55 protein-coding genes are annotated in these 53,950 nt (G+C 60.0%); 13 read left to right on the forward strand and 42 right to left on the reverse strand.

Annotated elements, in window-relative coordinates:
- The 4 genes from E3O56_RS23165 to E3O56_RS23180 form a co-directional block, all read right to left on the reverse strand.
- Nucleotides 1-346, reverse strand: a 346-nt coding sequence (locus E3O56_RS23165; RefSeq protein WP_248129065.1) for an ATP-binding cassette domain-containing protein, incomplete at its 3' end; no start/stop codon positions are given.
- On the reverse strand, nt 343-1,323 hold the full coding sequence (locus E3O56_RS23170; protein WP_032879876.1) for a substrate-binding domain-containing protein: 981 nt from the start codon (nt 1,321-1,323) through the stop codon (nt 343-345). The genes E3O56_RS23165 and E3O56_RS23170, both read right to left, overlap by 4 nt.
- Nucleotides 1,324-1,355: 32 nt before the next feature.
- The gene (locus tag E3O56_RS23175; RefSeq protein WP_032879874.1) at nt 1,356-2,177 is read right to left on the reverse strand and encodes an SDR family oxidoreductase; all 822 of its coding nucleotides are present in this window, start codon (nt 2,175-2,177) and stop codon (nt 1,356-1,358) included.
- Nucleotides 2,178-2,325: 148 nt separating this feature from the next.
- On the reverse strand, nt 2,326-2,805 hold the full coding sequence (locus tag E3O56_RS23180) for a GNAT family N-acetyltransferase (RefSeq protein WP_005790497.1): 480 nt from the start codon (nt 2,803-2,805) through the stop codon (nt 2,326-2,328).
- A 189-nt stretch (nt 2,806-2,994) separates the two neighbouring features.
- Between E3O56_RS23180 and E3O56_RS23185 the strand changes: the two genes are divergently transcribed.
- The 4 genes from E3O56_RS23185 to E3O56_RS23200 all read left to right on the forward strand — a co-directional run bounded on the left by E3O56_RS23185 (nt 2,995) and on the right by E3O56_RS23200 (nt 5,362).
- A complete protein-coding gene (locus tag E3O56_RS23185; RefSeq protein ID WP_248091900.1) occupies nt 2,995-4,191 on the forward strand; it encodes an MFS transporter in 1,197 nt (398 codons plus the stop codon).
- A gap of 85 nt (nt 4,192-4,276) precedes the next feature.
- Nucleotides 4,277-4,615 (forward strand): hypothetical protein, encoded by a 339-nt coding sequence (locus E3O56_RS23190; protein WP_005790501.1) that lies wholly within the window; start codon nt 4,277-4,279, stop codon nt 4,613-4,615.
- Between the two features lie 51 nt (nt 4,616-4,666).
- The gene (locus E3O56_RS23195; protein ID WP_005790502.1) at nt 4,667-4,933 is read left to right on the forward strand and encodes a hypothetical protein; all 267 of its coding nucleotides are present in this window, start codon (nt 4,667-4,669) and stop codon (nt 4,931-4,933) included.
- A 48-nt stretch (nt 4,934-4,981) separates the two neighbouring features.
- Complete coding sequence (locus tag E3O56_RS23200) at nt 4,982-5,362, forward strand: hypothetical protein (RefSeq protein WP_032879873.1); 381 nt, start codon at nt 4,982-4,984, stop codon at nt 5,360-5,362.
- Between the two features lie 116 nt (nt 5,363-5,478).
- Here E3O56_RS23200 and E3O56_RS23205 read toward each other — a convergent pair whose 3' ends face one another.
- The 20 genes from E3O56_RS23205 to E3O56_RS23300 all read right to left on the reverse strand — a co-directional run bounded on the left by E3O56_RS23205 (nt 5,479) and on the right by E3O56_RS23300 (nt 23,122).
- Nucleotides 5,479-6,396, reverse strand: coding sequence for a PfkB family carbohydrate kinase (locus E3O56_RS23205; protein WP_103735499.1), 918 nt, complete (start codon nt 6,394-6,396; stop codon nt 5,479-5,481).
- Complete coding sequence (locus E3O56_RS23210; RefSeq protein ID WP_248129066.1) at nt 6,389-7,855, reverse strand: cytosine permease; 1,467 nt, start codon at nt 7,853-7,855, stop codon at nt 6,389-6,391. The genes E3O56_RS23205 and E3O56_RS23210 overlap by 8 nt, the downstream gene beginning before the upstream one ends.
- A 188-nt stretch (nt 7,856-8,043) precedes the next feature.
- A complete protein-coding gene (locus tag E3O56_RS23215; protein ID WP_248129067.1) occupies nt 8,044-9,045 on the reverse strand; it encodes an ADP-ribosylglycohydrolase family protein in 1,002 nt (333 codons plus the stop codon).
- Nucleotides 9,042-9,755, reverse strand: a complete 714-nt coding sequence (locus E3O56_RS23220; protein ID WP_078822091.1) for a GntR family transcriptional regulator — start codon at nt 9,753-9,755, stop codon at nt 9,042-9,044. Before E3O56_RS23220 ends, E3O56_RS23215 begins: the two co-directional genes overlap by 4 nt.
- Nucleotides 9,756-9,825: 70 nt before the next feature.
- Nucleotides 9,826-10,386: a DUF1285 domain-containing protein gene (locus E3O56_RS23225; RefSeq protein ID WP_032879868.1), complete on the reverse strand. Its 561-nt coding sequence runs from the start codon at nt 10,384-10,386 to the stop codon at nt 9,826-9,828.
- A 17-nt stretch (nt 10,387-10,403) separates the two neighbouring features.
- Nucleotides 10,404-11,009: a DUF4823 domain-containing protein gene (locus E3O56_RS23230; RefSeq protein WP_005790515.1), complete on the reverse strand. Its 606-nt coding sequence runs from the start codon at nt 11,007-11,009 to the stop codon at nt 10,404-10,406.
- 99 nt (nt 11,010-11,108) lie between these two features.
- Nucleotides 11,109-12,077, reverse strand: a complete 969-nt coding sequence (locus E3O56_RS23235; protein WP_005790516.1) for a radical SAM protein — start codon at nt 12,075-12,077, stop codon at nt 11,109-11,111.
- A gap of 138 nt (nt 12,078-12,215) precedes the next feature.
- A complete protein-coding gene (locus E3O56_RS23240; protein WP_032879867.1) occupies nt 12,216-12,881 on the reverse strand; it encodes a TetR/AcrR family transcriptional regulator in 666 nt (221 codons plus the stop codon).
- A 444-nt stretch (nt 12,882-13,325) separates the two neighbouring features.
- Entirely contained in the window at nt 13,326-14,111 is a 786-nt protein-coding gene (locus E3O56_RS23245; RefSeq protein WP_248129068.1) for a TatD family hydrolase, read from the reverse strand.
- 63 nt (nt 14,112-14,174) lie between these two features.
- Entirely contained in the window at nt 14,175-15,164 is a 990-nt protein-coding gene (locus E3O56_RS23250; protein WP_032879865.1) for a DNA polymerase III subunit delta', read from the reverse strand.
- Entirely contained in the window at nt 15,157-15,789 is a 633-nt protein-coding gene (gene tmk / locus E3O56_RS23255) for a dTMP kinase (RefSeq protein ID WP_032879864.1), read from the reverse strand. Before tmk ends, E3O56_RS23250 begins: the two co-directional genes overlap by 8 nt.
- A 19-nt stretch (nt 15,790-15,808) precedes the next feature.
- On the reverse strand, nt 15,809-16,930 hold the full coding sequence (gene mltG / locus E3O56_RS23260; RefSeq protein WP_032879863.1) for an endolytic transglycosylase MltG: 1,122 nt from the start codon (nt 16,928-16,930) through the stop codon (nt 15,809-15,811).
- A 1-nt stretch (nt 16,931) separates the two neighbouring features.
- Nucleotides 16,932-17,747, reverse strand: a complete 816-nt coding sequence (gene pabC / locus E3O56_RS23265) for an aminodeoxychorismate lyase (protein ID WP_248129069.1) — start codon at nt 17,745-17,747, stop codon at nt 16,932-16,934.
- Complete coding sequence (gene fabF / locus E3O56_RS23270) at nt 17,747-18,991, reverse strand: beta-ketoacyl-ACP synthase II (protein WP_248129070.1); 1,245 nt, start codon at nt 18,989-18,991, stop codon at nt 17,747-17,749. The genes pabC and fabF overlap by 1 nt, the downstream gene beginning before the upstream one ends.
- Nucleotides 18,992-19,119: 128 nt before the next feature.
- Complete coding sequence (gene acpP, locus E3O56_RS23275; protein ID WP_003175607.1) at nt 19,120-19,356, reverse strand: acyl carrier protein; 237 nt, start codon at nt 19,354-19,356, stop codon at nt 19,120-19,122.
- A 191-nt stretch (nt 19,357-19,547) separates the two neighbouring features.
- Nucleotides 19,548-20,291: a 3-oxoacyl-ACP reductase FabG gene (fabG, locus tag E3O56_RS23280; RefSeq protein ID WP_005790544.1), complete on the reverse strand. Its 744-nt coding sequence runs from the start codon at nt 20,289-20,291 to the stop codon at nt 19,548-19,550.
- Nucleotides 20,292-20,315: 24 nt separating this feature from the next.
- Nucleotides 20,316-21,254 (reverse strand): ACP S-malonyltransferase, encoded by a 939-nt coding sequence (gene fabD, locus E3O56_RS23285; protein WP_032879861.1) that lies wholly within the window; start codon nt 21,252-21,254, stop codon nt 20,316-20,318.
- A gap of 126 nt (nt 21,255-21,380) precedes the next feature.
- The gene (plsX, locus tag E3O56_RS23290; RefSeq protein WP_032879860.1) at nt 21,381-22,391 is read right to left on the reverse strand and encodes a phosphate acyltransferase PlsX; all 1,011 of its coding nucleotides are present in this window, start codon (nt 22,389-22,391) and stop codon (nt 21,381-21,383) included.
- Between the two features lie 4 nt (nt 22,392-22,395).
- Nucleotides 22,396-22,578, reverse strand: coding sequence for a 50S ribosomal protein L32 (gene rpmF, locus E3O56_RS23295; RefSeq protein WP_003179396.1), 183 nt, complete (start codon nt 22,576-22,578; stop codon nt 22,396-22,398).
- Between the two features lie 13 nt (nt 22,579-22,591).
- Nucleotides 22,592-23,122, reverse strand: coding sequence for a YceD family protein (locus tag E3O56_RS23300; RefSeq protein WP_005790551.1), 531 nt, complete (start codon nt 23,120-23,122; stop codon nt 22,592-22,594).
- Nucleotides 23,123-23,227: 105 nt separating this feature from the next.
- Between E3O56_RS23300 and E3O56_RS23305 the strand changes: the two genes are divergently transcribed.
- Nucleotides 23,228-23,806, forward strand: coding sequence for a nucleoside triphosphate pyrophosphatase (locus E3O56_RS23305; RefSeq protein ID WP_032879859.1), 579 nt, complete (start codon nt 23,228-23,230; stop codon nt 23,804-23,806).
- 73 nt (nt 23,807-23,879) lie between these two features.
- On the opposite strand, the gene E3O56_RS23310 is transcribed toward E3O56_RS23305, so the two are convergent.
- From E3O56_RS23310 to rluC, 3 genes are read right to left on the reverse strand one after another with little or no spacing between them, the layout of a single operon-like run.
- On the reverse strand, nt 23,880-24,863 hold the full coding sequence (locus E3O56_RS23310; protein WP_078822095.1) for a S49 family peptidase: 984 nt from the start codon (nt 24,861-24,863) through the stop codon (nt 23,880-23,882).
- Nucleotides 24,864-24,884: 21 nt separating this feature from the next.
- Nucleotides 24,885-25,547: an HAD-IA family hydrolase gene (locus E3O56_RS23315; RefSeq protein WP_078822096.1), complete on the reverse strand. Its 663-nt coding sequence runs from the start codon at nt 25,545-25,547 to the stop codon at nt 24,885-24,887.
- Nucleotides 25,534-26,493, reverse strand: a complete 960-nt coding sequence (gene rluC / locus E3O56_RS23320) for a 23S rRNA pseudouridine(955/2504/2580) synthase RluC (RefSeq protein ID WP_005790558.1) — start codon at nt 26,491-26,493, stop codon at nt 25,534-25,536. The genes E3O56_RS23315 and rluC overlap by 14 nt, the downstream gene beginning before the upstream one ends.
- Before the next feature lie 766 nt (nt 26,494-27,259).
- Between rluC and rne the strand changes: the two genes are divergently transcribed.
- Nucleotides 27,260-30,406, forward strand: a complete 3,147-nt coding sequence (gene rne / locus E3O56_RS23325; RefSeq protein ID WP_218276558.1) for a ribonuclease E — start codon at nt 27,260-27,262, stop codon at nt 30,404-30,406.
- A gap of 80 nt (nt 30,407-30,486) precedes the next feature.
- Here the strand turns inward: rne and E3O56_RS23330 are convergent, their stop codons facing one another.
- From E3O56_RS23330 to E3O56_RS23340, 3 genes are all read right to left on the reverse strand, one after another.
- Nucleotides 30,487-31,071 (reverse strand): nucleotidyltransferase family protein, encoded by a 585-nt coding sequence (locus E3O56_RS23330; protein WP_032879853.1) that lies wholly within the window; start codon nt 31,069-31,071, stop codon nt 30,487-30,489.
- Nucleotides 31,068-32,054, reverse strand: coding sequence for an XdhC family protein (locus E3O56_RS23335; RefSeq protein WP_078822099.1), 987 nt, complete (start codon nt 32,052-32,054; stop codon nt 31,068-31,070). Before E3O56_RS23335 ends, E3O56_RS23330 begins: the two co-directional genes overlap by 4 nt.
- Nucleotides 32,055-32,195: 141 nt before the next feature.
- Nucleotides 32,196-33,527: a dicarboxylate/amino acid:cation symporter gene (locus tag E3O56_RS23340; protein WP_003189258.1), complete on the reverse strand. Its 1,332-nt coding sequence runs from the start codon at nt 33,525-33,527 to the stop codon at nt 32,196-32,198.
- A 338-nt stretch (nt 33,528-33,865) separates the two neighbouring features.
- Here E3O56_RS23340 and E3O56_RS23345 point away from each other — a divergent pair, with 338 nt between their 5' ends.
- A complete protein-coding gene (locus E3O56_RS23345) occupies nt 33,866-34,864 on the forward strand; it encodes an AraC family transcriptional regulator (RefSeq protein WP_005790566.1) in 999 nt (332 codons plus the stop codon).
- Between the two features lie 102 nt (nt 34,865-34,966).
- Here the strand turns inward: E3O56_RS23345 and E3O56_RS23350 are convergent, their stop codons facing one another.
- The 3 genes from E3O56_RS23350 to E3O56_RS23360 are packed head-to-tail and all read right to left on the reverse strand — an operon-like array spanning nt 34,967 to nt 37,314.
- A complete protein-coding gene (locus E3O56_RS23350) occupies nt 34,967-36,313 on the reverse strand; it encodes an ATP-binding protein (RefSeq protein WP_005790567.1) in 1,347 nt (448 codons plus the stop codon).
- Complete coding sequence (locus E3O56_RS23355; RefSeq protein WP_005790569.1) at nt 36,310-36,987, reverse strand: response regulator; 678 nt, start codon at nt 36,985-36,987, stop codon at nt 36,310-36,312. Before E3O56_RS23355 ends, E3O56_RS23350 begins: the two co-directional genes overlap by 4 nt.
- Nucleotides 36,988-37,005: 18 nt before the next feature.
- Entirely contained in the window at nt 37,006-37,314 is a 309-nt protein-coding gene (locus tag E3O56_RS23360) for a hypothetical protein (RefSeq protein WP_248129071.1), read from the reverse strand.
- 138 nt (nt 37,315-37,452) lie between these two features.
- On the opposite strand from E3O56_RS23360, the gene E3O56_RS23365 reads away from it, so the two are divergent.
- Entirely contained in the window at nt 37,453-38,172 is a 720-nt protein-coding gene (locus E3O56_RS23365) for a 4'-phosphopantetheinyl transferase superfamily protein (protein ID WP_248129072.1), read from the forward strand.
- 20 nt (nt 38,173-38,192) lie between these two features.
- Here the strand turns inward: E3O56_RS23365 and E3O56_RS23370 are convergent, their stop codons facing one another.
- Both E3O56_RS23370 and E3O56_RS23375 read right to left on the reverse strand, forming a co-directional pair.
- On the reverse strand, nt 38,193-39,803 hold the full coding sequence (locus E3O56_RS23370) for an ATP-binding protein (RefSeq protein ID WP_032879845.1): 1,611 nt from the start codon (nt 39,801-39,803) through the stop codon (nt 38,193-38,195).
- The gene (locus E3O56_RS23375) at nt 39,800-40,525 is read right to left on the reverse strand and encodes a response regulator (RefSeq protein WP_032879844.1); all 726 of its coding nucleotides are present in this window, start codon (nt 40,523-40,525) and stop codon (nt 39,800-39,802) included. The genes E3O56_RS23370 and E3O56_RS23375 overlap by 4 nt, the downstream gene beginning before the upstream one ends.
- A 742-nt stretch (nt 40,526-41,267) precedes the next feature.
- On the opposite strand from E3O56_RS23375, the gene E3O56_RS23380 reads away from it, so the two are divergent.
- Complete coding sequence (locus E3O56_RS23380) at nt 41,268-44,162, forward strand: ribonucleoside-diphosphate reductase subunit alpha (RefSeq protein WP_032879843.1); 2,895 nt, start codon at nt 41,268-41,270, stop codon at nt 44,160-44,162.
- Nucleotides 44,163-44,422: 260 nt separating this feature from the next.
- On the opposite strand, the gene flgE is transcribed toward E3O56_RS23380, so the two are convergent.
- From flgE to E3O56_RS23410, 6 genes are all read right to left on the reverse strand, one after another.
- A complete protein-coding gene (gene flgE / locus E3O56_RS23385) occupies nt 44,423-45,739 on the reverse strand; it encodes a flagellar hook protein FlgE (protein ID WP_005790582.1) in 1,317 nt (438 codons plus the stop codon).
- A 31-nt stretch (nt 45,740-45,770) separates the two neighbouring features.
- Entirely contained in the window at nt 45,771-46,490 is a 720-nt protein-coding gene (gene flgD, locus E3O56_RS23390) for a flagellar hook assembly protein FlgD (RefSeq protein ID WP_248129073.1), read from the reverse strand.
- A 16-nt stretch (nt 46,491-46,506) separates the two neighbouring features.
- Nucleotides 46,507-46,950 (reverse strand): flagellar basal body rod protein FlgC, encoded by a 444-nt coding sequence (flgC, locus tag E3O56_RS23395; RefSeq protein WP_005790586.1) that lies wholly within the window; start codon nt 46,948-46,950, stop codon nt 46,507-46,509.
- A gap of 3 nt (nt 46,951-46,953) precedes the next feature.
- Complete coding sequence (gene flgB / locus E3O56_RS23400) at nt 46,954-47,361, reverse strand: flagellar basal body rod protein FlgB (protein WP_003193573.1); 408 nt, start codon at nt 47,359-47,361, stop codon at nt 46,954-46,956.
- Between the two features lie 308 nt (nt 47,362-47,669).
- Entirely contained in the window at nt 47,670-48,497 is an 828-nt protein-coding gene (gene cheR / locus E3O56_RS23405; protein WP_005790588.1) for a protein-glutamate O-methyltransferase CheR, read from the reverse strand.
- Nucleotides 48,498-48,539: 42 nt separating this feature from the next.
- On the reverse strand, nt 48,540-49,472 hold the full coding sequence (locus tag E3O56_RS23410; RefSeq protein ID WP_005790590.1) for a chemotaxis protein CheV: 933 nt from the start codon (nt 49,470-49,472) through the stop codon (nt 48,540-48,542).
- Nucleotides 49,473-49,546: 74 nt separating this feature from the next.
- Here E3O56_RS23410 and flgA point away from each other — a divergent pair, with 74 nt between their 5' ends.
- From flgA to E3O56_RS23430, 4 genes are all read left to right on the forward strand, one after another.
- Nucleotides 49,547-50,302 carry a flagellar basal body P-ring formation chaperone FlgA gene (flgA, locus tag E3O56_RS23415; RefSeq protein ID WP_032879840.1) on the forward strand — a complete coding sequence of 252 codons (756 nt, stop codon included), beginning with the start codon at nt 49,547-49,549 and terminating at the stop codon, nt 50,300-50,302.
- Nucleotides 50,303-50,445: 143 nt separating this feature from the next.
- Nucleotides 50,446-50,769, forward strand: coding sequence for a flagellar biosynthesis anti-sigma factor FlgM (gene flgM / locus E3O56_RS23420; RefSeq protein WP_032879838.1), 324 nt, complete (start codon nt 50,446-50,448; stop codon nt 50,767-50,769).
- A 48-nt stretch (nt 50,770-50,817) separates the two neighbouring features.
- Nucleotides 50,818-51,288, forward strand: a complete 471-nt coding sequence (locus E3O56_RS23425; protein ID WP_005790595.1) for a flagellar protein FlgN — start codon at nt 50,818-50,820, stop codon at nt 51,286-51,288.
- A gap of 96 nt (nt 51,289-51,384) precedes the next feature.
- Nucleotides 51,385-52,134, forward strand: coding sequence for a flagellar brake protein (locus E3O56_RS23430; protein WP_005790597.1), 750 nt, complete (start codon nt 51,385-51,387; stop codon nt 52,132-52,134).
- Nucleotides 52,135-52,191: 57 nt separating this feature from the next.
- Here E3O56_RS23430 and E3O56_RS23435 read toward each other — a convergent pair whose 3' ends face one another.
- On the reverse strand, nt 52,192-53,571 hold the full coding sequence (locus E3O56_RS23435) for an MFS transporter (protein WP_148854156.1): 1,380 nt from the start codon (nt 53,569-53,571) through the stop codon (nt 52,192-52,194).
- Nucleotides 53,572-53,950: the final 379 nt, after the last annotated feature.

Below are 53,950 nucleotides of genomic sequence, written 5' to 3' on the forward strand. Positions count from 1 at the left end.
CGCGGTTGACCACACCGAAACGCGTCGGCAAGTGCCCGAGGAACAGGTTCTCGGCCACGCTCATTTCCGGCACCAAATGCAGTTCCTGGTGGATCACCGCGACACCGTTGGCGATGCTGTCGGCAGCGCTCTTGAACGCCATGACCTGCGCGCCGATCTGCACGCTGCCGCTGCTGGGAATGTAGGCGCCGCCGAGGATTTTCAGCAGCGTCGACTTGCCCGCACCGTTCTCGCCCATCAGGGCGTGCACCTGCCCGGGGTGGGCGGTGAAGCTGATGCCGTGCAGCGCCTTGACCCCGGGAAAGGTTTTGCCGATAGCGTCAAAACGCAGGGCCGCAGCGGTCATTTCCACAACCCGATTTTGGTCAACTCTTCCTTGAAGTTCTCGCGGGTGATCAGGGTGACTTCGTCCATGGCGGTGTACTTCGGTGGTTCAGTGCCTTTGGTGACCCACTCGTACATCATCAGTGCGGTGTTATAGCCCTCGATGTGCGGGCTCGGCAGCATGGAGCCGAAGAAACCGCTGTCGGCTTTCTTCAATTCGCCAATGGCGTCGGTGCCATTGATGCCGATGCCGATGACGTTGGCCGCCTTGAAGCCGGCACTTTCGGTGGCGCGCACGCCGCCCAGTACCGTGTTGTCGTTCATGCCGCCGATGATCAGGTTCTTCGCCCCGCTCGGCAGCTTGACCAAGGCCGAGTTGGTGGCGTCCATGCTGCCGGGTACGTCGAGGGTTTTAAGCGCGGCGGTGAGGATGTGATCCTTGGGAATACCGGCGTCTTCCAGGGATTTGATCGAGCCGTCGGTGCGCTTCTTGCCGGTGTCGAGTTCGTTGAAGGTGTTGATCACCGCATAAGTGTCCTTCCAGTCCCAGCCGCGTTTTTTCGCTTCGGCGGCCATGGCGGCCCCTTGTTTCTGGCCCACTTCAAACGCGGCCATGCCCAGGTACGGCACGTCTTCCATGAAGTTGCCCTTGGCATCGACAAAGCGGTCATCCACGGCCATGACTTTCAGGCCATTGACCTTGGCCTTGGCGACAATGGCCGGGCCCAGGGACACGTCCGGTGGGCAGATCACAAAGCCCTTGGCACCGTTGGCGGCGAGGCTGTCGATGGCCGAGAGGGTTTTCTCGCCATCGGGCACGGCGATCTTGATCACGGTGAAGCCATGCTCCTTGCCGGCTTTTTCGGCGAAGGCCCATTCAGTCTGGAACCACGGCTCTTCGGCCTGCTTGACCAGGAAGCCGATCTTCACTTCTTCAGCCGATACAAAGCCGCTGAACACCATCGCCAGCGCCACAGCGCCAAGAGTCTTCTTGAACATGAACCACCTCTTTCTTGTTATTGGAAAACGATTTAGTCGTGGTACATCACCGAACGCCCGCCATCGATCATCAGGCACGTGGCGTTGATAAAGGGTGCCTCGTCGGTCGCCAGGAACAGCGCGGTCATCGCCACCTCAATGGGTTGGCCGATGCGCTTGGGCGGGTGCAGGTCAAACGCGCGCTGGCGTTCGGCGTGGGGGTCGGGGAAGCCGTTCCAGTAGTCGACGTTAAGCTGGGTTTCGATATAGCCCGGGGCGATAGCGTTTACGCGGATACCCTTGGGCGCGTATTCGATGCCCAGGGCGCGAGTGAGGCCGAGCAGGCCATGCTTGGCGACAGGATAAGGAAAGCAGCCGGGGATGATGTGGCTGGAATGGGTGGAGGCAATATTGATGATGTTGCCGATGCCCTGCTCGATCATGTGCGGCAGCACCGCACGGCAACCGTACCAGGCGCCATCAAGGTCGATGGCGAAACAGCGGCGCCAGTCCTCGTCGGTCATTTCCAGCGGGTCGCGAAACACATTGACCCCGGCGCAGTTGACCAGTACGTCCACCCGGCCAAAGCGCTCGATGGCGAGATTGACCAGCGCCTGCCATTGCTCTTTGGAGGTGATATCTACAGGTTGTGCGCAAATCTCGGCGCCACGTTCGCGCCAACAAGCGGCTACTTTCTCGACTTTTTCAGCCTGGATGTCCGCAATAACCAGTCGCGCCTGCTGGGCCTGGAAGCAAGCCACGATCGCCTCGCCAATACCTTGCGCAGCGCCGGTGATGATCACCACCTTGTTCTTCAGCCGCTCGCCGTAAGTCGGCTCGGGCACGGCAGGTAGGGACAACGGTTGTGCCTGCATCGCTTCACCTGTTTTATTTTTGGTAGTGAGTGCTGATGCAGGCGACTATAAACCCAGACCTTGAAATATCTCAATATATAAATTTGCATCCCATATTGTGAGCGAAAGCAAAAAAAACCGGCCATTGATAGCCGGTTTGGAATGTCGGTCAGCCTTGGGCAAAATCCCTCAGCGCCTCGCCTTCCATGCGATAGCGCACCCACTCCTCCTGAGGCTGGGCACCGATGGATTTGTAGAAGGCAATCGCTGGTTCATTCCAGTCCAGCACGCTCCACTCGAAACGCCCACAGCCGTTATCGCAGGCGATCTTCGCCAGGTGGCGCAACAGCTTCTTGCCCGCTCCGCCGCCGCGTTGCTCCGGGTTGATATACAAGTCTTCCAGGTACAGGCAGTTGCTGCCCAGCCAGGTGGAGTAGCTGAAAAAGAACACGGCAAAACCAATCGGCAAACCGTCGCGCAGGCAGATCAGGCCATGGGCGGTAGCGCCCTCGCTGAACAGGCTGCGCTCGATATCCACCACGCTGGCGATCACTTCGTGCCGGGCTTTCTCATATTCGGCAAGCTCGGTGATGAAACTCAGGATCTGCGCAGCATCGCTGGGTACGGCGGGGCGAATCTCGATGGTCATGGGCGCGCCTTGGGCAATTTCAAAGCCCACATACTAAGGCGGTTTGATGACCGATTGCAGCGCAATTTCATGCCGACCGAAGTGTTTTTACTCCGCCCCAGAGTAATGCCAGCACCAGTAATCACAGAACAATCCCCATGAGCGCCCATGGTAAACAAGCGGCATAATTCCAACATTCAGGTCCTGCTCATGCCCACCACGTCTGCAGTTGGCGCGAAGACATTCGCGCTGTTCTGCCTCGCCAGTTTCTTATTGTCGCTGTCCTATGGCTCGACCTTTTTGCTGTCACTGCTGATTCATTCACGCGGCGGCAACGAGCACGACGCCGGCAGTATCATTGCCACGGCAATGCTCAGCACCTTTGTGGCGGTGGTCGTTTCCGGGCACCTGGCGGATGCGCTGGGCGCAGCGCGAGCGATTGCGGGCACGGGTGTGATGCTGGTGGTGGCCTGCCTCGGGTTTGCCCTGTCCCCCGGGTTTGGCCAGGGCCTGATGCTGTTCGGGTTATCCCTGGGCTTGGGCTGGGGCGTGTTCTATACCCTGGGGCCGATCATCGTGACGCTGCTGGTGCAACCCCAGCAGCGCGCCAAGTATTTTGCCCTGCTGTCCGGCAGCATGTTGAGCGGGATCGGTTCCGGCCCGTTGCTCGGGCGCGCCGCCACCGCGCTGGGCTTGCCCCTGACGACAGCGTTCTACATTGCCGGGTTGGCCAGCCTTGCCGGGGTTGTGATGTTCTGGCGCATGGGCGCGCAGTTCAAACAGCACGCAAACGTGCCGGCGTCGAAGATTACCTGGACAGCAAGCCGCCGCGTGCTGACGTCCAAGGCAGCGTTCGCCATCTTGATGGTCGGCCTGGGTGGCTGCGTGTTTGGTGGGTTGTCGTCATTCCAGACCAGCTATGCGCTGGCCCATCAGCTGGATTATTCACTGTTCTTCGCAGGTTTCCTGACTGCTGCGATTACCAGCCGGCTGTTGATCGCCGGCTTTGTGGTCAAGCGTGATGCCTATCAGGCTGCGTGCGTATTGTCCGGCGTCATGTTTGGCGCGGTTGCGCTATTCGCGTTCGGGGTGAGCGGTAACTTCAGCTATCTGGTGGCTGCCGCCACGCTGGGGGTCGGGTATGGCCTGACGTACTCGGTGATCAATGGGCTGGTGGCCAGTGAAGCACCCAGCGGCACCATGTCCCAGGCGTTATTGCTGTTCAGCCTGGCGTACTTTATCGGCGTCTTCGGGTTCCCGTGGCTCGCGGGCAAAATGATTGTCGAATTCGGCCTGTCGACGATGCTGTTGAGCGTACTGGTCATCGCGGCACTGAACTGGTCGATCACCGTGGCGCGCCTGATCGTGCGGCGAGTATCGATACATAAAGTGATACAGGTGAACTGATACCGTTCGTCGCCATCAAGGCACGAACAGCAAAGGGTGGCTGACCAATAAAGGGTAAGGACATTAATCATATGGAGACACCCTCATGAAAAACTCCAAATTTGCTGCCCTCGCCCTCACCGGCCTCCTGTCCGCTGCGTCCCTGAGCGCCTTTGCGGCGACTTCGTCGACCGGCCCCACCGACCCAACGCCCGACGCGACGACTGAATCGCAGAAATCCATGGGCACTGGCCTGGATACAAACGGCGGCGCGATCATCGACAACACCAACGGCGCCGACCCTCACACCCAGGGCCATGATACCCAGCGCCAGGCCCCGGCTGCGGTCGGTAACGGCAAAATGGGCCCCTCGGTCAATGAGCCGAAGATCAATAAAGGCGACGACTCGAATCTGCCAGGTGCACCGAAACAACCAGCGCCTTGATACATCCCTGGCAACACCGACACCCGATCATTTCCCAGTGAAGAGGTACGCATGAACGTCGATAGAAACCTTGAAAAAGAAGTCCTCACCCGCCTGCTGCACGCTCATCCCCAGGGCTTGGGCAAGGAGGTACTGGACAACTACCGCGGTGAGAAAGAAGTCGCCAGTGTCTTGGCGTTTCTGCAAGACCGCGGGCTGATCAAGGATGGGCATGTGACCACCGACGACGCCGGTGAATACTCGTTGAACCTGCCGATCAAGCTCACCGCCTCGGGTGTGGATGAGGCCCGCAAGCTCGACGGTGCAGGCCCTCGGTAAGTCATTTCTGGTCTGGCCCTGCGACCGGGGCCAGAAGGAGTTTTAGCGATGCCTCGTGGAAGCAAAGCCAAATACACCGCCGAACAGAAACGCAAGGCCGCTCATATCGAAGACAGTTATGAGCACAAGGGATTGTCCAAGGAAGAAGCCGAAGCCCGGGCCTGGGCCACCGTCAACAAGCAGTCCGGCGGCGGTGAAAAGGCCGGCGGCTCGGGCCAGCATAAAGCGCCGGCGAAGAAATCCCAGGACCGGCAGGAGTCGGCCAAGCGTGCGGCAGCTAGCCGTGAGGGGCACCCGCGCAGCAGTGGGGCTTCGTTGGGTACGCAAACCAAGGAGGGCCTGATGAAGGAGGCGCGAGCCAAGAACATTCCGGGCCGCTCGACCATGCGTAAACATGAATTGATCCAGGCGTTGAAAAAAGCAGGCTAAACATAGATTCAAAATGTGGGAGGGGGCTTGCCCCCGATTGCGGTGGGCCAGCTATAGATAAGCTGGCTGATACACCGCTATCGGGAGCAAGCCCCCTCCCACATTTTGACGTGTGTTTATTCCCTGAGTAGTGCATCGACCTCGGCAGTGGCAGGTGATGTGGCCGGCCCCCAACGCGTCACCGCCAACGCCGCCGCAGCATTCGCTCGACGCGCCGCCTCGACAGGTTTCAAGCCCTGCGCCAAGCCGGCAATAAACACCCCTGCGTGCGCATCCCCCGCACCGTTGCTGTCGACCGCTTGCACCTTGAAACCGGGTACATGTTCAATTTCAGCCGTGCGCCCTACCCAGCAACCATTGGGCCCATCACGTACGACCAGCAAGGTTTGCGCAGGCAGATGTCGACTCAACGCAGGCAACGCCGCGGCGATCTCAGGGGCACCGGTAAACGCCAGAGCTTCCGGGCCATTGCTGGTCCAGATATCGATACGTGGCAACAACGCACGCATCAAGACTGAATCCGGCGCCTTGACCAGCGGTCCAGGATCGAACACCACTACGATCTCTCGCGGCAGCGCCAGCAGCCAGTCGATCAACGGCTGCGCCTTGCCCTCAAGGAGCAGGCTGTAGCCACTGACGTACACGTAGTCATCGGCGAGCGGGACGATCCTGGCCAAATCTTCGGCACTCAATTCGCCTTCGGCGCCGATATGGGAAATGAACGTACGCTCAGTGGTGGCCTCGGTCAGGGACACACACAAACCAGTGTCCTTCTCGTTGCTCGCAGTCAATGCCATTTCAATCTTTTCAGCCTGCATCGCGGCGCGAGCCAAGTCACCAAACCGGCCATTGCCGTGGCGCCCAAGGTAGACCACCGACATCCCATTGCGCCGCGCCGCCGCCATGACGTTGAAGCCACCGCCCGCTTCGAAACTGGCAGATTTGGCCAGTACGTCACCGCCAGTTGCCGGCAGGGTGTCGAGGGCCATGACCAGGTCGACAATGACCTGGCCGGTATGCAGCAATCTAGGCATGGGTACCCTCTACCAAAGCCGGGCGACGATCAGACGCGCCGCCCAGTACCGCATAAAGGCCGCCTGCGACCAGGAAGGTGACGACCCAGCCCAGGCCGTTGTGGCCCAACCAGGAGTCGGACAGCGGCCCGGCGAACCAGATATTTTGCGCGGTGGTGCCGATGGTGGTGAAGCAGAACCCCAGCACGATAGCCACGGCCCAGGCGCCGAAGGCACGCCACTCCACACCGCCGCGATACCAGTAAGCGCTGCTCGGACTGACATCCAGCAAGTCCTTGGGGCTGTAGTAATGCCGGTGTATCAGGTCGACCACGAAGATCCCGACCCACGCCGTAATCGGCACCGCCAGCAACGAAATGAAGGTGATGAACGGGCCATAGAAGCTGTCGGCGATCAGCATGAAATAGATGGAACCGGCGAAGATCGCCACGATATCGACAATCACCGCGTGCACGCGCTTGACCTTCAGACCCAGGGTCAGGGTGGTAAGGCCGGCCGAATATACCGACAGATTGTTCGACAGCAACAGCCCGCCGAATGCGGTGATCAGGTAAGGCACCGCCATCCAGGTGGGCAGCATGTCGCGGATCGCGATGATGGGGTCGGTGGCCGACGCCAGGTCGTCGTTACCCACCGACAGCAGGCCACCAAGGGTAATCAGCAACACCAGCGGGATGCCCGCGCCAAAGGCGGCGCTGGCCACCAGGCGCACAGCCTTGACGCTGCGGTGCTGGTAGCGCGACATATCGGCACCGGCGTTGGCCCACCCAATGCCGGTGCCGGCGGCCATGGTGCCGACGCCGATGATCATCGCGCTCAACGGCGCAGGTGTGGCATTGAACACCGCGCTCCACTCGATAGTGGCACACAGAAAGCCGCCCACCAGGATATTCAAACCGCCAAATACATAGGTGGCCCACTTCTGGATCACCAGCAGCGTGGCGTGGCCGAGGCCGGATACCGCCAGGGTCAGCAGTACAAAGATGGCGATGAAGATCAACGTGAGTACGGGGGCGCTTTTCGCCTCTACCGCCGAACCGAACAGGATCGAACACAAGGACAGCAACACAAAGGCGGCCGTGGTGGTGTTGACGGTTTCCCAACCCAGGCGCGACATCAGCGAGACCACCGTCGGGCCGATATTGCCGCGTACGCCAAAGATAGCGCGGGATAACGTCAGGCTGGGCGCGCGACCACGACGGCCGGCGATGGAGATGATGCCCACTACCGCGAAGGAACCCGCTGCGCCAAGGATTGCGACGATGATCGCCTGCCAGATGGCCAGGCCCCGAAACGCGACCAACGTCGCACCGAGCGGCAAGCCGAGGATGCTGATATTGGCGGCAAACCATACCCAGAACAGTTGCAGCGGATGGCCGTTGCACTCGCCTTCCGGGACCGGCTCGATGCCGCGTGTTTCCAACTGCCCGGCGCTTTGGCCACTAGAGGTGCTGCTCATGAAGGGGTGCTCCTGGTGCCTGTATTGTTGTGGTTGTGGCAGCGAGTCGAATCTTTATCCAGTCTTCCTGACTCAACGCTTTTTAATGTGGGAGCTGGCTTGCCTGCGATTGGGGTGTGTCAACCAGCCCAGCAGCCACTGGAAAACCGCTGTCGCAGGCAAGCCAGCTCCCACATTTAGTTCCGTGTTTATCGCAAGGCCAATAACGCTTGGACCAGCGGCTGCAAGTCCAGGCCATTGACCTGCTTGACCTGCTCGATCAGCGCCTCTGGCCAGCACTGCATCCCCAGGCACGCGCCGAGCATGGCCCCCAGGATCGCGGCGATCGTGTCGGTGTCGCCCCCCAGGCTGGCGGCCAGGCACAGTGCTTCGAAGGCATTCATATCGCCGGACGCGACTTGCTGCGCCAGGGCGAACGACACCACCACCGACTCCTGCGAGGCAACAGACGTCCCGATCAATTCGTAGAGCAAATCGGCAAACAGGGCCTTGTCATCGCTGCCGACACTCAGGGTGCGGGCCCAGCTGATGCGGGTGGAAATGCGTCCACCGGCCACCCAGTGGCCATGGCTTTCAGCCTGCTGGGCAATCTGAATGCCGATGTTCAAAGCTTCGCCCAGGTCCACGCCATTGATACCGGCGGAGACCACCGCCGCCACGGCCGCGGCACTGGAGATACCCAGGCTGGTGTTATGGGTGACCTGGCAAGCCTGGATCACCGCCTGGATAAACGAGGCTGTCTCGCTGACATCGGCGGCGATGCCCACCGGGGTGATGCGCATGGCCGCACCATTGGTGGTGCCGTAGCGTCCGGACTCTTGCGGCGTATGGCCAGCCAGGATCATATCGATCGCCCGTTTGGTCGACGGCCCGAGCAGGTCCTGGGAACCCTTGGCGCGCATTCCCGCTTCCCAGTCGATCAGGCGCCGGGCAAGCACGGCAGGTTCGATCTGGCCTTGGCCTTGCACCAGCAACTCAGCGACCAGGATGGCCTGCTCGGTGTCATCGGTAATGGAACCGGCGGGCATGTTCGGTGCAATGGGCTGGTCGGCGTCGGCGTCTTCCAGGGCGGTGATGGCTCCGAAGCGCGCTTTCACCTGTTCGCGGCTCAAGGATTGTGTGGGCATACCCAGGGCGTCGCCCAGGGCCAAGCCGTAGAAGGCACCGAGTGCGCGGTCTTCCCAGGTCATTTGGCAGCTCCAAACTGCAGATGCAGGCGAAAGTGCAGCGGGTCGAGCAAACTTTCGACATGCTCCATGAAGCGTTCGCGACGGTCGTAGGTGGTGCGCGAAGCCTTGAGAAATACCGTGCCGGCAGCGCGCCCGAGCAATTGAGCATCTTCATCGCTCAGGGGCTCGGCGCCGATCCACTGGTCACCTTCGGCGCCCACATAACCGTAGGCCGCCAGGGTGATAGTCAGGGAATCATCGATCAGGCCAATGCGGGGCAGGCTTTCCAGGCCGCCCACTGCTGGCATCAACGAACGCTCCAGAGACACCGCAACGCCATCGGCCGTGTTCCGGCGGCGATCCAGGGCAATAAATTGATCGGTGCCGAAACGGCTGAACAAGTCCGGGCGCGTCACCGCTTCGAAACGCAGCACGTCGGTGCTCACCTGAGCCCCCGTGTCTGCCAGGGCCTGGGCCCAACCGCTGCGTTGGTCGAGGACCATGCCATCAAAGGTGACGATGGAGCCGACGCCACTCTGGGTGGCGATATAGTTACGGCGCTTGAGCTCGGCCAGCGCCTCGCGCAACGTGCCACGGCTGACCGCAAACTCCTCGGCCAACTGGTGCTCACCCGGCAATAGCAAACCGTCGGCCATGACCCCACCTTCGATACGGCGGATGAGCTCGTCGACGACGCGTTTTTTCTTATCAAATCGAACATGTCTAATCATGTACAAATTGATAACCGAAAGCAGGCATTTACAGCAAGGAGATTATTTCAGGGTGAAGGCAAAATCAGCCTCAGGGTTCCAGGCCGATGGGGAAAAACTCCCCTGCACTCCATACGCCAAGCCAGTTCTGACCGTTGATCGGACGAGTCACCGCCAGCTCCACCAATTGGTAGAACACGTTGCGATGCACGAGGGCTTCAAGGTTGGTGCGAACTCGCACGTAGGGTGCAGGTTCCTGGGTGACAGGGTCCGTCACCACCCGCAAGGGGTGTTCGAGGCCGGCCTCGACCTGCTCGTCGACGTTGGTGGTAAAGCGCAATACCTGGCTTTCGCCCTGCCCTTGCACGTCCAGGGTTACCGCCACAAATGGCGCATCATCGACGCTGATGCCGACTTTCTCTACCGGCGTCACCAGGAAATAATCATCGCCGTCTCGGCGCAGGATATTGGAAAACAGTTTGACCATCGGCTTTCGCCCGATAGGCGTGCCCTGGTAAAACCAGGTGCCGTCGCGGGCAATGCGCATGTCGATGTTGCCGCAAAAATCCGGATTCCACAGATGCACCGGTGCCGGCCCCTTGCCCTTGGGCAGTTGGGCCAATAGGTCATTGGCCTTGGCGGAATCGGTCATGGGGGTTCTCCTCAGGTCTACTGATTGCTCATGCCCAGCAAGCCTCGGGCGTATTGCGCCAGGGGGCGGGCAATCAGATCTTGTGGCGATGTGTCGTGGAACGTCAGTAAACCGCCACGACTGCGAATACGTGCAGTATCAATCAAATACTGGGTGCTGGTCTCGATCAACATGACCTGGATCACACCGCTGTCCAGCCCCAGGCGGTCCAGAGCTTGCTGGTCGGTCCACTCATCGGCATTGCCGATACGGTCATCGGCTGCCGCAAAACGGCAATACAGCAGGTAGTGAGCCCCCGCCTCGCGGGCTTCGGCCATGGCCTGCTCGAGACCTTCGGGTTGGCGGGCACGACGGACCATGGGGAAATATTCGACGAAACCGTTGAACGCTTCCTCGGCGACCACGTTGGGTCGCGGGTACGCGCTGCCCGGCGGCACGAAGGCGCCCTGGGCGATAAATACAAAGGAATCCGGCTGTATGCGCACCGAGGCCGTACGCCGGGTGTCGCTATGGTCCAGCAGCCCGGCATCGCTCATCTGATAGCGAGTGCCTTCGGCCATATCGCTGACGGTCATACAACCACTCAGGGCCAACGCCGCCAACAGTAAAACCAGACTACGCATCCTAATCCTCCAGAAGCCGGTGACGGAAAACCGGCGAATGGGCGTGAGATGCAGGTTCTGCGCCAGCTTGAAGGACAACACATTGAGGCATGCGCGACCTTAGCCGCCAATGATCTTCATGATTGTCGCTCCGCCCGAAAAGGCCACTTCCTGCTTGTCGCCCAGCGCCTTCATCAACAAGCCCTGCAAGGCCGGCAATGCCTGATGGCGCGGTTGATCAAGCAAGTCACCGACGTAGTGGCGATTGCTTGAGGACAAGCAACCATGCAGCCAGCCCGTGGAGGACAACCGCAACCGCGAACACGTACGACAGAACGGTACACTTTCGTTGGCGATCACGCCGAAGAAGCCTTTGCCCGGTACTTCGTAGCGTACGGCGGTAGCGTCAACGGGCGCGTTGGCTTGCAGGTATTCGTGGCGCTCACCGATCAGGCTGAGCAATTGCTGCAAGCTGACAAATTGCTGGAGGAACGCGTTGGAGTCTTTCGCCAGGTGCCCCATGCGCATCAATTCGATAAAGCGCAACTCGTAGCCACGCTCCAGGCAGTAATCAAGCAGAGGCATCACCTGATCCAGGTTCTGGCCACGCAATGGCACCATGTTGACCTTGATCTTGATGCCGGCCGCGCTGGCCTGGTCCATGCCATCGAGCACGGTGGCCAGGTCGCCGCCACGAGCGATGCTGCGAAAGGCGTCGGCATCCAGGGTATCGAGGGAGACATTGATACGCCGAATGCCGGCATCCACCAGCAACGGCAGTTTGCGCGCCAGCAATTGGCCGTTGGTCGTGAGGCTGATGTCGCTGAGGCCCATCTGCCCTACCGCGTCCATGAACGCTTCCAGCTTGGGGCTCACCAGCGGTTCGCCGCCAGTGATGCGCAGGCGTTCGATGCCCGCCGCTTCAATCAGGTAAGCCACGCCCCGGGCCATGGCCGCGGCCGAGAGTTCGTCCTGGGCAGCCACCAGCCGCTTGCCGTCAGGCACGCAGTAGGTACACGCGTAATTGCAGGCTGAGGTCAGGCTGATCCGCAAATTGCGAAAACGCCTGCCTTGACGATCAACGATCATGGATCACTCCGGCAGAAGATAATTCGGGCGCACTAAAAACTGACTCATAAATCAGCTTTTAGCAAGGTCCTTGCCTGAGTATATTCCTGGGTTAATACCCTGGCAGTAAATCATTGCCCCATCACTGCAGCGAATAACTTACGTAGCCGGGGTCTCATCACCTTTTTCAGGGCCAGGCAGTTCAGTGCTGTGCTTGCGCTTGTTGCCCATGCGCACGCCGATGTCCATCAGGAACTGGAAGAAACCTTCCTGGTCCTCCAGCACATTGCTCCAGAACGGCGAGTGATACAGCGCCACGGCGCCATGCACCAGGGCCCAGGCGGCGCAGTAGTGGAAATACGGCGGCACGTCTTCAAGCTTGCCTTCACTGATGCGCCCCTTGATCAGCAGGGTCAGGCGTTCGAAGTTCGAGGCGCGGATCTTGTGCAGCTCCTCGACCATTTCCGGCACCTGGTGCCCCTTGACCACCTTCTCTTCCAGGCGGTCGAACAGGCGGTAGCGCTGCGGGTCACGCATACGGAACTCGAAGTAAGCGCGAGACAGCGCTTCCTTGTCCTTGTCGACATCGGCCGAGTGCAGCAGCTCGTTCAAGTCGCGCTCGTAGTCGAGCATCAGGCGCAAGTAGATCTCGGCCTTGGATTTGAAGTGCTTGTAGATGGTGCCCTTGCCGATACCCACGGCATCCGCAATCATCTCTACCGTGACGCTGTCTTCGCCCTGTTCGAGGAATAACTTGAGTGCGGTGTCGAGAATTTCCTGCTCACGGCGGCGAAACTCACGGACCTTACGGGGTTCTTTGTGCATGAGGAAGAAGTCTGCAAAGGTCGGAATAGGGAGGGTTGCGCAGGGCCACAGATACGTGGCGATACGATTTACCCGATGCGAGGGATTATCCCGACTGAACGGTCGTTGGGCAATGTCTATGTGAACCCGCGATGCACTTAACTTTCAATACGCCAACGTTTTTATCGATATCAGTCAGAAATAGACGCACCACCTGAAGCTGCCCACCTGCTCAATGAGAACTCAAGCTAAGCGGGCGTATTCCAAATCTGTTTAAAAAACGATCAGATCTGACTGGACTGAATCGGATACTGATCAATACTTCAACTGTCGCCGCGACATCTCCCCCAAGTGACGCGACGACCTGGGTACCGACGGACTGCGTGCCCTTGTTTTACTCCTAATGGTCTTAGCCCGGATTCACCCCCCAGAACCCGGGTTTTTTTTGCCTGCGATTCAGCCGTACTATCCGGCTACATGGGCCAACGGAAACAGGCGTTTGAAGTTTTCGGTGGTCTGCTCAGCGAAGCGCTCGTACGACTCGCCGCGCAGCATCGCCAAGTAATCGGCCACGTCACGCACATATTCAGGCAGGTTTGGCTTGCCGCGATGGGGAATAGGTGCCAGGTACGGCGAGTCGGTTTCCACCAGCAGGCGATCGGCTGGCACTTGGCGAGCCACGTCGCGCAGCGCGTCGGCGTTGCGAAAGGTGACGATACCCGACAGGGAAATATAGAACCCCAGGTCCAGAGCAGCCTTGGCCATGTCCCAGTCTTCGGTAAAACAATGCAACACACCGGCCTGCGGCAGCGCGGCTTCGCGCAGCAAGGTCAAGGTATCGGCGCGGGCCCCCCGGGTGTGGACGATCACCGGCTTGCCGGTCTGCTGGGCGGCTTGCAAGTGCAGGCGGAAAGAGGCCTGCTGCAACTCGGCGGCTTCAGGCTCGTAGTGGTAGTCCAGGCCGGTTTCGCCAATGGCCACCACCCGTGGATGGTTGAGTTCGCCCAATAGCCAATCCAGAGCCGGGGCTTCGCCGGGCTTGAGGTCCAGCGGGTGGATGCCCACCGAGCAATCCACATCGGCGTAGCGATCAGCCAGGGCTTTGACGTCGCCGGCGTTTTCAGCGCTGACGCCGATGCACAGAAAGTGCCCTACCCCACGCTGGCGTGCAGCTTCAAGGGCGGCGTCGAGGGAACCGCCGTGCTGGGCAAGGTCAAGGCGATCAAGATGGCAATGGGAATCTACGAGCATAGGAAGTCAGGGCTTAATTCACGAAAAGGGTCTGGCCAACCATACACCTGTCGGCCCCGGAAATTAACGGCGCCCGAGCAGGCCAACCCACTGCACCAGCAGCGCCTCAAGCAACAGCACGCGGTTGAGGTTGGCCTTGCCGAGTACCTTCTGGCGCTGAGCAAGAATCCAGTCCTGGATGTTCAGCACTTTGTCCTGGGCACTTTTCTGCGCGAGGTATTGCACCACCTTGCGCATATCCGCCAGGCCAAGGCCGTTTTCATCCTGGGTCAGTTGGTAGCGCAGGATCAGGCTGGACCAGTCGCAGAACCAGTCGAACAACAGCAGCAGGGGAATATCCTTCCAGGCGCTTTCGGCCAGTTGCGTGGCGGACAGCTCCTGCTTGAGCAGCTTCTTCACACCCTCCACAACCAGTGCCCGTTGCTCACGCACGCCCTGGGCTTGCAGCTTCACGGCTGCCAGGGGTGAACCGGCCGCCAGGGTCAACAACTCGACCCGTTCCTGCTCGGTGCACTCCGGCAACGCCTGCGCCAGCCATTGCAGGCTCATGGCCTCGCTCGGCAACGGGCACGCCTGCTGTACGCAGCGGCTGCGAATCGTCGGCAACAAACGGCTGGACTGATGGCTCACCAGCAAGAGCACGGTGTCGCCGGACGGTTCTTCAAGGCTTTTGAGCAAGGCGTTGGCGGCGTTGATGTTCATCGCCTCGACTGGCTCGATCAGCACCACTTTGCGCCCGCCCATCTGCGCGGTCTGCACTACGAAGCTGACGAGGTCGCGTACCTGGTCGACCTTGATCGCCTTGTCGGCTTCCTCGGGCTCCAGCACATAGTTGTCCGGGTGACTGCCAGCCTTGAGCAGCAGGCAGGATTTGCACTCGCCACACGCCTGCAGATTGACCGGGCGCTGGCACAACAGGCTAGCCATCAAGCGCTCGGCGAGGTGACGTTTACCGATGCCCACGGGGCCATGCAGCAAATAGGCATGGGCGTGCTGGGCACGACCGGCCAGTTGCTGCCACAAGCTGTCCTGCCACGGGTAGGACTCAGCCACGAGTGCGCTCCAGCAGAGTCGGCAACAGCGCATCGATGGCCTGTTGCACCTGGTTCAACGGCTGCGCCGCATCGAGCAGGTGATAACGCGCCGGCTCAGCCTTGGCGCGCTGCAGGAAAGCGCTGCGCACCGCGTCGAAAAATACCGGGCCTTCCAGTTCGAAACGATCCAGGCGACCGCGAGCGCTGGCGCGGGCCATGCCCACTTCCACGGGCAGATCGAACAGCAGGGTCAAATCCGGACGCACATCGCCCTGTACGAAGGTTTCAAGGGTGGCGATACGCTCTACTGACAAGCCTCGGCCACCGCCCTGGTAGGCGTAGGTGGAATCCGTGAACCGATCACAAATCACCACGGCGCCGCGTGCCAGCGCGGGGCGAATCACTTCGGCCAGGTGTTGGGCTCGGGCGGCAAATACCAGCAGCAGCTCGGTGTCCGGGTTCATTGGCTCATCACCCGGGGCCAACAGCACTTCGCGTATACGCTCGGCCAGCGGCGTACCGCCCGGCTCGCGGGTCAGCACCACTTCGACGCCCTGCGCACGCAGGCGCTCGGCCAGGTAGTCGCGGTTCGTGCTTTTACCGGCACCTTCCGGGCCTTCCAGGGTAATAAACAAGCCAGTCACAGGCAGTCCTTAGTCAGAGTCATTGCGGGCTTTGCGGCGCGGTACTGTCCGGCGCGGGCTCAATCGGTGCCTCGGCAGGTGCGGTTGCATCTTCCAGCGGTTTCACCACCGGCGCCGGGCTGGAGCGGTAATCGCCACGCCGCTTGAGCTGGAACTCGCGCACGGCGGCATTATGGGCATCCAGGTTATCCGAGAAAATATGGCTACCGTCGCCACGGGCGACAAAATACAGGCTGCTGCCCGGCACCGGGTTCAGCGCTGCATGGATCGCCTCGCGACCGACCATCGCAATAGGCGTGGGCGGCAGGCCGGCGATCATATAGGTGTTGTAGGGGTTGGCTTCCTTGAGGTGGGCGCGGGTCAACTTGCCGTTGTAGCGCTCACCCAGGCCGTAAATCACGGTGGGATCAGTCTGCAGCATCATGCCGATCTTCATGCGGCGCACGAACACACCGGCAATCTGCCCACGCTCTTGCGGCACGCCGGTCTCCTTTTCCACCAGGGACGCCATGATCAGTGCCTGATAAGGGTCGGTGTACGGCGCATCGTCGGCACGCTTGCTCCACTCCTGGGCGAGCACATCGTCCAGGCGGTTGTAGGCTTTTTTCAGGAATTCGACATCGGTCATGCCGCGTACAAAACGGTAGGTGTCAGGGAAGAAACGCCCTTCCGGAAACTCACCCGCATGGCCGAGCTTGTCCATCACTTCGCTGTCAGTCAGGCCAGGAAGGGTCTGAACGATTTTTTCATGCTTGGCCAGGGCGGTGCGCACCTGGCGGAAATTCCAGCCCTCCACCAGGGTCAGGCTGTATTGCACCACCTCGCCGCGCTGCCACAGGCCGATCAAGCCTTCGGCAGTGAGGCCGGGTGTCATGCGGTATTCGCCGCTGTGCAGTGGCTGGCCTTCAAGGTTGAAGCGCCAGTACAGGCGTAACCAGAATGCATCGTCGAGTACACCGTCGGCTTCCAGACGATTGAAAGTACCCGTCGGGGTAGCGCCAGCCGGCACGTCGAGCAACTGCTCCTGGGGCAGCTTCAGGGGCTGCTTGAGGGCAGAGTCGAGTTTCCAGGCCGAAAAGCCCACGAGCAACGCTGCCGAGACCAGGCTGATCTGCAGCAGTAACACCAGTTTTCGTATCAACTCAAATATCCAATAGCGCGCGAACAATACCCTGCAGTTTACGGGTGAGCGGCCCAACCGGCCAGCTCATCGCAGCGCATCCACGCACCGGCCAAATGCCATATACGCTGTTGCAGACAAAGACTTCATCGGCCTGCTGCAACTGCTCAATATTGATGTCGGCCACGACCACCGGGACGCCCAGCGCATGTGCCTGGGCCAGCAGTTCGGCGCGCATCACCCCGGCCACGCCGCAACGGGTCAGATCAGCGGTTAGTAACAAGCCGTTGCGCACCAGGAACAGGTTGCTGAACACGCCTTCGATCACCCGCCCGGACATATCCAGCATCAGGCCTTCGGCATGTTCGGTATCTTGCCATTCGGCACGGGCGATCACTTGCTCCAGGCGGTTGAGGTGCTTGAGACCGGCCAGCAGCGGCTGCTCAGCCAAGCGCGTGGTACAGGGGAACAGGCGGATGCCTTCGATTGCATGGGCGGGCGGGTAAACAGCGGGCGCACTGCCCTGCAAGATACGACGCACCGGGGCGCCAGGGTTGATGCCATAACCGCGCAGGCTGTCGCCACGGGTGAGGATCAACTTGAGGACACCGTCACCCAGCGCAGCGGCGAAGCCAAGCACTTCGTTGCGAATCAACCCGTGATCGGCCACCAGTGCCAAGCGCCTGCAACCCTCTTCCAGGCGTTGCAGGTGACGGTCGAGCAGCAACGGCTGCCCGGCCTTGACGGCGATGGTCTCGAATATCCCATCGCCATACGCCAGGCCACGATCTTTCAGGGGCACGCTGCCCGCCGGCTGACCGTCGACCCAGCTGTGCATCACTCGGCAAACCGGCGGAACACCAGGGAGCCGTTGGTGCCACCAAACCCGAACGAGTTGGAGATCACCACGTCGATCGGCATCGGTTGCGCTTCGTGGGGCACGAAGTTCAGGTCGCAGCCTTCGTCCGGCTCATCAAGGTTGATGGTCGGCGGAGCGACCTGATCCTTGATCGCCATTACACTGAAGATCGCCTCGACCGCGCCCGCCGCACCCAACAGGTGGCCGGTCATGGACTTGGTGGAGCTGACGGCCAGCTTGTAGGCATGTTCACCGAACACCGACTTGATGGCTTCGGCTTCCGCCAGGTCGCCGGTCGGCGTCGAAGTACCATGGGCGTTGATGTACTGCACCTGGTCAGGGTTGACCTTCGCATCGCGCAGTGCATTGGTGATGCAGCGCGCAGCACCGGCACCGTCGGACGGTGGCGACGTCATGTGATAGGCATCGCCGCTCATGCCAAAGCCGATCAACTCGGCGTAGATGGTGGCGCCACGCGCCTTGGCGTGCTCCAACTCTTCCAGCACCAGGGCACCGGCGCCGTCAGACAGCACGAAGCCATCACGGCCCTTGTCCCACGGACGGCTGGCTCGGGTGGGCTCGTCATTGCGGGTCGACAACGCACGGGATGCACCGAAGCCACCCATGCCCAGGCCGCAGGCGGCCATTTCAGCGCCACCGGCGATCATCACATCCGCTTCGTCATAAGCGATGTTGCGCGCCGCCATGCCGATGCAGTGGGTGCCCGTGGTGCACGCCGTTGCGATGGCGTAGTTAGGCCCTTGTGCACCCAGGTGGATGGACAGGAAGCCGGAAATCATATTGATGATCGAGCCGGGCACGAAGAACGGTGAAATTCGACGCGGGCCGGAATCGTGCAGCGTGCGGCTGGTTTCTTCGATATTGGTCAAACCGCCAATACCCGAGCCCATTGCCACGCCGATGCGCTCACGGTTGGCGTCGGTGACTTCCAGGCCAGCGTTACGCACTGCCTGAAAACCGGCGGCCAGGCCGTATTGAATGAACAGGTCGAGCTTGCGGGATTCTTTGATCGAGAGGTACTCCTCGACATTGAAGCCCTTTACCGAGCCGCCAAAACGGGTGGAATAGGCAGAAAGGTCCGTGTGTTCGATCAGACCAATACCACTGTGGCCAGCCAGAATGCCCTGCCAACTGCTCGGCACATCCGTGCCCAGTGGCGACAACATACCCATACCGGTGACTACGACGCGTCTACGCGACACAGCACTCTCCTTTTTCTAATGACGACACTTCGATTCGCAGCTTACTTTTCATCACCGCCTAAAGAAAAAACCGCACGCCGTTACAGCAGTGCGGTTTTTCCCTGACAGCAAGCGACGACTACAAACTATTACGCCTGGTGGCTGGTAACGTAGTCGATGGCAGCTTGAACAGTAGTGATTTTTTCAGCTTCTTCGTCCGGGATTTCGGTCTCGAATTCCTCTTCCAGAGCCATCACCAGCTCAACGGTGTCAAGGGAATCGGCACCCAAGTCTTCTACGAAGGAAGCAGTGTTGACCACTTCTTCTTCCTTAACGCCCAGTTGCTCGGCAACGATTTTCTTGACGCGCTCTTCGATGGTGCTCATACCTTGTTTAACTCCTAATGGACAAATTCAGGCAGCTGGCCAGTGGGTAAGTGTATAGAAAGCCATTTCAGCTTTTCAACTGAAAGCTTCACCCTGTACCCGGTCGGCCACCTGCCTATAAATTAAGTTGCAGCTTTATAACGGATTTTAGACAGCTCGTATGACATTTTTTTGAAGCGATCCGTCACAATTTAACTCATGTACATCCCGCCGTTCACCGGGATTGTAGCCCCAGTCACGTATGCCGCACCGTCGGATGCCAGGAAAGTGACCACATTCGCGATCTCTTGAGCCTGGCCCAGACGGCCCAGCGGAATCTGCGTCAGCAGCGCTTCACGCTGTGCTTCCGGCAGTTCGCGGGTCATATCGGTGTCGATGAACCCTGGGGCCACCGAGTTGACCGTAATCGACCGCGAACCGACTTCACGTGCCAGTGCACGGCTGAAACCTTCCAGACCGGCCTTGGCGGAAGCGTAGTTTACTTGGCCTGCGTTGCCCATGGCACCCACTACGGAGCCAATATTGATAATTCGGCCCCAACGCGCCTTGGTCATGCCGCGCAAAACACCCTTGGACAGGCGGAACAGACTGTTCAGGTTGGTATCGACCACGTCGTACCACTCGTCGTCTTTCATGCGCATCATCAGGTTGTCACGGGTGATACCGGCGTTGTTCACCAGAATCGCCGGCGCACCGAACTGTGCAGTGATCTCGGCCAATACGGCAGCCACGGACTCATCGCTGGTCACATTCAGCTCAAGGCCGGTACCCTGCACGCCGTTTTCCTTCAGGGTCGCGGCGATACGCTCGGCGCCCGAGGCGGAAGTGGCGGTGCCGATCACAACGGCGCCCTGACGGCCCAGCTCCAGGGCGATGGCCTGGCCAATGCCACGGCTAGCGCCGGTAACCAGTGCAACTTTACCTTGCAGACTCATGCAGGCTTCTCCTAAGTACGGGATTCAGGCCAGTGCCGCGCGAGCGGCAGCGAAGGCTTCAGGGGTATTGAGGTTGGCGGTCGACACACCGTCGGCGCAGCGCTTGTTCAGGCCGGCCAGGACTTTGCCCGGGCCGCACTCGACCAACTCGTTGGCGCCGTTGGCAGCCAGGGTCTGGACCGATTCAACCCAGCGCACCGGCTTGTACAGTTGCTCCAGCAGGTCGCGCTTGAGGGTGTCGAGGTCGGCAGCCACGGCCGCGCTGACGTTCTGCACCAGCGGGATCTGCGGCGCCTGCCAGTTGATGGCCGCGATAGACTCGGCAAAGCGCTCGGCAGCCGGGCGCATCAGTTCGCAGTGGGACGGCACGCTCACCGGCAACGGCAGTGCACGCTTGGCACCCCGGGCCTTGCAGCCTTCGATGGCGCGCTCAACAGCCGCCTTGGCGCCGGCGATCACCACCTGCCCCGGGGAGTTGAAGTTCACCGCGCTGACCACCTCACCTTGCGCCGCTTCGGCGCAGGCCTCGATTACCACCGCATCATCCAGGCCCAGGATCGCGGCCATGCCGCCCTGCCCGGCCGGAACGGCTTCTTGCATCAACTGGCCACGACGCTCGACCAGCTTGACCGCTTCACCAAGGGTCAGACTGCCCGCCGCCACCAGGGCGCTGTATTCGCCCAGGCTGTGCCCGGCAACAAATGCCGGACGCGCCCCACCTTCTGCCAGCCACAAGCGCCACAGGGCGATCGAAGCGGTCAGAATGGCCGGCTGGGTTTTATCGGTTTGATTGAGCTGCTCTTCCGGCCCCTGCTGGGTCAGCGCCCACAGGTCGTAACCCAGGGCATCGGAAGCTTCCTTGAAGGTATCCAGGACCAGCGGGTATTGCGCGCCCAGCTCGGCCAACATGCCGAGGGACTGCGAACCCTGCCCTGGAAAGACGAATGCGAGGGATGTAGACATGTAACAAGCCCCTAATGATCTGGTCGTCAAAAATGCGCACTCCAACGGTGGGAGCGCGCGAAACTGACAGATTGGATGGTCAATTGAACTGGCCGGTCACATTTAAGCACTCCCGGGCCAATTCGCCTAAGGCAACAGATCCTCAAGACGGCCGTGCAGGCGTTGCGGCAGGTTTTCCTGTATCTCGATCAACGCCCGCGCAATCGCACTTTGAAACCCCTGCACGCCGGCCGAGCCGTGGCTTTTGACCACAATGCCCTGCAAGCCGAGAAAGCTCGCTCCGTTGTGCCGTGCCGGTGCCAGGTCGGCCTGCAAGCGGCGCATCAACGGCAGCGCCAGGGCACCGACCATGCGCGATACCAGGCTCTGCTTGAACAAGGCTTCGATACGCGTGGCAATCATGGTTGCCAAGCCCTCGCTCGACTTGAGCAGGATGTTGCCGACAAACCCGTCACACACCACCACGTCGGCTTCACCACGGTACAAGCCGTCACCTTCGACAAAACCTATGTAGTTCAAGCCCGGCGCGCCTTGCAACAACGTGGCGGCCAGCTTGACCTGCTGGTTGCCCTTGATGTCCTCGGTGCCGATATTCAGCAGGGCGACCCTTGGCCGGGCTACGCCCAGCGCTTCAGCGGCCACCGAGCCCATCACGGCGAACTGCAACAGGTGCTCGGCACTGCAATCGACATTGGCGCCCAAGTCCAGCAACTGGCAATAGCCCTTCTGCGTCGGGATCGCCGCCACCATCGCCGGGCGGTCGATACCCGGCAAGGTCTTGAGCACATGCCGCGACAAGGCCATCAACGCCCCTGTATTACCGGCACTGACACAGGCTTGCACCTTGCCATCACGCAGCAGCTCAAGAGCCACACGCATTGAAGAGTCGGGCTTGCCGCGCAAGGCTGCGGCCGGCTTTTCATCCATGCTGATGGTTTCGCTGGCGGGCGTAATGGTCAGGCGCGCGCGATCCACCGCCGGATGGCTGGCAATCAGTTCTTCAAGAAGGGTAGGTTGACCGACGAGGGTCAGGTGCAGCGAGGGCGTAGCAGACAGGCTGGCAATGCAGGCCTGAACAATGCTGCGGGGACCGAAGTCCCCGCCCATTGCGTCAATCGCGATGACTTGGGCAGACAAGTGATTACTCGTCAGCGCCCTTGTCGATCACTTTACGGCCACGGTATACGCCTTCTGGCGATACGTGGTGACGCAGGTGAACTTCACCAGTGGTCTTTTCCACGGACAGGGTGCTAGCCTCGAGAGCGTCGTGCGAACGGCGCATGTCACGGGCGGAGCGGGATTTTTTGTTCTGCTGAACAGCCATAATTGATTAACTCCTAAACGTTTGGGTCACGCTTTAACTGCGCCAATACACTGAACGGGTTGGACCGCGTTACCTCGTCCTCGCTCGGCTCGGCCTCGTCATCGAGACCCTCCGGCTGCTGGCATTCTTCCGGATGATGAGCAGGCACAATGGGCAAGGCGAGCAAAAGCTCCTCCTCGATCAGTGCATGCAGATCCAATGGATCTTCGCCCAGTTCCAGCACGTCATAACCTTTCGGCAACGACTGGGTATTCGCACCCTCTTTCACCACAGCATAACTGCATTCGCTGTGGATCGGCAGGGTGACCAGCTCAAGACAACGCTGGCAAACCATTTTGACTTCGGTGTCGATAAAGCTGTGGATTACCACAGACTTACGTTCATCTCGTTCAAAAACGAATTTAGCCTGCACCGTACCGACAGTGTCGGAAAGCGGGTCGCAGAGTCTCTCCAAATCGGCCAGCAGCACTTCACCTTGAAGGGTGGTGCCACGATCAGCCAATTTGCGCGGGTCAACGTGAGGTGGAATCGGGTCATTCAACATAGGCGCAGCATTATAGGGATGCACCCAGCCATGTCAAAGGAAATTCAGCCCTGTGCGTCAGCCGGTCGCGTCGCTAGAATCGGTGACTGCCTTGAGGAGACGTATATGCTGCCTTTATTACTCGCGTCCAGCTCGGTTTATCGCCGGGAATTACTGAGCCGCCTGCACCTGCCTTTCACCTGCAGCTCGCCGGATATCGACGAAAGCCACCGCCCGGACGAATCCGCCATCGAACTGGTAAAGCGCCTGGCCGAAGAAAAAGCCCGCGCCCTCGCCGCCAGCCATCCTGGCCATTTAATCATTGGCTCTGACCAGGTCGCTGCACTGGAAGGCCGGATCATCGGCAAGCCTCACACCTTTGAAAACGCCCGCGAACAGTTGTTGGCGGCCAGTGGCAAGCGTGTGAGCTTTCTTACCGGGCTGGCACTACTCAACAGCAACACAGGGCATTGCCAGGTCGACTGCGTGCCTTTCACGGTAACCATGCGCGAGCTGGATGCAGAGCGTATTGAGCGCTACCTGCGGATCGAGCAGCCCTATGACTGCGCGGGCAGCTTCAAGGCCGAGGGGCTGGGCGTGAGCCTGTTCCAAAGCACCGAAGGGCCGGATGCGACCAGCCTTGTCGGGCTGCCGCTGATTCGGCTGGTGGATATGCTGCTCGCTGAGGGCGTGCAAATCCCTTAAATACACCACCGGCCAAATGTGGGAGGGAGAAAGCCCCCCCTCCCACCTTTTGATCTACAGCAGGCTCGTGGTATCAGCGTAGCGTCGGGCCTTGGAAGCCCATGTACAGCGCAAGCTTCTCAGCCACGCTGGCGCCGAGCTTTTTGGAGAAGCGATCAAACGGCGATTCCTCGACTGTAAAATCCACCAACTCCTTCTCGCCAACCACATCCCGCGCCACCGAGCTGGCACTACCCAATCCGTCAATCAAGCCCAGCGGCAATGCCTGCTCGCCCGACCACACCAACCCGGAGAACAACTCCGGATGATCCTTATCCTTCAACCGGTCACCACGGCCCTGCTTGACGCTGGCAATGAACTGGCGATGAGTGGTATCGAGCACGCTCTGCCAAAACGCGGTTTCATCCGCCTTTTGCGGCTGGAAAGGATCCAGGAACGCCTTGTGCTCACCCGAGGTGTAGGTGCGACGCTCCACCCCCAGCTTCTCCATGGTGCCGACAAAACCGTAACCGGCCGCCGTCACACCAATGGAGCCCACCAGGCTGGCCTTATCGGCATAGATCTGGTCAGCGGCACTGGCGATGTAATAAGCCCCCGAGGCGCCCAGGTCGGAAATTACCGCGTAGAGCTTGGTATCCGGATGGAGTGCGCGCAGCCGGCGAATCTCGTCATACACATAGCCCGACTGCACAGGGCTGCCGCCAGGACTGTTGATACGCAGGATCACGCCCTTGACCTTGGGGTCTTCGAAGGCGGCGCGCAGGCTGGTGACGATATTGTCGGCACTCGCGGGCTCTTTGTCGGCAATCACACCGCGCACCTCAATCAGGGCGGTGTAGTGACTACCGCGGGTAGCGCTTTTTTCCATATCCATCAGCGGACTGAACAGCGCCAGCATCCCAAGCAGGTAAACAAAGGTCAGCAGCTTGAAAAAAATCCCCCAGCGCCGCGAACGACGCTGTTCCTGGACACTGGCCAGGAGGGTCTTCTCCAGCAGCTTCCAGCTTTTATCATCACTGCTTTCGGCCTTTTCGGGCGCTTTCCACTCGTCACTCATGCCATCAACCCCAGCAAAGACTTATCGGGCCCGGCTGAGCCAGGCCTGCAATTCAGAAAAATGATCAATCGTGAGCCTCGGCTCGTATTGCTGCAACGCCTCGGCAGCCTGGGCGCCATAGCTGACCGCCACGCTGTCCATGCCAGCATTGCGCGCCATCATCAGGTCGAAAGACGCATCACCCACCATCAATGCCTGGCGCGGCGATACACCGCAATGATCCAGGATCTGCTCCAGCATCAGAGGATGGGGCTTGCTGGCGGTTTCATCAGCCGCACGGGTAATGTCGAAATAGTCTTCCCAGCCATGCGCCTTGAGCACCCGATCCAGCCCGCGACGGGCTTTTCCGGTGGCGACCGCCAGCTGAAAGCCCTCGGCACGCAAAGCCTCCAGCGACTGCACCACACCGTCGAACAGCGGCGAAGGCTCGGCCTCCAGCGCAATGTAGTGATCGGCATAGTGCTCGCGGAACGCTATCAGCTCGTCGTCGGCAATTTGCGGGTAAAGCGTGCGGATTGCTTCAGGCAAGCCCAGGCCAATGATGCCCTTGACCGCGATGTCGCTGCACAACTCAAAACCCGAGCGAGTCGAAGCCATATGCATCGACTCGACAATCCGACCAATGGAATCGCACAGCGTCCCATCCCAATCGAAGATCAGCAGTTTGTAGTCAAGGTGCGACACTCAAACGCTCCACGGTCTTGGCCCACATCTCGTCGACCGGCGCCTGCAATTTCAGCTCGCCACCATCGGGCAGCGGCACAGTGAGCATGTAGGCGTGCAGGAACAGACGTTTACCGCCCAGATCGCGGATCTCCTTGGAGAAACCCTCATCACCGTACTTGGTGTCACCGGCAATGCAGTGCCCCGCGTGCAGGGTGTGCACGCGTATCTGGTGAGTACGACCAGTGACCGGTTTGGCTTCGACCATGGTGGCGAAGTCGCCGAAGCGGCGCAGTACCTTGAACAGGGTCAGGGCTTCTTTGCCCTCCTCGTCCACCTCGACCATACGCTCACCGGAACGCAGGTTGCTCTTTTGCAGCGGTGCACGAACGCTCTTGATCGAGCTGGCCCAATTGCCACGCACCAGCGCCATGTAGCGCTTGTCCACACCGTCGCCACGCAGGGCGGTGTGCAGGTGGCGCAACATGCTGCGCTTCTTGGCGATCATCAACAGGCCGGAGGTGTCACGGTCCAGGCGATGGACCAGCTCCAGCTCCTTGGCATCCGGGCGCAACTGGCGAAAGGCTTCGATCACGCCGAAGTTCAGGCCACTGCCGCCGTGAACTGCGATGCCGCACGGCTTGTTGATCACGATCAGTTTGTTGTCTTCGAAGACAATCGAGGCTTCCAGGCGCTGCAACAGCCCCTGGGCCAGGGGCACAGGCTCGTCGCGCTCAGGCACGCGTACGGGCGGCACACGGACGATATCGCCCGCCTGCAACTTGTACTCAGGCTTGATCCGCCCCTTGTTCACGCGCACTTCGCCTTTACGCAAAATGCGGTAAATCAAGGTCTTGGGCACGCCTTTGAGCCGGGCCAGGAGAAAATTGTCGATGCGTTGGCCGGCATATTCCGGCGAGACCTCAAGCAGCTGGACGCTGGGGGTCGGGGGGGTGGTAGTCGTCATGGCCGCGATGATAACAATTTTTTATGGAATTGAAGCACTTAATCATTGCTGCTATAGTCGCGAACGCCGCCAAAAGCGGCCTGGGCAGAGGACATGCGGCAAATTGCCGGCCCTGACCATCGCAATTCATCAGGACGCGAGGCCGTCCTACGGGGCTTCGGCCACCTTGGAAGGCTCGGGATTGTAACAAGCGCAGGTGACATGAGGCCTGAAGCGAGTGCAAAAAGCAGAGTGAATACTCGCGTTTTGCGCCGATATTTACGGCCAGTTCACAAAGTGCAGTCAGTCTTGAGCCAGACCATGGCAGATGCTTCGGAAACAACGCCTGTTAAGAGCTGAGTGAGAGCGCAGTCGCCCACACCTAGTCTTGTTTAGCCATGAGCGTGGACTCCCCATTGGAGCCCACGGTAAATGCCAACCCGCTGCGGATTCTGCGCGCGGCAGCACCCGAATTATCAGGGATACGTGTAGGGTGGAGATGCACAACCGTCGGACTGTGTAGCACTAGGCTTGTTTCAGACGCTTCATCTCGTCCACAGTCGCCGGTTGATTCCTCCTCCTGACCTTAGCTTTTGTTGAAGTGGTGCCTTTGTCACCACCGCTAACGAGCAGGACGCGTCCGTCGCGATACCGGCCCAATTGGCCGATTTTGCTGGACACTGGAGTGGCCAACCACTCTTGACGCACCTGACACCGACCGTGAGAAGTCGTGTGTGCCGAACGCCGTTTCCGGCAGCCCGGAAACCGACGGTACAACATGAAAAGAATGCTGATTAACGCAACTCAACCCGAAGAGTTGCGTGTTGCACTGGTAGATGGCCAACGCCTCTACGACCTGGACATCGAATCCGGTGCACGCGAGCAAAAGAAGGCCAACATCTATAAAGGCCGTATTACTCGCATCGAACCAAGCCTTGAGGCTGCCTTTGTCGATTTCGGCTCCGAGCGCCACGGCTTCCTGCCCCTCAAAGAAATCTCCCGCGAATACTTCAAGAAAGCCCCCGAAGGCCGCGTGAACATCAAGGACGTCCTGAGCGAAGGCCAGGAAGTCATCGTCCAGGTCGAGAAAGAAGAACGTGGCAACAAGGGCGCCGCCCTGACCACCTTCATCAGCCTCGCTGGCCGTTACCTGGTCCTGATGCCGAACAACCCGCGTGCCGGCGGTATTTCCCGTCGCATCGAAGGCGAAGAGCGCAACGAACTGCGCGAAGCGCTGAACGGCCTGATCGCACCGGCCGACATGGGCCTGATCGTTCGCACTGCAGGCCTGGGCCGCAGCAGCGAAGAAATGCAGTGGGACCTCGACTACCTGCTGCAACTGTGGACCGCTATCAAGGAAGCGTCCCTGGATCGTTCCGCGCCATTCCTGATCTACCAGGAAAGCAACGTGATCATCCGCGCCATCCGCGACTACCTGCGCCAGGACATCGGCGAAGTGCTGATCGACAGCGTTGAAGCCCAGGACGAAGCCCTGACCTTCATCCGCCAGGTGATGCCGCAGTACGCCAGCAAGATCAAGCTGTACGAAGACAGCGTTCCGCTGTTCAACCGTTTCCAGATCGAAAGCCAGATCGAGACCGCCTTCCAGCGCGTGGTCGAACTGCCTTCCGGCGGCTCCATCGTCATCGACCCGACCGAAGCCCTGGTGTCCATCGACATCAACTCGGCGCGCGCCACCAAAGGCAGCGACATCGAAGAAACCGCCCTGCAGACCAACCTGGAAGCGGCTGAAGAAATCGCCCGCCAGCTGCGCCTGCGTGACATCGGTGGCCTGATCGTGATCGACTTCATCGACATGACCCCTGCCAAGAACCAGCGCGCCGTGGAAGAGAAAGTCCGCGAATGCCTGGAAGCTGACCGCGCTCGCGTGCAAGTCGGCCGCATCTCGCGCTTCGGCCTGCTGGAAATGTCCCGTCAGCGCCTGCGTCCATCCCTGGGCGAGAGCAGCGGCATCGTCTGCCCGCGTTGCAACGGCACCGGCATCATCCGTGACGTTGAATCGCTGTCCCTGGCGATCCTGCGCCTGATCGAAGAAGAAGCCCTGAAAGACCGCACCGCCGAAGTACGCGCACAAGTGCCGATTCCGGTTGCCGCCTTCCTGCTCAACGAAAAACGCAACTCGATCACCAAGATCGAACTGCGCACCCGTGCCCGTATCGTCATCCTGCCGAACGATCACCTCGAAACGCCGCACTTCGAAGTCCAGCGCCTGCGTGATGACAGCCCGGAAGCCCACAGCGGCCAGTCCAGCTATGAAATCGCCGCGGCTGCTGCCGAAGTCGAAGAAGTCCAGCCAGCCGCTGCGACCCGCACCCTGGTTCGCCAGGAAGCGGCCGTCAAGACTGCGCCGGCCCGCGCCAACGCACCGGTACCGACCGAAGCCGCCGCCCCGGTTGCCGCGCCAGCCGCCCTGCCTGAGCCAAGCCTGTTCAAGGGCCTGGTGAAGTCGCTGGTCAGCCTGTTCGCCACCAAGGAAGAGCCTGCCGCCCCGGTTGTGGTTGAAAAGCCTGCCACCGAGCGCCCGGCGCGCAACGAAGAGCGTCGCAACGGCCGCCAGCAGAGCCGCAACCGCAACGGCCGCCGTGACGAAGAACGCAAGCCACGCGAAGAACGTGCACCGCGTGAAGAACGCGCCCCCCGTGAAGAGCGCGCTCCTCGCGAAGCCCGTGAAGAAGCCCCGGCCGTAGCCCGTGAAGAACGTGCACCGCGTGAAGAGCGCGCACCACGTACCCCGCGTGCTCCGCGCGAAGATCGCAAGCCGCGTGGCGAGCGTGAAGAGCGTGTGCGTGAACTGCGCGAGCCGCTGGATGCGGCACCTGCCGTCGCTGCTGCCACTGCCGCAACCACCGAAGAACGCCCGGCGCGCCAGCCGCGTGAAGAGCGTGCCCCACGTGAAGAGCGCCAGCCGCGCCCGCCGCGTGAAGAGCGTCAACCACGCGCCGAGCAAGCCGCTGCCGCCAGCGAAGAAGAAGTACTGACCGGCGAAGAGCAACTGCAGGAAGACGGCCAGGACAACGCCGAAGGCGATCGTCCACGCCGCCGCTCCCGTGGCCAGCGTCGTCGCAGCAACCGTCGTGAGCGTCAGCGTGACGCCAACGGCAACGTGATCGAAGGCTCGGAAGAAGCCGGCGAAAACGCAGAAGCGGCCAGCAACGAACCAACGGGCGCCGAACTGGCTGCCGGCTTGGCCGTTACCGCTGCCGTCGCCAGCTCGGTCATCAGCGCACCTGCTGAAGCCCAGGCTCACGAGCAAGCCGAGCGTGCTACCGCCGCTGTCGAAGAAACTGCTGCCGTAGAAACACCCGTTGTCCAGACCCCAGTGGTTGAAGCGCCGGTTGTGGAAGCGCCAGTTGTTGAAGCCACGACCCCTATCGAAGCCCCAGTGGTTGCGCAAGTGGAAGTTGCTCCGGTTCGCGACGCACAGCCAGAAACCGAAGTGGTTGCTGTTGAGCCCGCACCGGTTATCGAGCCTGCGCCAGTGGTTGAAGTGGCTGTAGAAACACCGGTTGCCGAAGAAGCCGCCCCGGTTGTGCGTGAAGTTCGCGAAGAACAGACCGCCTTCCAGTGGACCGCTGAGCCAGCTGCCCCGGTTGAAGCGCCAACGCCTGCCCCTGCGGTAGAAGAAGCGCCGACGCCGGTTGCTGAAGTCGTCGCCGAGCCAGCCCCAGTGGTTGAGCCGACGCCGGTTGTGGAGCCCGCACCCGTGGTTGAAGTTGAAGCCCCAGTGGTTGCCGAAGTGGCTGCCCCAGTGGTTGAAGCTGCACCTGCCAGCGCCCTTACCGAAAATGGCCGTGCGCCGAACGACCCGCGTGAAGTGCGTCGTCGTCGCAAGGAAGCCGAAGCAGCTGCCGCAGCGGCTGCCCAGGCGGTAGAGCACAAGGCCGTGGAAGAAGAGCCTAAACCCCTCGTCTGATTCCATCCGCCACTAAAAAGCCCCGCCTGAGCAATCAGGCGGGGCTTTTTTATGGCTACTTGGAATGCCAGCTCCCACACTTAACCTGCAGTAAAACTCAACCGTTGCGGCACATCGACATCCCAAAGCACACCAGGATCATCTACCTGCACCTCTCGCACCTGTGTTTGTGCAAACAACGGCTTGGCCCCACGATCCCCACTCAGAGCCATCAGCGCCGGCCCAAACGTGTGATCGAAAGCCACCGGGTGCCCATACTGCCCGGCAGATACCGGCACAGTGATGCCCTCCACGCTGGCAATAACCCGCTCGATACTCGATGACTGGATAAACGGCATATCCCCCAACACCACCAGCCACCCATCCGCTGCACCGCTGGCCTTGACCGCGGCCGCAATGCTGTCGCCCATCCCGCTCGAGTCCAGCAGTACAACCTGACAGCCATAAGCCTCTGCCAGGCGGATAACCTCCCCGCGCCCCGGCGACGTCACCAGCCAGCGCGTTACAACACGCTCAGGCAAGTTGCGCAGCACCTGCTCGATGACCGGCCGGATAACGCCATCCAGCCCCACGCAAGCAGCCAGTAACTTGTCTTGATCCGCCCCGGCTTCGGCGCGAAAGCGACTGCCCTGCCCCGCTGCCAGCACAATCGCTGTAACGGTCACTGCGCCGCTACCGCCAGGGGCTTTTTCTGCATCGGTGCCACGCCGTTCTTGATCGCGACAATTTCCGCCATCAACGACAGGGCAATCTCCGCCGGTGTATGGCTGCCGATATGCAAACCAATCGGCCCGTGCAAGCGCGCAATCGCATCCGCCGACAAGCCCAGCGCCGCCAGGTTCTCCCGGCGCTTCTGGGTATTGACCCGCGAACCCAGGGCGCCGATGTAGAACGCAGCGGAGTTCAGCGCCGTCAGCAGCGCCATATCATCCAAACGCGGATCATGTGTCAGGCAAACGATGGCCGTGCGCTCATCGGTGTGGATGTTCAACACCGCCTCGTCGGGCATACCAGGTACAAAGCGGCCATGTTGCTCTTCCCAGCCGTAGACGAACTCTTCGCGGGGGTCGCAAATCAGCACTTCGAAATCCAGCAAGCGCGCCATTTCGGCGACGTAGCGCGACAGTTGCCCGGCGCCGATCAGCAGCAGCCGCCAGCGCGGGCCGTAAATGGCGCGCAGGCGTTCGCCGTCGAAGCTCACCACATCAGTCTTGCTCGCAGCGCTCAGGGTTACCGCGCCCGTGGCCAGGTTCAATTCACGTGCGACGACCTGGTGGTCTTCACAGCGCGCCAACAGTTGCTCGACCCAGGCCCAATCATCCACCCGCTCTTCGGTCAGGCGCAGCGTGCCGCCACACGGCAAGCCAAAACGTGCCGCTTCGTCGCGGGTGACGCCGTAGGTCACCAGCTGCACTGGTGGTCCGTCGTCCGCCAGCCGCCCGTCCTGCAGGCGTGCGATCAAGTCATCTTCGATGCAGCCTCCGGACACAGAACCAATGACCACACCGTCGCCACGCAAGGCCAGCATCGCCCCCGGAGGGCGCGGCGCGCTGCCCCAGGTCTGTACCACGCTGTACAGCACCACGCGCTGCCCGGCGCGGCGCCATTCCAGGACGCTACGCAGGACATTCAAATCCACACTGTCCATCAAACCTTCCTGCCAGCGTTGAAAAATCGTCGTTTACTGTAAAGCAAAATAATCAAAAAGTGGCCGCGCACAAACGCAAACGCCCCGAACCAGTCGGGGCGTTTGCCAATTGCCTAAGCGTCAGATCACGCCATCAGCGGCTTACTTGACCACAGGAGCAGGGCCTTCGGCCACACCCAGGTCATCGAGCTCGCGAGTTTCGGAGATACCGGTACCACCGGATGCCAGCTCGCTTTGCAGCTTGTCGGTGTCCAGCTCCTTGACCCACTTGGCCACAACGATGGTGGCTACGGCGTTACCCACCAGGTTGGTCAGGGCACGGGCTTCGGACATGAAGCGGTCGATACCCAGGATCAGCGCCAGGCCGGCAACCGGCAGGTGGCCGACAGCCGACAGGGTGGCAGCCAGGACAATAAAGCCCGAGCCAGTCACACCTGCAGCGCCTTTGGAGGACAGCAGCAGCACCAGCAGCAGGGTGATCTGGTGGGTGATGTCCATGTGGGTGTCGGTCGCCTGAGCGATGAACACGGCAGCCATGGTCAGGTAGATCGACGTACCGTCGAGGTTGAAGGAGTAACCGGTTGGGATCACCAGGCCGACGACGGACTTCTTCGCACCCAGGCGCTCCATCTTGATCAGCATACGCGGCAGTGCGGATTCGGAAGACGAAGTACCCAGTACGATCAGCAGCTCTTCACGGATGTAGCGAATCAGTTTCAACACGCTGAAACCGTGAGCGCGGCAGATTGCGCCCAGCACCAGCACGACGAACAGGATGCAGGTGATGTAGAAGCAGATCATCAGCTGGCCCAGCTGCACCAGCGAACCCACACCGTAGGCACCGATGGTGAACGCCATGGCGCCCAGGGCACCGATTGGCGCGAGCTTCATGATCATGTTGATGATGTTGAACATCACGTGGGCGAAGCGATCGATGAAGTCCAGCACCGGCTTGCCGTAGGCACCCAGGCGGTGCAGGGCGAAACCGAAGATCACCGAGAACATCAGCACTTGCAGGATGTCGCCGTTGGCAAAGGCGCCGACGATGGTGTTCGGGATGACGTTGAGGATAAAGCCGACAATGCTCTGGTCTTTACCGGCGGTGACGTAGGCCGCCACTTTGGAAGCGTCCAGGGTGGCGACGTCGATGTGCATGCCGGCGCCCGGCTGCACAACGTTGACCACGACCAGGCCGATCAGCAAGGCGATGGTGGACACGATTTCGAAGTACAGCAGTGCGTAGCCACCGGTTTTGCCGACCGATTTCATGCTTTGCATGCCAGCGATACCGCTGACAACGGTGCAGAAGATGATGGGGGCGATGACCATTTTGATCAGCTTGATAAAGCCGTCACCCAGTGGCTTGAGGGCCACGCCGGTCTGCGGGTAGAAGTGGCCGAGCAAAATACCGATAACGATTGCAACGATCACCTGGAAATACAGGGATTTGTAGATTGGCTGACGAGTCGTCATTGCAAAGTTCCTCAATCGTCCCGTGTGGCAAATATCCGCCATTGCCCACGACACTTGAATTGCGAACCCTCCTGCACTGGAGGGATTTGTTGTTTGCGAAGCCTGTAGGAGAGAGCCTGCGCTGCAATCCCTATCGCAAACAGCGTGCCACTTTGCTTAAACACCCTGAAGGCCCTTCAACATCGGGGCTTGGCGTTTATTGACGCGCTTGAGCCGTGGAACAAGGTGGCGGATTTCCGCCCGCCCACCCCGTCTCGTCCTACAATTTGGCGGATATCCGCCTTGCCGTCGCGCCGGGGTCTGACTACCATCCGCCACTCCATGGATGAGGCCCTTTCATGCGTGAACGTACCATCGCCAGTCACTACGCCCGAGCCGCCCTCGGCGGTGCGCGTCGTGTGGGTTACGACTACTCAGGGCTGTTGCAGCAGGTGGGCATCAGCCCCGAACTGCTGACCGAGCCCCGCGCCCGTATCGCTCCGGAGCAATTTACGCGGTTGCTGCAAATGCTCTGGCTGGGGCTGGATGACGAATACCTGGGGTTCGCCGAAGGCCCGAGCAAGCGTGGCACCTTCGCCATGATGTGCCACGCCCTGATCCACTGCCGCACGCTGGAAAAGGCTCTGGAACGCGGCTTATTGTTTTATAGCCTATTCCCACAGGGCCCGCGCTGGCAGCTGACGAAAGAAGGCGATATGGCGCGGCTGAGCCTGGATGACTCGCAGCTATGGGACCCGGATCACTTCCTCAGTGAATGCCTGCTGGTGATCTGGCATCGCCTGGGCAGTTGGCTGATCGGCCAGCGAATCCGGCTGCAACAGGCCACCTTCAGTTACCCGATGCCGGACCATGCTGGCGAGTACGACCTGCTGTTCCCCTGCCCCTTGGTGTTCGGTGCGCCGACCAGCAGCCTGGTGTTTCCCAGCCGCTACCTGAGCCTGCCGTTGTTGCAGGATGAACGCACTCTCAAGCATTTTTTGCAGCGCTCCCCTGCCGACTTGCTGTCGCGGCCGGATGAAGGCGACAGCCTGAGCAGCCAGTTGCGCCGCTTGCTCAGCCGCGACCGCACGCCCTGGCCGGACCTGGAAGCCGTCGCCCAGCATTTGCACATCAGCCCGCAAACCCTGCGCCGGCATCTGCGCGAAGAAGGCAGCAGCTTTCAGGCTCTGAAGGATGAGTTACGGAGAGACATCGCCATCTACCACCTGGGGCGGGCGGATTTGTCTTTGCAGGAAATTGCCGAACAGTTGGGGTTCTCCGAACCGTCGGCGTTTCATCGGGCGTTCAAGAAATGGACGGGGTTGACGCCGGGGGCCTACAGGGCGCAGGAGAGTTAAAGGTATAGCGCCTGGGAGGGCCTCTTCGCAGGCAAGCCAGCTCCCACAGTTGATCGGGTTTACAAAATCTGATGTGTGAATACATTCAGAGGCCAGTGCAGATCACAAGGCCGGAAAATGAATCCTGAACGCAGCCCCCCCTAACGCTGAATCCCCCAACGTCAAACGCGCGTGATAGCTTTCGATGATGTCCTTGACCACCGCCAACCCGATGCCCTGCCCCGGGTGCTGGCGGTCCAGACGTTCGCCCCTTTGCAGGATCCGGGCGCGCTGGTCCGGTGGCACGCCTGGGCCATCATCTTCGATACACAGTTCAAGGCCGTCCAGGTTTTCCACCAAGCTGATTCGCACTTGCTTGAGGCACAGGCGATAGGCGTTTTCCAGCAGGTTGCCGAGCATTTCGAGCAGCGCGCCTTTCTCGATGGGCACGTCGCACTCAGGTGGCAGATCAAAGGTGACGGTGACACGCTTGTCGCGGTAAACCTTCTCCAATGTATCGCACAGGCTTTGCAGCACGGGCTCCAGACGTACCTGGTGACGCACCAGTCCGCTTTTACGCAGACTCGCACGCTGCAATTGGTAGCCGATCTGCTGGCTCATGCGCTCAATCTGCGATTGCAATACCCACGCCTGGCTGCGCTCTTCGGGACGCTGGGCCATGTCTTCGCTCACCCCCTGCAAGACCGCCAGCGGGGTTTTCAAACTGTGGGCCAAGTCGTCAAGGGAGTCACGGTAGCGCGTACGCTGTTCCCGCTCGCTGTGCAGCAAACGGTTGAGCGAGCCGGTCAGGCGCAACAGTTCGCGGGGGTGTTCTTCACTGAGGCTTTCGCGGGTACCGCCTTCGATCTGGTCAAGTTCCTGACTCAGGCGCCGCAAGGCTTGCAGGCCCCAGGTCAGGCCCAGCCACAGCAGCGTCAACAGCACCAGCAGGGCCGCGCCGAATCCAAGATAAAGGTTCTCGCGCAAGCCTTCGAGGGTCAACTGGTACTCACGCACCGGTTGCAGGGCGACGATACTGAAGGCGGCGCTCTTGCCCCCCAGCAACCGGACCTCGACGTCATACACGAAGAATTCCTGGCCATTGGCCTCGCGGATGCGCGCAAACTCATTACCGCGCCCGTCGTAACGCGGTTTGTAGTTGATGTTTTCTTCCTGGGTCGCCCGCGAACGCCACACCAGATGGCCTTCGCGGTCGTAGATATAGCCGAGCAGGCGGCTGTCGGTAAGGTTGAAACGTTCGTCAGGCAACTGCGCCGGCATCAGCAGGCGGTTATTTTCCACCCGCGCCGCAGAAATCAGGGTGGTCACATCCGACGCCAGACGCTGCTCGATGGAATCCTGCAGGGCCAGGCTGAAGGCGCCTTGCATGGCCGGCAACAGGCCGAGCATAAACAGCACGGCCAGGGTGGCGGCCGCCAGCATCAGGCGCACACGTAGCGAGCGAATCAACGGCAGCGCTCATTGAACAGGTAACCCAAGCCGCGCACGGTATCGATCGGCTTGAACCCGGCGGGGCCTTCCAGCTTGCGGCGCAGGCGACCGACCAGCACTTCGATCACGTTCGGATCGCGCTCGTCATCATCAGGGTAGAGCTGCTCCATCAAGCGATCCTTGGCCACCACCTGTTGATGATGACGCATCAAGTACTCAAGGATCCGATATTCGTAGGCGGTCAACGCCAGCGGCTGTTCATCCAGGGAGGCCTGCTTGCGGTTGAGGTCCAGCAGCAACGGCCCGGCGATGATAGTGGACTGGGTAAAGCCGCTGGAGCGGCGCAGCAAGGCATTCATGCGCGCCTCCAGCTCTTCGAACTGGAAGGGTTTGACCACGTAGTCGTCGGCACCGGCCGCCAGGCCTTCGACCTTGTCCTGCCAGTTGCCGCGAGCGGTCAGGATCAGGATCGGGAAAGTCTTGGCCTGGGTACGCAATTGGCGGATCAGGTCCAGGCCACCCATGCCGGGCAGGCCAAGGTCGATGATCGCCAGGTCATGGTTGAACTGGCCGGTCTGGTACAGGGCTTCCTCGGCATTGGCCACAGCTTCGACCACATGCCCACTGTCGGTCAGGCGGGTAAACAGGTGATGACGCAGCAGCGCCTCATCTTCCACCACCAGCAATTTCATAAGGCTCTCCAAGGCAATTCAACTGTCCGACAGAGGGATATCATAGCGGCCCTGCACGTCTTGCGGGTGCAGTTTAATGCCATTGTACTGGCCCGTCAGGTGCGTGTAGCCGCTGCGATAGTCGGGTTGCGCAGCGGTAACGCCCAGGGCCTGACCCCACGGCGCGGCCTGGGTGCCGACGTCTTCGAAGCTGACACGATGGATCAGGTTGCCGGATTTCCTGGTTTTTTCGCCGCCAAAGGCCGCAAAGGCGCCATCGCTGGCCTGCACGCCCGCGGTGGCACCGAGCATGGTTAACGCCAACATCAGCTTCTTGATCGCAGTCATGGTCATTACCTCATATGCGTTTGGCCTGTGAGGTCCAGACTACGCAGGCGCCCCTGAACTCCCCCTGAACAGGCTCTTAACCACACCTGAACCGCGCCGGACTATCCACTGGCGCGCCAACTCGGCAAAATACCGCGCATGACGCCCCTACCCTCTTGCTGCACCCCGCTCGATGCCCGTTGGCCGCTACCTGTCGCCTTACCTGGCACGGTGTTTTTGAGCACCCGATTTGATCCGGCCTTATTGGACGCGGGCGATTTCCAACGCAGCGCTGTGCCGCCGCCGGCGAGCATTCAGCGCTCGGTTGCCAAGCGTCAGGCGGAGTTTCTCGCAGGGCGCCTGTGCGCCCGAGAAGCACTGCAACGCCTGGATAACCTCAACTGCATTCCAGCCATCGGTGAAGACCGCGCGCCTGTCTGGCCAGGGCATATCAGTGGTTCCATCACCCACAGCACCGGGCACGCCGCAGCGATTGTCGGGCATAAGGCGCAATGGCGCGGGCTGGGCATGGACCTGGAGAATGTGCTGACTCTGGAGCGGGCGGAGCGCCTGGCCGGGGAAATTCTGACAGCCAACGAGCTGCAGCGTATGGCGACCATACCGCGTGAGCTGCATGGGTTGCTGGTGACGCTGACGTTTTCGATCAAGGAGAGTCTGTTCAAGGCGCTCTACCCCATCGTGCAAAAGCGCTTTTACTTTGAACATGCCGAGCTGTTGGAGTGGTCACAGGCGGGCCATGTGCGGCTGCGGTTGCTCACGGATCTTTCTGAAGAATGGGGTGATGGCAAAGAGTTGGAGGGGCAGTTTGGGGTGGAAGGCAAGCAGTTGTTGAGCCTGGTGGCCATCGGCGCTAGATAGACTTGGTCCCGATAGCGGTGTCAGGGTTTGTCTTGATCCCTTGGCCAACTCAGGCTGAAGCACGCCCCGCCCAGGTTGTTGCTCTTGCTGATCAACGCCCGCCCGCCGTGCCAATAGATGATCCGCCGCACAATCGACAGGCCAAGGCCATGCCCCCCCGAGGCGCGGGTACGGCTGTCGTCCAGGCGCAGGAACGGCGTGAAAATTCGCTCCCAGGCACTCTCCGGCACGCCGGGGCCATCGTCTTCCACATCAATACGGCAGCGCAGCTGGCCGACCTGATAACTGATCAGCACCTGGCCCTTGGCGTGGCGCATGGCGTTACTGACAAGGTTTTGCAGGGCGCGGTGCAGGTAACGCGGCTCAGCGTCGACCCAGGCGTCCTCCCAGTGGGCCGATGACAGGCAGACACCGCGAGTCACGGTGACCTGCGGGCGCAGTGGCGACAATTCGCCAATCACTTGGTCAAGCAGCGCATCGAGGTCCACTCGCTGGAAATTCAACTCCGGCGCGCCCTGCTCCAGGCGCGCATAGGTGAGCATTTCATCCACCAGGCCATCGAGGTCCTGGATATCGCCGTCCATGCCTTCCAGGTATTTACGCCGCGCCTCGGGAGTGGCGGCGTCACCAATCATCTCCAGGCCAAAACGCAGGCGCGCTACCGGCGTGCGCAGCTCATGGGACACCGCACGCACCAGTTCGCGCTGAATCGCCAGCAATTGCTGCAAGTGCTCGGCCATGCCATTGAACGCGGCAGCCAGGCGCCCTACCGAATCGGCGCCCCGGGCCGGCACGCGCACCTCCAGGTTGCCCTTGGCGATCCGCGTTGCTGCCGCCTCCAGGCCTTTGAGCCGGCGCTCCAGCTGGCGCACCAGCAGATAAACGATCAAGCCGATCAGGGTCAGGCCGATCAAGGTGATCAGAATCAGCCACTGCGCCGGATAGGGGTTCATTTGATAGAGCGGGCCGATTTCCAGCACCCACGGCGTACCGACCATGCCGGCAAATACGCGGATCGAATCGCCACCCTTGCCCAGGGCCATCACCGTATCGCCCTCCGCCACGCGACGGCGCTGGTCGTCGTCCATATCGGCCTGGTCAAGGGCCATCAAGTGCATCTCAAAACCAAAGCCCTTGGCCTGCTTGATGTCGGCCAGGCGTTGTGGCTGCTCAGCCACCGGAAAACGCACCAGTTCGTCGGCCAGCAGGTAGATAGTTGCACGGGCCAATTGCTCGCTGATCTGCTGCACTTCACCGGTGAGCACCAGCTGTTCCTGCTCGCTGACCAGTCGCAGTACCCGCGCCGCATGAGGGCCGGTCTGTTCCACCAGCACCTGGCCGCGTTGCAAGCGGTTGCGCTGGCCCAGGTCCAGTTGCGCCTCTGTAAACGTGCGCAGCTCCAGCGGAATGCCCAGCAAACGCTCCCATACCGCCAAGGCACGCAGCCGTTCGATGGCGTTCATGGCTTGCAGGTTATCGCCCATCAAGGCAAAGGTGCCGTGGGCCAGGCTTTCGCGGTATTGGCCGCTGCGCACGTCGTTGAGCAGATGCAACGCCAGGGCGCCGAGCAACGCCACCAGGATCAGCGCCGCGCACATGCCGCCGTAGATGCGCAGGAAGATCGAATTCACAGCGGCATGTCGGCAGCGGCTTCGGGGACGAACAGGTAGCCTTTGCTGCGGATGGTCTTGATCAGGCGCGGGTGGATCGGGTCGTCGCCGATTTTCGGCCGAATGCGCGAGATGCGCACATCAATGGAGCGGTCCTGGCCGTCGTAGCCAATGCCGCGCAGGGCAATGAAGATTTCTTCCCGGGACAGGATGCGCCCGGCATTTGCGACCAATAGCCACAGCAGGTCGAATTCGGCGCTGGTCAGTTCGATCCCGCCATCGTGCAGCCAGGCTTCGCGCAGCGCGTTGTCCACCACCAGCGGGCCGAACTGCAGGCGGCGCTGGTTTTCCCCCGCCGCCGGTAACGCCGGCTCGCTGCGCCGCAATAGCGCCTGGATACGCGCCAGCAACAGGCGCGGGCGCACGGGCTTGCACACATAGTCGTCAGCGCCCATGTCCAGGCCCTGCACCTGGTCCATGTCGTCGGTACGCGCGGTAAGCATCAGGATCACGCCCTCATAGCGCTCGCGAACTTTGCGACAGATGCTCAGGCCATCTTCGCCGGGCAGCATCAGGTCGAGGATCACCAGGTCCGGCTGCTCGGCGATGATGCGCGCCGCAGCCTGGGCGCCATCGCTTTCCACCGACACGCGCAGGCCGTTGCTTTCCAGGTACTCACGGGTCAACTCGGCGAGTCGCTCGTCGTCCTCGATGATCAGTATCTGCCAGGCATCTTGCTCCACGCGCCACCTCATTATTATTAGAAATTCTTTGGCTCACGCGGCCTCCACCGCCCATACCCTGTTTGTCATGTTTTAAGGGCATAACAAAGCCCGATTGTAGCCATGCCCCAACCCTTAAATACAAGCCAGGAATTCCATTCGGTGATGGCGTTTTTTTGTGATAGGGTTCGCGCCCTCAAAATTCCAACCAACGGTTTGCACCTCGGAATATTCGGTGACAAACGGTGTGATCCAGTAGTAATGCGGCCTACACGGGTGTTCCACGATTCATACACATTTTACTCACAGCGTTATCCACAGGTAGTGCGTTGCTAACCCCCCAAAAACGCATTATCTTGTACCTCGGCGCTAAAAAAACCCTACATGTAGGGTTTTAAGCGAAAAAACCAAACACAAGTCAGACCAGAAACTCAAGCGCTTTCTTGCTCACGTTTGGTTGAACCAAAGCATTTTTTCAAAGCCCAAACCGCGCACGCGGATGGCAGCCGTTTTCAAGCCCGCTTGGCTGAAGACGGTACGGGTGTTGCAGGGCTTGAACCAGGCCACTGTCACCCAGCAGGAATACGGCGAAGGGCTCCCGGCCCCAAGCCAAAGACTTCGGCATGGAAGCGGCGCGATGAGCTCCCTTCCTCCTGTCCCGAAGTTGTTATGCCAGGCCCTGGCCTGCTGTAAGTGCTTCAGGACGGAACGGTGGGCACCTTGATGGTGCCCAAATAAATATAGAATGTGGAGACAACCCCCCATGCAAACCGACACAACTCGCGAGAACCCGCAAGGCTCCGTGCCGCAGGCCGCTGATTCGAATCTGGATCTGTCCGCCACCGCACCTGGCCAACTGCGCGTGATCAAGCGTAACGGCACTGTCGTTCCTTATACCGATGACAAAATCACCGTCGCCATCACCAAAGCGTTTCTTGCAGTTGAAGGCGGCACCGCTGCTGCCTCGTCGCGCATCCACGACACCGTTGCCCGCCTGACCGAACAGGTCACCGCGACCTTCAAGCGTCGCATGCCTTCGGGCGGCACCATCCACATCGAAGAAATCCAGGACCAGGTTGAACTGGCCCTGATGCGTGCCGGCGAGCAAAAAGTGGCCCGCGACTACGTGATCTACCGCGATTCGCGCGCCAAGGAACGTGCCGTACGCTCCCCGGCCGAAGAAGCTGCCGTACAAGCGCACCCGTCGATCCGCATCACCCTGGCTGACGGCAGCTTTGCCCCGTTGGACCTGGGCCGCCTGAACACCATCATCACCGAGGCCTGCGAAGGTCTGGAAGAAGTCGACGGTGACCTGATCCAGCGCGAAACCCTGAAGAACCTGTACGACGGCGTGGCCCTGACCGACGTCAACACCGCGCTGGTGATGACCGCCCGTACCCTGGTTGAACGCGAGCCGAACTACTCGTTCGTGACCGCGCGCCTGTTGATGGACACCCTGCGTGCCGAAGGCCTGGGCTTCCTGAAAGTCGCCGACAGCGCCACTCACCACGAGATGGCTGACCTGTACGCCAAAGCCCTGCCGGCCTATATCGCCAAGGGTATCGAGTTCGAATTGCTGAACCCGATCCTGGCCACCTTCGACCTGGAAAAACTCGGCAAGGCGATCAACCACGAGCGCGATCAGCAGTTCACCTACCTGGGCCTGCAAACCCTGTACGACCGTTACTTCATCCACAAGGACGGTATCCGCTTCGAACTGCCGCAAGTGTTCTTCATGCGCGTGGCCATGGGCCTGGCGATTGAAGAGAAGAACAAAGAAGACCGTGCGATCGAGTTCTACAACCTGCTGTCGTCCTTCGACTACATGTCGTCGACCCCGACCCTGTTCAACGCCGGCACCCTGCGTCCTCAGCTGTCGAGCTGCTACCTGACCACCGTGCCGGATGACCTGTCGGGCATCTACCACGCGATCCACGACAACGCCATGCTGTCCAAATTCGCCGGCGGCCTGGGTAACGACTGGACCCCGGTGCGCGCACTGGGTTCTTACATCAAGGGCACCAACGGCAAGTCCCAGGGCGTTGTACCGTTCCTGAAAGTGGTGAACGACACCGCCGTCGCCGTTAACCAGGGTGGCAAGCGCAAAGGCGCTGTGTGTGCCTACCTGGAAACCTGGCACATGGACATTGAAGAGTTCATCGAGCTGCGCAAGAACACCGGTGATGACCGTCGTCGTACCCACGACATGAACACCGCCAACTGGATCCCTGACCTGTTCATGAAGCGCGTCTTCGATGACGGCAAGTGGACCCTGTTCTCGCCATCCGAAGTGCCGGACCTGCACGACCTGACCGGCAAGGCCTTCGAAGAGCGCTACGAGTACTACGAAGCCCTCACCGAGTACCCAGGCAAGGTCAAGCTGTTCAAGACCATCCAGGCCAAAGACCTGTGGCGCAAAATGCTGTCCATGCTGTTCGAAACCGGCCACCCTTGGTTGACCTTCAAGGACCCATGCAACCTGCGCAGCCCGCAGCAGCACGTGGGCGTGGTCCACAGTTCGAACCTGTGCACCGAGATCACCTTGAACACCAACAAGGACGAGATCGCCGTTTGCAACCTGGGCTCGATCAACCTGCCGAACCACATCGTCAACGGCAAGCTGGACACCGCCAAGCTGGAGCGCACCGTCAACACCGCAGTACGCATGCTCGATAACGTAATCGACATCAACTACTACTCGGTGCCACAGGCGCAGAACTCCAACTTCAAGCACCGTCCAGTGGGCCTGGGCATCATGGGCTTCCAGGACGCGCTGTACCTGCAGCACATTCCTTACGGTTCCGATGCTGCGGTCGAGTTCGCCGACAAATCCATGGAAGCGGTGAGCTACTATGCGATCCAGGCGTCCTGCGACCTGGCCGACGAGCGCGGCGCCTACGAGACGTTCCAGGGTTCGCTGTGGTCCAAGGGCATCCTGCCGCTGGATTCGCAACAGATCCTGATCGAAGCCCGTGGCCAGAAGTACATCGACGTTGATCTGAACGAAACCCTGGACTGGGCGCCGGTTCGTGCCCGCGTGCAAAAAGGTATTCGTAACTCCAACATCATGGCCATCGCACCGACCGCCACCATCGCCAACATCACTGGCGTGTCGCAGTCGATCGAACCGACCTACCAGAACCTGTATGTGAAATCGAACCTGTCGGGCGAATTCACCGTGATCAACCCATACCTGGTTCGCGACCTGAAAGCCCGCGGCCTGTGGGACTCGGTCATGATCAACGACCTGAAGTACTACGACGGTTCCGTGCAGCAGATCGAACGCATCCCGCAAGAACTCAAAGAGCTCTACGCGACCGCCTTCGAAGTGGATACCAAGTGGATCGTTGACGCCGCCAGCCGCCGTCAGAAGTGGATCGACCAGGCTCAGTCGCTGAACCTCTACATCGCCGGCGCTTCGGGCAAGAAGCTGGATGTGACCTACCGCATGGCCTGGTACCGTGGCCTGAAAACCACTTACTACCTCCGTGCCCTGGCCGCGACCAGCACCGAGAAGTCGACCATCAACACCGGTAAGTTGAACGCTGTTTCCAGCGGCAACCATGGTGATGATTCGGTTCTCGCAGCTCCTGCCGGTCCGGCACCTGTGCCAAAGGCCTGCGCGATTGACGAGCCGGATTGCGAAGCTTGCCAATAAGCTGAACCTGCCGAGGGTTTAACCACTTAAGGCAGAAAAGCCCCCGATACACCTAGGGTGTATCGGGGGCTTTTTCTTGGGCGGGCATAAAGCCCTTGTTGCGGTACTGCGGTTCGGTCAATAACTGGATTGGCAGCGTGAAGCAGATGCAAATGTGGGAGGGGGCTTGCCCCCGATAGGGTGGTGTCAGTCAATGGATACTTGGCTGATACACCGCTATCGGGGGCAAGCCCCCTCCCACATTTTGAAGCACTAACCTATCAGGTCATCTGGATGATGGTCTGCATGATGGTGCTTTGGGTGGAGATGGTCTTGGCGTTCGCCTGGTAGTTGCTCTGGGCCTTGATCAGGTCAACCAGCTCGTTGGTCAGGTTGACGTTGGAGGCTTCCAGAGAGGAGCCCTTGATAGAACCCAGCGTGCCAGCTTCCGGCGCGTCGTAACCCGGCTGGCCCGATGCAAAGGTCTCTTTCCAAGTAGTACCGCCAGCCGGCTGCAAGCCTTGCTCGTTGTTGAAGCTGGCCAGGGAAATCTGGCCGATGGCTTTGCTCTGCTGGTTGCTGAAGGTCGCGAACAATACACCGCTGCCGTCGACTTTCAGGCCGGTGATCTGGCCAGTGGCATAACCGTCAGTGACCGGCGGGTTGCGGTAGCTGGCCGAGTTGTACTGGGTGACGTTGCCCATGTTGATAGCGATGCCATCCTTGTTCGCTGACGCATCGTTGGCCTTCCAGACACCATCGGTCACTGTACCGGGTACCCAATCCTTAATGGTCAGGGTGTTGCCGGCAACACCACCGGTCACGATGCTCTTGAGATTACCGGCACCATCGAAAGCCAGGGTCGACGGCACTGGCGCTTTCACATCAGCCCCGGTACCGGTCGGAGGCGAACCGTCAGGGTTACGGCCATCGATCAAGGTGTAGGACTGCCACTCGTTGGCACCGGTTTTCACCACGTACTGAACCATCGGGTGCGCGTTGCCCTGGGAGTCATACAATGTAGTGCCGTATTGCGTGGTGAAGGTTTCTGACTTGGTTGGGTCAAAGGGGTTCTTGGTCTGGTCGATTACCGGCGACGAGGAGTTGAGGTTGCTGGCCGAATCCACCTTGGTGGACGCCTTCGGTGGCAGGTTCGCCAGGTTCAGTTGCAGGTCGACCAGACCACCCTTGTTGATCTTGCCATTCTCGTCCGCAGCGTAACCCTGCAGACGCGAAGTGCCAGTGTTGTTGGTGATGTAGCCGTCCTTGTCCGCACGGAAAGCACCGCTTCGGGTGTATTCCAGCGAGCCGTCGCCACCCTTCTGCACGAAGAAACCACCGCCCTGGATCGCCATGTCGAGGATGCCGCCACCGCCGTTGACGTCGCCCTGGGTGAACTGCTGCGACACCGCCGCCAGGTTCACACCGTTGCCGATGGTGTTCTGGCCAGTGCCAAGTTTGGAAGCCGCATAAATATCGGAAAATTCCGCACGAGATGACTTGAAGCCGGTGGTCGCAACGTTGGCGATGTTGTTGCCGGTCACGTCCAGTTGTTTGTTGGCCGCATAGAGGCCGCTAAGGCCGATATTAAAAGACATGTTTCTCTCCCTCTGCCGTATTTAGCCGGCTCTATGTACCGATAGTCTGAATTTGCGACAGCTTGACGCTGCCCATGCCGCCTGCAAGGTTGAGCAGCATTTCGCCGCCGGTCTTGCTCAAGGTCACGCTGGTTACGGTGGCTGGCAGCGAGGTGGCCAGGGAAACCGAGTCACCCTTGTCGTTCTTGGTGCTGGCATTGAAGGTGTAAGTGCCGGCTGGGGCGACCTCGCCCTTGTCGTTCTTGCCGTCCCAGATAAAGCTCTGGCTGCCGGCACTCTGCGCGCCCATATCCACGGTGCGCACGACGTTGCCGTCCTTGTCGGTGATTTTGACGGAAACGTTGCCCACCGCCGATGGCACCTCTACCGAACCGTTCATGCTCTTGCTGGTATCAACCATGGCTTTGTCGGTCTGGATAATGATCGACCGCCCCACCAGCGATGAAGCCTGCAGCGCTTGCGAAGAGCTGAAGTTGCTGGAGATGTTATTCACCGAGTCGTTCAGGGTGTTGATGCCTTCCAGGCTGCTGAACTGGGCAAGTTGGGCCACGAACGCGCCGTTGTCCTGGGGCGACAGCGGGTTCTGGTTTTTCAGCTGGGTTACCAGCAACTGCAGGAATGCATCCTTGCCCAGCGACTGGTTGCCAGTGGCTGCTTTGGAAACATTCGAGACATTGTTCGAAGCGTCCTTGACCTTGGAATTGAACAGGTCCTGGACTGCCGTGTTGTTTGACGTATCAACGATGGCCATTATTTGGCGCCCCTTATTACTGACCCAGGGTCAGGACCTTCTGCATCATGGCTTTGGCGGTGTTCATCATTTCCGCATTGGTCTGGAACGAACGACTGGCGGAGATCATGTCAGCCATTTCCTCGACCACGTTGACGTTGGGGTAGTAGACGTAACCCTTTTCGTTCGCGGCCGGATGGTTGGGCTCGTAACGGGCCTCCAGGTTGCTCTGGTCTTCGACCACACCCAGCACCTGCACGCCGGAGCCGGCTGCGTCCTGGTTCTGGAACAAAGAATCGCTGCCACCGGCCTGGCCACCCTGGAACATGGTGGCAAACACCGGGTGACGGGCACGGTAAGTCTGGTCAATGCTCGAAGAGACGGTCTCGGCGTTGGCGATGTTACTGGCGACGGTGTTCAAACGCGTGGTCTGCGCGCTCATGCCACTGCCGGCAATATTGAAAACACTGGACAGGGACATGGCTTATTCTCCACGCAGGGCTGACATCAGCCCTTTGAATTTGCTGTTGAGCAGGGTGAAGCTGGCCTGGAAGTTCACCGAGTTCTCGGCGTAGTTCGATTGCTCCAACTGCGCGTCGACGGTGTTCTGGTCGATCGACGGCTGCATCGGCGTGCGATACAGCAACGACTCGTCACCCTTGCTCAGGCCTTGCGCTTCGATATGACGGCTGTTGGTCATGTTCAAGGCGAAGGTGCCGTTCTTGGTCTTGTCTTGCTGTGCGGCGAGCACGGCAGAGAAGTCCAGGTCCCGAGCCTTGTAGTTCGGGGTATCGGCATTGGCAATGTTATTGGCCAGGACTTCGGCACGCTGGGCGCGAAAGCCCAGGGCTTGTTCATGGATACCGAGCGCTTTATCGAAGCTGATGCTCATGGCGGAAACCTTTAGGCTGACCTGCTGTTCGTTAGCAGGGTTATAGCAAGGTGCGTGCCAATCTTGCGGAAGCCCGTATATCAAGGGTTTCGAGGGTAGTTGCCGGCGACTATGCCAGAAAAGCGGCAAGCGTTTTCCACGTAGTGACAGTAAAGCGGCAATGGGGAGTTGCCGCTTTCTTCAACGTTGTCGCAGAAACAAATGTGGGAGGGGGCTTGCTCCTGATAGCGGTGTATCAGTGATAAAGACATCAACTGAACCACCGCTATCGGGAGCAAGCCCCCTCCCACACTTTAACTGCGTGCGACTTACTTGGCCTGGTAGATGATCCCCGGGCTGCACTGCACCATCTGGTAATGGTCCGGCAGGCCATTCAACGCTTCGGAAGCACCGAGGAACAGGTAACCGCCGCGCTTAAGCGTGCCGTGGATACGCAACAGGATGTCTTTCTTCACTTCAGCCGAGAAATAGATCAGCACGTTGCGGCAGAACACCATGTCGAACTTGCCCAGGCTGGCGTAGCTGTCGAGCAGGTTGAACGAGCGGAACTCCACGCGATTCTTGATCGGTGCCTTGATCGCCCAGCGTCCGGCGCCTTTGGGGTCGAAGTAACGCTGCAGGCGCTCCTGGGATAAACCGCGGCCCAGGGCCAGGCTGTCGTACTCACCGGTCTTGCAGTTGGTGAGCATGGTGCCGGACAAGTCGGTAGCAACAATTTGCGCGCCGGCTTTCAACTGGCCCATGTTGGTTCGCTCGAACTCGTCGATGGACATCGAGATCGAGTACGGCTCCTGCCCCGAGGAACAAGCCGCCGACCAGATACGCAGGCGCTGGCCAGGACTGGCCTTGATGGCTTCCGGCAACACTTTGTTCTTGAGCACTTCAAAGGGGTAGGTATCGCGAAACCACAGGGTTTCGTTGGTGGTCATTGCATCGACCACCATTTCCTTGAGCCCGCTGCGCGGCTGCCCCTGGATCCGCTGGACCAACTCACCCAGGGACTTGATGCCCTGCTGTTCCATCAGTTTGTTGAGACGGCTGGATACCAGGTACTGCTTGTTTTCACCGAGCAATATGCCACAGGCTTTTTCCAGGAAGACCCGGAACTGTTCGAAATCCAAATTACCCGTAGACAATGATACCGCCTCTTAAATCGTGTGATCGCCGGGGGAAATCCCCTAGCCGTGATCTGCTGCCTTGATCCGGTCGACTACCCGGGATGCGAGGTCATCAGGACGGAATTTGGCCAGAAAGTCATCAGCACCAACCTTCTTGACCATTGCCTGATTGAATACCCCCGACAACGAAGTATGCAGGATGATATGCAGTTTTTGCATGCGTGGATCGTTGCGTATCTCGGCCGTGAGCGTGTAGCCGTCCATTTCCGGCATCTCGATGTCGGAGATCATCATCAGGAATTCTTCTTCGGGCTTCTTGCCTTCGTCCACCAGCTTGCGCAGGTAATCCAAGGCCTGACGACCATCATTGAGGGCCACCACGTCTACACCAACGGTCTGCAGGCAGCGTGTGACCTGCTTGCGCGCCACTGAGGAGTCGTCCACGGTCAATACGCGCAGAGACACCGCCTTGTGCGCAGTCTCGGCATCCACCACACCCACAGAGATGGTTTCCGAGGTGGGCGCCACTTCGGCGAGGATTTTCTCCACGTCGATGATTTCGACCAACTGGTTATCGACCCGTGTCACCGCCGTCAGGTAGTGATCGCGCCCCGTGCCCTTGGGCGGCGGGTGGATCTCTTCCCAGTTCATATTGACGATACGCTCCACCGAGCGCACCAGGAAACCCTGGGTCTTGGTGTTGTACTCGGTGATGATCACAAAGGGGTTCTGGCGGTCTTGCAAACCCGCCGAGCCCGTGGCCATCGCCAGGTCAAGAATGGGAATAGTTGCACCACGGATGTTGGCTACGCCACACACCACTGGGCTGGACTTGGGCATGATCGTCAGCTTGGGGCATTGCAGCACTTCCCGCACTTTGAATACGTTGATGCCGTACAACTGCTTGCCATCCAGGCGAAAAAGCAACAACTCCAGGCGATTCTGCCCTACCAGCTGTGTGCGCTGGTTTACTGAATCCATTACACCTGCCATGCCCTGACTCCTAAATCCTGGGGGTACGACGCGCACCCAACACTAAACGGCACGAGCTTTGCTATTTATTAAACATGGATATTAAAACGACAGTTTCCCGACGCCCTAGCCACCGCCGGCTGTTCAGCACCGTGATGGCGCTGCTTGCCTTGAGCATTGGCGCTACCGCACGCGCCGACAATGTCACCCTGCCTGATCTCCTTATCGGCGTCACCCAGGGTTTTCTTGAATTCACTGTAGAAGATTATCTGGCGACCACGCAGACCCCGGGACGTTATGAAATTCAGGTCAGCCAGTTGGACCCGCGCTTGCGCATGCCGATGTGCGACAAGGAATTGACAGCCACGCTGGAAAGCCCTGCCCAGCCGATCGGACGCGTAACGGTAAAAGTTCGCTGTGAAGGCGCCTCGCCCTGGACGGTATTCGTGCCGGCTCAGGTCAAGCTGTTCCGCGATGTGGTAGTGGTCGCGCGACCGTTGAAACGCACCGGCATCATCGGCTACGAGGATGTGGCCCTGCGCGAGCGCGATATCAGCCTGATCAACCAGGGCTACCTGACCTCAGTGGATCAGGCTATCGGGCAGAGACTCACCCGACCAATGGTCACCGATCAAGTCATCACACTGGTTCATCTGGAACAGGCCGAAGTGATTCGCAAGGGTGACCAGGTGGTGATTTCTGCCAGCAGTGGCGGGCTGAACGTAAGGATGCCAGGGGAGGCACTGTCCAACGGCGGCATGAGCGAACAGATTCGCGTCAAGAACCTCAACTCCAATCGCGTGATCAAGGCGCGGGTCACGGCGCCAGGTCAGGTCGAAGTTGCTTTATAGATCACTGGAATCACAGCCCGGCTTTTCCTACACTGTGTATTGGATGTCGAGCGGTACAGGTTTATTGTCAATCGAGCCTAAAGTTTGCCCGGGTATGGCCGAAAACATGGCAAGCGTCCAAATACCCAGAGGTTTTTTTCACCATGGTCATTGATTTCAGTCGTTTGAATAGCACCCAGGCTTTGCCGGGCAATACGCGCACCAACGGTGCCAAGGACAGCGTAGAAGCCAAGTCCCAGCCCCTGCCCGCCAAGGCAGAGCAGGCCAGCGCCAGCCAGAGCGGGGAATCGGTACACCTGAGCAATGAGGCTCAACAGTTGCAGAAGGTCACTGACTCGCTGCGTGATCAGCCGGTTGTCAATAAAGCTCGCGTGGCTGAGTTGAAACAGGCCATCGCCGACGGCAGCTATAAAGTCGACAGCAGCCGTGTAGCCAGTAAGCTGCTTAACTTCGAAGCCGAGCGCTAGGCAAAAGCCTGCGCAGGGCTTTTGGACGCTTAAAACCCAAGGCCAGCCATGCACCACGACGAACATCTGCTTCAACTGATCATTGATGATCTGGCGCCCACGCACCAGTTGCTTGAGCTGCTCAAGGAAGAATCCCTGGCCCTGTACGGCCGGGACATGCCCTTGCTCGAAGAAATCCTGGCGCGCAAGCAGTCGCTGATTGTGTTGCTCGAACAACACGGCAAGAAGCGCAGCCAGATACTCATCAGCCTGGGCCTGCCTGCCGATCACGAAGGCCTGGCACAACTGGCCAGCCATTCCTCGGTCGGTGATCAATTACTGGCGCAAAGCAAAGAACTCAATCAATTGCTTGCCCAGTGCCAGGAAGCCAACCTGCTCAACGGCCAATCAATCCAGCTTCAGCAAGCCACGACCGCCAATCAGTTGCGCATACTGCACGGTGGTGAGCCTCCGGCCCTGTACAACGCCCAAGGCTCCACCTCTCGCCTGGTCAAGCCAAGTACCCGCAGCCAAGCCTGACACCGGTTTACAGCGCGACCTATCCAAGGAGCGCTACATACTGGCAAAATGCCGGTTCTTGCGTGTAGTCGTACTTTGTCTGGAGATGGAAGAACCGTGTTCAACGCCCCTAATGCGGAAGATGCACCGCAGCCACCGAAGGTGCTCACTACGCCTCTGGAAGTCGCCAGCACATTACGGATGCTGCAAGAAAGCCATGATCCGCTGATCATCACTTTCCACGAACGCAGCCAGCGCTTTCAAAGCTATTTGGTGGATATTGATCGGGACAGCAAAACGCTGGCCCTGGATGAAATGATCCCCCGAGACGGTGAGCGCTACCTCGAGAACGGCGAACCCTTTCGTATCGAAGGCTTCCATGAAGGTGTACGGGTTGCCTGGGAAAGCAATGGCACGCTGAACATCAGCGAAAAAGACGGCCACCGTATCTATAGCGGCAGCATGCCTGATGAAGTGGTTTACCATCAGCGGCGCAATGCATTTCGCGCCGCGCTGAAACTTGCGCAATTGGTGAATATCGAACTGGGCGGCGAGAAGCTCAAGGCACCGATCAGCGGCAAACTTCTGGACATTTCCGCCACCGGCTGCAAATTGCGCTTTGAGGGCGATATCTCCGAGCGCCTGCAGTTGGGCCAGGTCTATGACCGCTTTATCGCCGCCCTGCCCTTTGGCAGCATGACCACCTCCGTCGAACTGCGCTACCTGCACTTCGAAGACAAGATCAACACGACCTTTGCTGGCGTGCGCTTTCACAACATGAGTGGTTTGGTGCAGCGCCAGGTGGAGCGTTTTGTCTACCAGCTGCAGCGTGAGGCTCGGCGCTTCGACAAGGACGATGATCTTTAAGGTTTGGACGCTGAAATAAAAAACGGGCAGTTCCTGATAGGAACTGCCCGTTTTCATTCAGGGGCGTGCCCTGCTCAAGTCATGGGGATGTTCATCCGGGTCCACCGGCTCCTGCGGCTCTTCATTGGCTGGCTCATCAGTTACCGGGGCTGGCTCGGGTTCCGGGTCAGGGACAGTGACCTGCATCTGCTCCTGCACCACTTGCTCATCCACCCGTGGGTCTAGCGCTGCTACCAGCGGTGAACTGGACATGCTGTCAGGCATCGCCACGTGATGCAGCGGGGCGTCGTCGACCTGGTGCAGGTTGGTCACTGCTTTGGGGCGGATGCGCCATACCAGGATCAACGCACACAAACTGAAAAACGCGTAGAGCATCTGGCTGCCGAACAACTTCATCACTACGCCCGCCAGCAGTGGGCCGATACTGGCGCCTATGCCGTAGGTCACCAACAACATGGCCGTCAGCGAAACCCGACGATCACCTTCTACATGATCGTTGGAAAAAGCCACTGCCAATGGGTAAAGGCAGAATTGCACCAGCGAACAGAAGAAGCCTGCCACAAACAGCACTTCCAGCGGTACTTGAGTCATGATCGCCAGCGGCAACGCTGTTACGGCCAGGCACAACGCAAAGCAGCGAATCAACAGCGCGCGGTCATAGCGGTCCGACAGCCATCCCAGCGGCCACTGAACGACCAAGCCGGCAAAAATGCAGCTCCCCATGAACAAGCCGACTTGCTCAGTCGTCAGCCCCTGCTGAGACGCGTAGAGCGGCGCCAAACCGTAGAACGACCCAACGATCAAGCCCGCGCCCAGCACCGTACTAAGAGACTGTGGCACACGCTTTATAAAAAAACGGGGCTCCATCGGGGCCGGGTGCAGGGGTGCGGGGTGAATGCGTCGAGTCATGGCCACAGGCACCAGGCACAACGCAAAACACAGCGCGACCAACATCAGCAGTTCAAGCCCAAGGTGAGGATGCATAACCAAGATCAACTGCCCCAGTACCAACCCGAGGTAGGACGCGATCATGTAGCCGCTGAACACTACGCCACGCTGCTTGGCATCCGCCTGTTCATTGAGCCAGCTTTCGATAACCATGTACTGGCACATCATCCCCAGGCCGACGATTATCCGCAGCACGATCCAGGCAGGTAGCCAATCAATCAAGCCATGACCCAGCACTGCCGCGCCGACGATTCCGGCGCAAGTCGCATAGGCACGAATATGTCCAACGCGGGCAATCAGGCGATGCCCGATCTTGCCGCCCAGTACCAAGCCAAAATAGTTGGCGGCCATCAGCGCACCGACCCACAAACTGTCGACATTGTCTGCCGCCAGGCGCAAGGCCAGGTAGGTACTGAGCAGGCCGGAGCCAATCAGCATCATCAAAGAGGCGAAATAAAGGGCTCGAAAAGATTTCCAGATCTGGCGCATCGGCGTTCCGAGCGGCTCCTTGCGGTAAGGGATTGGGCTATCGGCATGATAGTCCGGGTGGTCGGGTCCGGACAGGCGGTGCGGCCTGTTTCCGGGGATTATTTTGCATAAGAGCTCAGACGTTGCCCCTGTGTCTGTAGGTACACAACGATAGAGATAAATACATGACGCCCCTGCTGTGAACCCTGAAGCGCTGCAAGGTTCGACTGATCTTTGAGGCTTTGCAAAAAGCTGTGGGTATTGAATAGCTCGGTACTTTTCGACCGCCCAAAACAAAACCCCTGTTTGCGTTAGCAAACAGGGGTTTCGGAATTTAATCTTGACGATGACCTACTCTCACATGGGGAAACCCCACACTACCATCGGCGATGCATCGTTT

Source organism: Pseudomonas sp. W2Aug9 (genome assembly GCF_023127755.1).
In the GTDB taxonomy this organism is placed as follows: domain Bacteria; phylum Pseudomonadota; class Gammaproteobacteria; order Pseudomonadales; family Pseudomonadaceae; genus Aquipseudomonas; species Aquipseudomonas synxantha_A.

What these genes read in the sequence shown, in the direction of transcription:
- E3O56_RS23305 (WP_032879859.1), top strand. Translation starts at nt 23,228, where the DNA reads ATGCTGCCTTTATTACTCGCGTCCAGCTCGGTTTATCGCCGGGAATTA.
- E3O56_RS23190 (WP_005790501.1), top strand. Translation starts at nt 4,277, where the DNA reads ATGAAAAACTCCAAATTTGCTGCCCTCGCCCTCACCGGCCTCCTGTCC.
- rpmF (WP_003179396.1), bottom strand. Translation starts at nt 22,578, where the DNA reads ATGGCTGTTCAGCAGAACAAAAAATCCCGCTCCGCCCGTGACATGCGC.
- E3O56_RS23300 (WP_005790551.1), bottom strand. Translation starts at nt 23,122, where the DNA reads ATGTTGAATGACCCGATTCCACCTCACGTTGACCCGCGCAAATTGGCT.
- E3O56_RS23215 (WP_248129067.1), bottom strand. Translation starts at nt 9,045, where the DNA reads ATGACCTGGGAAGACCGCGCACTCGGTGCCTTCTACGGCTTGGCCCTG.
- E3O56_RS23360 (WP_248129071.1), bottom strand. Translation starts at nt 37,314, where the DNA reads ATGACTGCGATCAAGAAGCTGATGTTGGCGTTAACCATGCTCGGTGCC.
- fabD (WP_032879861.1), bottom strand. Translation starts at nt 21,254, where the DNA reads ATGTCTACATCCCTCGCATTCGTCTTTCCAGGGCAGGGTTCGCAGTCC.
- rne (WP_218276558.1), top strand. Translation starts at nt 27,260, where the DNA reads ATGCTGATTAACGCAACTCAACCCGAAGAGTTGCGTGTTGCACTGGTA.
- E3O56_RS23225 (WP_032879868.1), bottom strand. Translation starts at nt 10,386, where the DNA reads ATGACCGATTCCGCCAAGGCCAATGACCTATTGGCCCAACTGCCCAAG.
- flgB (WP_003193573.1), bottom strand. Translation starts at nt 47,361, where the DNA reads ATGAGCATCAGCTTCGATAAAGCGCTCGGTATCCATGAACAAGCCCTG.
- E3O56_RS23180 (WP_005790497.1), bottom strand. Translation starts at nt 2,805, where the DNA reads ATGACCATCGAGATTCGCCCCGCCGTACCCAGCGATGCTGCGCAGATC.
- E3O56_RS23200 (WP_032879873.1), top strand. Translation starts at nt 4,982, where the DNA reads ATGCCTCGTGGAAGCAAAGCCAAATACACCGCCGAACAGAAACGCAAG.
- flgC (WP_005790586.1), bottom strand. Translation starts at nt 46,950, where the DNA reads ATGTCCCTGTCCAGTGTTTTCAATATTGCCGGCAGTGGCATGAGCGCG.
- flgA (WP_032879840.1), top strand. Translation starts at nt 49,547, where the DNA reads ATGGATATTAAAACGACAGTTTCCCGACGCCCTAGCCACCGCCGGCTG.
- E3O56_RS23310 (WP_078822095.1), bottom strand. Translation starts at nt 24,863, where the DNA reads ATGAGTGACGAGTGGAAAGCGCCCGAAAAGGCCGAAAGCAGTGATGAT.
- E3O56_RS23340 (WP_003189258.1), bottom strand. Translation starts at nt 33,527, where the DNA reads ATGACGACTCGTCAGCCAATCTACAAATCCCTGTATTTCCAGGTGATC.
- E3O56_RS23220 (WP_078822091.1), bottom strand. Translation starts at nt 9,755, where the DNA reads ATGATTAGACATGTTCGATTTGATAAGAAAAAACGCGTCGTCGACGAG.
- E3O56_RS23380 (WP_032879843.1), top strand. Translation starts at nt 41,268, where the DNA reads ATGCAAACCGACACAACTCGCGAGAACCCGCAAGGCTCCGTGCCGCAG.
- E3O56_RS23175 (WP_032879874.1), bottom strand. Translation starts at nt 2,177, where the DNA reads ATGCAGGCACAACCGTTGTCCCTACCTGCCGTGCCCGAGCCGACTTAC.
- rluC (WP_005790558.1), bottom strand. Translation starts at nt 26,493, where the DNA reads ATGACGACTACCACCCCCCCGACCCCCAGCGTCCAGCTGCTTGAGGTC.
- E3O56_RS23365 (WP_248129072.1), top strand. Translation starts at nt 37,453, where the DNA reads ATGACGCCCCTACCCTCTTGCTGCACCCCGCTCGATGCCCGTTGGCCG.
- pabC (WP_248129069.1), bottom strand. Translation starts at nt 17,747, where the DNA reads ATGCACAGCTGGGTCGACGGTCAGCCGGCGGGCAGCGTGCCCCTGAAA.
- flgD (WP_248129073.1), bottom strand. Translation starts at nt 46,490, where the DNA reads ATGGCCATCGTTGATACGTCAAACAACACGGCAGTCCAGGACCTGTTC.
- E3O56_RS23235 (WP_005790516.1), bottom strand. Translation starts at nt 12,077, where the DNA reads ATGATCGTTGATCGTCAAGGCAGGCGTTTTCGCAATTTGCGGATCAGC.
- E3O56_RS23345 (WP_005790566.1), top strand. Translation starts at nt 33,866, where the DNA reads ATGCGTGAACGTACCATCGCCAGTCACTACGCCCGAGCCGCCCTCGGC.
- E3O56_RS23410 (WP_005790590.1), bottom strand. Translation starts at nt 49,472, where the DNA reads ATGGCAGGTGTAATGGATTCAGTAAACCAGCGCACACAGCTGGTAGGG.
- fabG (WP_005790544.1), bottom strand. Translation starts at nt 20,291, where the DNA reads ATGAGTCTGCAAGGTAAAGTTGCACTGGTTACCGGCGCTAGCCGTGGC.
- E3O56_RS23230 (WP_005790515.1), bottom strand. Translation starts at nt 11,009, where the DNA reads ATGCGTAGTCTGGTTTTACTGTTGGCGGCGTTGGCCCTGAGTGGTTGT.
- E3O56_RS23435 (WP_148854156.1), bottom strand. Translation starts at nt 53,571, where the DNA reads ATGCGCCAGATCTGGAAATCTTTTCGAGCCCTTTATTTCGCCTCTTTG.
- E3O56_RS23205 (WP_103735499.1), bottom strand. Translation starts at nt 6,396, where the DNA reads ATGCCTAGATTGCTGCATACCGGCCAGGTCATTGTCGACCTGGTCATG.
- E3O56_RS23240 (WP_032879867.1), bottom strand. Translation starts at nt 12,881, where the DNA reads ATGCACAAAGAACCCCGTAAGGTCCGTGAGTTTCGCCGCCGTGAGCAG.
- acpP (WP_003175607.1), bottom strand. Translation starts at nt 19,356, where the DNA reads ATGAGCACCATCGAAGAGCGCGTCAAGAAAATCGTTGCCGAGCAACTG.
- E3O56_RS23355 (WP_005790569.1), bottom strand. Translation starts at nt 36,987, where the DNA reads ATGAAATTGCTGGTGGTGGAAGATGAGGCGCTGCTGCGTCATCACCTG.
- flgM (WP_032879838.1), top strand. Translation starts at nt 50,446, where the DNA reads ATGGTCATTGATTTCAGTCGTTTGAATAGCACCCAGGCTTTGCCGGGC.
- E3O56_RS23335 (WP_078822099.1), bottom strand. Translation starts at nt 32,054, where the DNA reads ATGGACAGTGTGGATTTGAATGTCCTGCGTAGCGTCCTGGAATGGCGC.
- E3O56_RS23195 (WP_005790502.1), top strand. Translation starts at nt 4,667, where the DNA reads ATGAACGTCGATAGAAACCTTGAAAAAGAAGTCCTCACCCGCCTGCTG.
- flgE (WP_005790582.1), bottom strand. Translation starts at nt 45,739, where the DNA reads ATGTCTTTTAATATCGGCCTTAGCGGCCTCTATGCGGCCAACAAACAA.
- E3O56_RS23210 (WP_248129066.1), bottom strand. Translation starts at nt 7,855, where the DNA reads ATGAGCAGCACCTCTAGTGGCCAAAGCGCCGGGCAGTTGGAAACACGC.
- E3O56_RS23425 (WP_005790595.1), top strand. Translation starts at nt 50,818, where the DNA reads ATGCACCACGACGAACATCTGCTTCAACTGATCATTGATGATCTGGCG.
- E3O56_RS23170 (WP_032879876.1), bottom strand. Translation starts at nt 1,323, where the DNA reads ATGTTCAAGAAGACTCTTGGCGCTGTGGCGCTGGCGATGGTGTTCAGC.
- E3O56_RS23245 (WP_248129068.1), bottom strand. Translation starts at nt 14,111, where the DNA reads ATGCTCGTAGATTCCCATTGCCATCTTGATCGCCTTGACCTTGCCCAG.
- E3O56_RS23185 (WP_248091900.1), top strand. Translation starts at nt 2,995, where the DNA reads ATGCCCACCACGTCTGCAGTTGGCGCGAAGACATTCGCGCTGTTCTGC.